This is a genomic window from Reichenbachiella sp. (genome assembly GCF_039944555.1).
GTDB lineage: Bacteria > Bacteroidota > Bacteroidia > Cytophagales > Cyclobacteriaceae > Reichenbachiella.
Genome location: NZ_JBDUYN010000007.1, coordinates 922,744 through 980,414, shown reverse-complemented (window position 1 = coordinate 980,414; position 57,671 = coordinate 922,744). Strand labels below are relative to the sequence as shown.

Here is a 57,671-nt window from a genome sequence, read left to right as displayed (position 1 = left end):
TTAATGCCACACAACCATAAGGTAAACGCCATTAATGGCGTTTATCTCACTAAATATATAGAGATAATAGCCATTTACGCCCGTTACTTCCTTTTTTGGATTTGCACTAACGTGACGTTTTCACCATAATTGGCCTTGTGACCAACAAGGGCGCGAAGCGGGAGCTCCGCAGAAGTTTTGGATGTGTTGCGAATCCGAACCGATACTCCGTAGAATTTTTTAACCGCAATTGTGTAGTCCTAAAATAGCTTGACGGCAGTTCTCCGGTGGGGTTTTACATTTCTGATGCCTATGATCTCCTCTTTCAATTATATTTGAAGCTAAAAGGGTCAAATAAATCCCTGATTAGAAAGATTGAGCCAGTGACGCCAGGCGTCTGCTTGGAATCATGCCCTTGATTTTGATCGATTGCTCGTTCATAATGTAGCTCAGCTTACCTTCGGATTCATACACCACGGCATTGGCGCCCTTCTGGATGTGGCTTTTGTCCTCACTGACAAGTAATACGCTTGTTTGGTATAGACTGGCAAACAGTGGTTTCATCAGTCCTCCTTGTGCTTTGGATAGATACACTAGTTGACATTGGTCCGCATCCTTTGTGCTGGTCAATTTGATGACTTCCAGATTTTCTTTGCGAGCAGCAAACCGAACCAGCTCATCATAAATGGGTGAATCGCCTAAGACGCCTACCGTGATTTTATCCGGTGTGTCTGGCCATACGATGTATTCCGTGAATTTATAGATGAGCAACGCCTTGTGTTTGTCCATTTCGCCTGACCAGGCGGAAAAACTGAGTGTCATGCAAAGGGCAATGACCGTAATTGATTTCATAGCTGCAAGTTTTATTTAGATCCTAAAGCAAAGTCAGGTTTATGGTTGCGCAAAGGTGTTGAGCTTTGTGACCATGATCAATAGGGTATTCACCGAATTCTCTAGGGTAAATGCGTAAATTTTTGGTTACGCATAAACCAAAGGGTAATGCCTTCGCTTTTGTAATCCCAGGTGTGGTACACCTCAAAGCCATAGCGTTCATACACTCTTTTGTTCTGAGCGATGGATGTCTCTAGATAGATCGGCAGGTTTTGCCTTTTGGCTTCAGAGAAAACGACCTCTTTCAGTTCATGAGCGGCGCCTCGCCCTTTTCCTTTGTTGCTGACGCCAAAAAACCAGAAGTAGAGAAAATCACCTGATTTGGGCCTTTTGTTTTTGACATAAATGTCCCGTTTCAAAACCTTGAATATTCGCTCGATGCCTATGGCGGTGAAGGCTAGAACCAATTGATTCCAATAGTCCATTAAGGATTCCTTATGACTGTTGAACCGATAGCACACGGCTACACCTGTGCGATCAGCGGATAAGAAAATACCATCCTTTTTTAACGCCGTTCTGAAAACATATCTGGCAAGCCAGCGCATGCGTTGCGGTTCCTTTTTGTCGTTTTTGATGATTGAAAGTACGCTGGGATTGGAAGGAAAGGATTCTGCAATGATATCGATAATCAGTTCTTCATCCGCTTTGGTGGCTTTTTCCATTCAGGTCATTCGGTTTTAGAAGTGGCTAAATTAATCGTATGTTTCGAAATACCCAGATGGGGTAAAGGAGACTTCCTCAAAAGTCCACTTTGTTAGATGGATTTTTCCATTATCACATAATTTATTCCTCCTTTGTCAAATCTCTTTTCCGTCTGAATCATACCAAACCGTTCATAAAAATCGGTTTTATCGGCTCTGGCGTTACACCAAACCTTTGTAATTTCAGATTTAGCCAACTCAAGAAAAATATGGTTTAAGAGTTTCGAGCCGTAGCCTTTACCTTGTTCAGCATCTAAAGTTGCAAATTTTCTAAACTGAGCATGACCATCAGTAATGAATATAGAAATGACGGAAACCATTTGATCATTGACAAAAAGACCAAAGTGGGAGCCTTCCTTGTCATTCGGCAGCATAACATATGCAATCGATTCGTTTGGCCACATAGCTGCTTGCCTGATGCTCCAGGTCATTTCGTAAGAAATGCTTCTTATTTCCATTATAGTTCAGCTATTATTCAATCTAACGTCAGGACAAAGCGAAAGCCACGTTGTTTCACGCCAAGGCCTCATCCACAGGTGCTAGTTCGGACAGCTTGAATCTGCTTACACTATTTTTCAACTCCTTAGCTACGTGGGTCAATTGCTCGGATTTCTGACTGTAATTTTCCATGCCCGAGGAGAGTTCCGTAGCCGAACTTGCTACTTCTTCAGTACCCGCAGCTGTTTGTTCGGCAATGACTACTACTGACTCCGTGATAGATACTACTCTGCCAATGTTGGTTTGCTGAAGTTTAGTCGCATTTACAATTTCTTCTGAAAAAGAAAGTGTACTGCTCGTTGATTCTGTGATTTCCTTGAATACCTCAGAAGCCTGGCTAGAGGCTTGTCCGCCGACTTTCACACTTTGATTCATCGTTTCCATCACCTGAGCGGCTTGCTCCGTGTCTGTTTGCACGTCGGCCACCAGCGTTTCGATTTCTCTCGCCGAACTTCTTGAATCTTCAGCCAATTTTCTTATTTCTTCGGCCACAACAGCAAATCCCCGGCCTGCATCACCAGCCTGAGCGGCTTCAATCGCTGCATTCAAAGCAAGTAGGTTGGTTTGAGAGGCAATCTCAGTAATTACACCAAGCACCCTGGTAATCTCTTCTGACCTTTGTGTCAGGACCTTGATCGAATCATTGGTTTTGGCAGAATAAGAAGATATTTCTTCCATACTGGTGGCCACATTGTCCACCATTTCCTTTCCCTTTTTACTACTCTCTACACCAGACTTAGCTGCTTCGTTGATGTTGGATGCCGTATTGCCCATCTCATTAGAAGAATTGCGAATGCCTTCCACCAGATTGGACGACTCATCTACTTTTACCACTTGGTTTTGAGCACCAGAACTCATCTGGCCAATGGCGGAGGCAATCTCGCCTGTATTGGCAGTCATTTCTTCGCTTGCATTGAGCATCTCAGTAGAGGCTTCTTCCACCACTTGCGCACTGTCACTAATTTTCAATAAAAGCTTGTTCAAATTTGCTGTGGCTTTATTCAGGTTGCTCACAAGTGTGTAGATATCACCTTTGGATTCAAGCAGGTACTTGTGGGTCAAATCTCCTTCAGCCAGTGCAGTCACGATTTTGTTTACTTCTAAAATAGGTGTAGCGATCGAATGCAAGAGGTGATTGATGGCTTCACTGAGTTCGAACCAGGCACCCTCTTTAGCTTCTGTCGATATTCTAGCATCAAGTTTGCCGTCTTCTCCCGCAGCTTTTACCACTTCGTTGGTTTCATTGATTACTATTTTGAGGTTGGACCGCATGGAGAGCAGGGCATGACCAAGTACGTCGTCTTCGCTCAAGGCTTCAAAATGTGCTTCCAGATTTCCTTTACCAATTTCACTGGCAAATTCAGACGAAGACTTGAATCCCTGGATGAGCGAATTGATTCCATGACTCATTTCGCCAATCTCGTCTTTGTTCATTTTGGTAATGACCTCTGGGATTACACCAAGACGTATTTGAGCGATTTTATCCTGTAAAACCTTGATGGGTTTTGTGATATTGGAACCCAGCCAGTTAGAAATAATAAACCCAAAAATAGCACCTGCAATTCCGAGAAATAAGATGGCAAGGCCAAGGCTAGAAAAGGAATCCTCCATAGTAGCCGTTATGCTATTGGTCTCTTCTGACTTCATCAACATAATGGCATCCAATTTTTCAATCAATCCGTCACAGGGCGGGATGATGTTGCTTTCCACGAGGTCTTCACTTATGAAGAGTGTCATCGCATCATCGTAAGCTAAATCTGAGCTCAGATTTTCCATAACCGCACGCTGATCCGCAAGAACAATCTCAAAGGAGGTAATGATGGCATTCATTTCCTCAGCTTCCTGCGGTTGAGCATTAGCTATGATCGTTTGTATTTTTTTCTTTAGTTCAGGATAGGCCTTTTGATGGATGTTTCTGAGCTTTTCTTTGTCCTTTTTATACCGATTTACATAAACCCAGTTGGTGGAATAAGCTTTACTATCCTTGATGAGATTGCGAAAATCGCTATAGGTATTGATCGTAGGGTAGACCTCTTCCGTAACTTTGTTGAGCAGCCCAAGACTTTCGCGAAGTGTATAAGAAGTGTAGAGGCCATTGAGCACAATCACACCAATCAGTATAAAAAAACTGATCCTGATTTTGCGACTAATGGTAAAATTGAATTTGATCAGGCTTTTTAATTCTATCATACTGTTGGTTCTGTTTTGTCTTGATCTAACAAAATCAAGGCAGATCTAGTTTCGACTTATTTTTCGCGGTACAAAATAGCTCAAAAAATAACTTACGCAAATGTAAGATGGAGGTATATAGAAAGACAATAAGCGGAAGTACCCAATTTTCAACTAGGAGATTATACGGATAGGAATTAAATAATGAGTGATAGGGTGGCGTAAAGTCAAAATAAAAGAGAAGTGGCATGTTGAAATCGACTGAATTCAACATGCCGCTTACTCCAGTTTAAATCAGCCTTGAGGAGCAGGGGTATAAAAAAATTGTTCGGTTACAATTTTTCCATCTTTCACCTCATATACGCTGACTTCGTCAATGGTGATCTTTCCCATGCCTACAAAGTCTGCCTCCATCGTTGTAGTAAATGTGATAAATCTGTCAGCAACTAAAGGCTCAGAAATACTGATGCTGTGAACCTTTTCGACCATCTTGTCAAACTCTTCACCTTTTTTTGTGATGGCATCAATGCCTTCGGTCCGCTCATTGGGAGCGCCTGCCGGTTCGAGACTTACGGCATTTTCTGAATACAATTCCTGATGAGCTGCTGACCAGCTACCATTTCTACAGTGTTCTACTAATTTGTTTGCAATTTCCTGGATGTTCATAATTGATAAGTTTTGAATTTTGTAAAACTGATCCTACGATTCTTTATATCCAGAGATACGAAAATGCTGAAAAAAATGAGTGAATGTTTATGGAGGACAATACAGTTACAGAACATCACTTTTGATGACCATCAACTTCTCTCTGCTCATGTCATGCATAGAATGGGGAATGCTTCCCAATCCTAGTCCGGAGGAGTCCCGACCACCAAAAGGCATCCAGTCTACTCTGAAAGCCGTGTGGTCATTGACCATCACAGCCGTCGAATTGAGCTTTTTGACGGTGTCTAGCGCTACGTCAATATTCTTCGTAAATACGGAAGACTGAAATGCGAACTCCAGTGAATTAGCTCTGTCGATCGCCTCTTGCCGGTCTGTGTAACTATAGAGACAGACTACTGGGCCAAAGATTTCCTGAGAGGATACCTTGCACTTATCCGAGGGGTTCAACAGGAGGGTTGGTTCGTAGAAATAATCAGAAATCTTCTTTCCACCGCAGACCACCTTAGCTCCGCTTTCTCTTGCTTCTTCTACCCATTCATGCACCCGGTCTACTTCTTTAGGAAGAATTAGCGGTCCCAAATCGGTTTTTTTATCAAGAGGATCACCAGAAATGAGTGCACGTATCTGGCTATCCATTTCTTCAGTCACTTCATCGATAATCGACTCATGAACATACACGCGCTGAACCGACACACAAACCTGACCGGAGTGATAGTATCCGCCTTTAACCAAAGCGGGAATCATTGACTTGATGTCAGCATCAGGTTCTATGATCACCGGTGCTGCGCCACCATGCTCCAAGGCGCATCTTGTGCCTGGAGATAGCTTTGATCTTAGATACCAGCCTACTTTGGCCGATCCGATAAATGAGAAGAAATTGACTTTTGGACTTGTAACTAACTGCTCCGCTACTTCATTATCGCAAGGCATAGCAGTGCACCATCCTTTCGGCAAACCGGCAGACTCAAAGATATCCACGAGTAGCAAACAAGTGAGTGGAGTAGTAGGAGCAGGTTTTATAATTACAGGGCTGCCTACGGCGATGGCTGGAATGGTTTGATGTATTATCAGATTGATGGGATGATTAAAGGCGCTAACAGAGGCGACCACTCCTATGGGTTCTCTCATCGTATACGCCATACGATTGGCAGACGAAGCGGTATGCCCCATGGCTACTTCCTCACCTTTTAAGTGGCCGATATTTTCAATGGCCAGTTTCACGCCATTGATGGCACGCTTCATTTCTATTTCGGTGTCAACCCAGGGTTTGCCGCCTTCCTGAGCCGAAGTTTGAATGATCTCATCTGACCTTTCTTCCATCAGAAAGACAACATTTTCTAATATTTCAACTCTCTTGTGTTTGGGTAGCCATTGAGATTGGTCGAGGAAAAGAGCATGAGCGCGATCGATAGCTGCCGTCATTTCCTGGCTTGTGGCCAATGGTATCTCTTTGATTAATTTTTGGTCGAAGGGGGCATTAACTTCTAAAGTTGACATAGTAAATATTAGGGTTTTGCGTTTATAGTGCGTCTGCTTGTTCTTTGATTTTTACATTGAGTATGGCATGATTCAAGGAATAGTCCACCGGACAATCAATGACGTGAACACCTTCCGTATCCAAACACTTATTCAAGGTCTCACTGAAGTCCGCATCACTTGATATACGATGGCCTTGCGCACCATAGCTTTCTGCGTATTTTACAAAATCGGGATTTTGATAGTCCAGACCAAAGTTGTCAAAGCCCATGCCTTCTTGCTTCCATTTAATCATGCCGTAGGCATTGTCATTGAGGATGATGACTATAACATGCAATTTTTCTCTTACCGCAGTTTCCAATTCCTGAGAGTTCATCATAAATCCCCCGTCTCCACATACTGCGATCACTTTTTTGTCCGGGTGAATCAGTTTGGCAGCCAGGGCGGAGGGAAGACCAGCACCCATGGTAGCCAGGGCATTGTCAAGTAGGAGGGTATTGGATTCGTAGCATTTGTAGTTTCTTGCAAACCAAATTTTGTAGACACCATTGTCCAGCGTAACGATACCATCGTCCGGTAAGATTTCTCTTATTTGGTTTACAATACGCTGTGGAAGCATGGGATACCTCTCGTCCTTAAAATATTTGGTGATATGGCTCTCTACCTCATCGTGAACCTTGGTGTAATAACTAAAATCCCAATGTTTTTGTAAGTCTATCAGCCGGGTAATCTGCTCTACGGATTCGGCAATGTCCCCGACAACATTTAGCTGTGGAAAGTATACCTGATCCACTTCTGCGGAGAAAAAGTTGATATGAATGACTTTTTTCCTATCATGCTCCATAAAAAACGGTGGCTTTTCCACTACATCATGGCCTACGTTGATGATCAGATCTGCTTTGTTGATGGCATGATGCAGATAGTCATCGGCTGACAAGGCGGCGGTGCCTAAGAAGAGTTCTTGTCTTTCATCTAATACGCCTTTGCCCATCTGTGTATTACAGAAAGGTATTTTGGTCTCTTCTACGAAAGCCTGCAAGGCGGTGCGGGTTCGTTGTCGGTTGGCTCCAGCTCCAATCAATAGTAACGGCATCTTTGACGCTTCTATCATTTTCACAGCTTCTTTTACTGCCTTAACATCGGGCGAAGGCCTGCGAATGGTGTTCACCTCAAATACCTTCTCATCGCTTTCTTCTGCGGCTACATCTTCCGGTAGTTCTATATGAGCAGCACCCGGTCGCTCTTCCGATGCCAGTCTAAAGGCTTCGCGAACAATAGACGGGATATTGTTGCCACTGACTACTTGTCGCGTGTATTTTGTGATGGGCCGCATCATATCTACAACGTCCAGAATTTGAAATCTTCCTTGTTTACTTTTTTTGATCGGCTTTTGTCCGGTGAGCATTAGCATGGGCATGGCGCCTAGCTGCGCATAGGCTGCCGGAGTGACCAGGTTGGTTGCCCCCGGACCCAAGGTGGACAGACATACACCAGGTTTGCCAGTCAGACGGCCATAGGTAGCGGCCATAAAACCAGCCCCTTGTTCATGTCGGGTCAGAATGAGTCTGATTTTGGAATCTTTAAGCGAATTAAGAAGGTCCAGATTTTCTTCTCCTGGAATACCGAAAATATACTCTACACCTTCGTTTTCGAGGGCTTGTACAAAGAGGTCTGAGGCTTTAGTCATAGATCATTGTTTTGATAGATTGAATTTAAACATTAAGCCTGACTTGACAAATGCAGGCTTGAATTTAAAGGTGTTCTAAGGGCATTAAGTTCATTTTTGATTAAATTTTAGGATTAAATAGCATTCAATATGGAAAAACTCATTGACTTTTTCACACATGTCCCGCTCTGGTTTAGAGCTACCATACTTGTCGGCGGATTGGTTTTCTTTTGGATTTTAGAAGGTCTTATCCCACTATTTCGATTTCAATATAAGAAAGTCAGGCATGCAGGCATCAACCTGCTATTTACTCTTATGACTGTTATTATCGGTTTCGGGTTGGCTGGTGTGCTATTATATGTGTCAAACTACGTATCAAATCGTGAATTTGGTTTGCTGTATCTGGTTGAATTGCCCTTGTGGTTGCAAGTCATTGTGGGCGTGCTATTGTTGGATTTGATAGGTGCCTATTTTGTTCATTATGTAGAGCACAAGGTCAAATGGATGTGGAAGTTTCATTTGATACATCATTCAGATACGACCATTGATGTTACCTCAGGACTTAGACATCATCCGGGTGAAACGGTATTTCGAATTACGTTTACCATCATGGCGGTCATAGTCGTTGGCGCACCTATTGGTATCATTATGTTGTATCAAAGTTTGTCTGTTTTGTTTGCGCATCTCGAGCATGTGAACAGTTCACCATTTGGAAAGTGGGACAAGGCCATTTCTTATGTGCTGGTCACCCCAAATATGCACAAGGTTCATCATCACTACACACAACCATGGACCGATACTAACTTTGGAAATATCTTTTCAATATGGGATCGTTTGTTCGGTACCTTTCAACATGTAGACGATATGAAGGACGTCAAATTTGGAATAGATACCCACATGAAGCCAGAGGAAAATGATGCTTTGGGTAATTTGCTTGCTATACCATTTCAGAAATATCGCGTGCCTCCCGAATCAAAATTTGGTTCGGAATGAATAGTACCCAACCACCTTGTCTGTCAAATCACTAAACGACTTGTGATAAACAATGATATCGTAGTTGTTTTCGGTTTGATAGAATGATCCTTCAAAGTAGTAAGGGTCATTGTTTTTCAAATCGGCCCAATATAAATAGTCGTAGAGTCCTTGTTTTAGCAATACATCACAAGTGTAGGCCTGTAAAGAGTCATCATATTTCATCAGGCTTTTTTCGTCTTTATTATAATCATTAAATGCACCCAGAATATATACAGACCCTACTTGTCGGTCAGATTTCACCTGAAATTTTGTTTTGATGTAATCACATTCCAGATAATCAGCCAAAGCTTCAGTAGAAGCAATAATGAAACCTCCGTTTTTGTCAAGCATCTGTGAATAGGCTTGGTGCTTTCGACTCTTCCCTGGATTAACCGTGGCCTCTCTCGGGTTTGCGTCAGGGTTTACATTTGATACATAGGCCCCTCTGAAACTATAACTCCTTAAGTCGGCCATTCGGAACTCGTTACCTCCTTTGAAATTGTTTTCCATGTTGAAATGACGATATTCTAACAATGACTTATCCCTTCTTACCGCCGTCGGTTGCAGTCCCGTGAGCATATTGTCCCATCTCTGATTTTGTCTGATTACAATTTTAAACTCTGTACGAGGATTGGATACTTTAATTCGGCTATGAATGATATCAAAATCGATTTGCTGATTAAAGTCTCTCTGAATGACGCCAGTTGATATTCTTGTAGTTGGTTGAATGCTCACATTATTGTCAAAGACTATAAATCTTCGCGTAAAAAGGAGATCTTTTTCATCTCCATTTTGGTAAACCTGCACAATGTAATTGCCTGTGGTTTTTACTCTAGGGATATTAAACCAGTAGTTGACAAATAAGGTCTTGGTGTTGATTGAGTATTCAAAGTCACGTAAATCAAAGCTGTTGTAATCATAGAGAAACTCAATATCATTGAGTACAGATTTCGTCCAATCCGCATTGCAGTGTATGATTTTGACTTGAACATCGATGTATTCTTCGAGTAACAGGTCAAATTGCAGAAGCAAGGATTCAACATTGCCTCTGGGAACAATAGGTGCCTCTAACTCCTGATTGGGGTTGTCGGTAACAGGGTAGAGTTGCACAGTTCCCACAAAAGGCTGGAAGCTTTTGTTTTCGTATATTTTTTCTTTCGGCTGAGCCTGCAAGTTCGGGACAATTTTTGCTAGTAAAAGAAATATTAGGGTTATAGGTAGAATTGATTTCATAAAATAAGTATCCATAATTGAGGTAACGAAAGTAAGGCGTAATGCTTTTGAATAAAAAATAATTTTACTTCCAACCCTTTTACCAAACGGTGTGTCTTAACATCGAACCAAAACAACTAAGACTCCTGACCAGAATGGAGATAAACGAAAAGGAACTAATCAAGGGCTGTATAAAAGGAGACAGGCATGCTCAAGAGGAGTTGTATCTGCAATTTTCAAGAAGCATGTATGCGATTTGTCTCAGGTACACCAAGGCCCAGCAGGAGGCTGAGGACGTTTTGCAAGAATCGTTTATCAAAGTTTTCAAGCAAATAGGAAATTATAAGGGCGATGCGCCTTTAGTGTTTTGGATTAAAAAAATCGTGATCAATACAGCACTTAATGCCCAGCGAAGCAAGCTGTATCTCTATCCAATGGTAGATGTACAAGATTTGAAAGAGTCATCGGGGCAAGAAAGGGAGGTGGCTGACTATACTATGGAAGAATTGATGACCATGGTAAGGGCCTTGCCGGCCAGTAGTCAGGTTATTTTTAATCTCTATGCCATCGAAGGCTACAAGCATCATGAAATCGCTGAAATGCTTGAAATTTCAGTGGGAACTTCAAAGTCCCAGTATTCAAGAGCAAAGTTCCTGCTGAAGGAGCGAATGAAAGATAAAAACAAAAAATATGGAAAGGGCTAAAATGACATTCGAAGAGCAGTGGCACCAGGCCTTGGACAAGGCGGAGGTCGAACCACCTTTACAAGTTTGGGTGGCGATCGATGGTCAGCTGGCCAATGAGCAGGCTGTCGGCTTTAGAAAAGAAGCCTACTTCTATAAAAGGCTTGCTGCCGCTTGCTTGTTGCTATTTATTATTGGGGCTGCTTTTTATTGGCTGGGTGGTAGTTCAAAGATCGAATCAACGATCGTCGATGAGGGAGCTACCGAGACCTCGGCTCCAATAATAGATCAATCTCGTCCGTCAGTGCCACTTGTTGCCCTTGATGATGAAGAGGATGAAAATGTTGTTGACAGCCCAACAATTAAGAATCAGATTGTTGAAGAACGGTCTTTGAGTACTTCAAACGCTATGGCATCGAACGATCTCTCTCAAAATCCTGAGAAAATAAGTCAGTCTTCACCATCGGTAAATTTTGAGCGTGTCCAATTGACTTCACTGGCAGCTAAACGTGCTCTTTTTCCTAGCCAATTGGAACCCTGGAAATCAGACCATTTATATGGCGTGGCCAGAACCTGGGAAGTAATTGATGACGATAAGCTTGTGAGTCCCATGTGGGCAGGTGTGAGTTTTTCCGCCGGAGCATTTGATCCGGGCTTTGGAGGAAATTCAGGTGATGATTTGGTTTTTGCCAGTCAGGATAACTTCCTTTCGGAAAGTGTAGCTCAACCGATCCAAAATCAAACCAGTCCGGTCTATGCTGCAGGCCAGTCAGTAGCTGGAGGGATCAATATAGGAAAGAAGGTGTCCAAGCGTGTGATGCTGAGCGGAGGATTGCACTATAGTGCATTCAATACCGCGTCAGCCACAAGCCAGTTGGTAACTGATGGTGCAGAAAACACATACGCATTGACGAGCGAAACCAGTGACAGCAACCTGGAAAATGCGTTGAATCAGGGAGCATTGAGATATGACGGACAGCAAGTTCAGTTGACAAACGAATATCAGTATTTGACTGTACCAATAAAAGCAGGATATGTTTTGCTGGATAAGAAATTCAACATCACTTTAAATACAGGACTTTCAAGCAACATCAGAATGAATTCCAAGTTGGTCTCAGCCGGCGAATCTGAAGAATTGAGTAATGATTTTAGTACAGCTGATAGCTATGAAAATGTCTATTTCAATTTCTTGACTAGTGTGGAATTTGGATACCTATTCAAAAACCATTATCAATTTTTGTTAGAGCCAAACTACAATCAGGCATTGACCGATTTTACCAGCTCTGACAATCCAAATAAGGCTAAGCCTAGAAACATAGGTGTGTCCATAGGTTTTAGATACAACTTCTAAATATGATAATATGAAGACGAATAACACCCAATTGAAAAATCAAAAAATAGTAATGGGCAAGCTCATTGCATCGAGTCTGTTGTTTTTGCTCATGCTGTCGATATTGGCACAGGGATGCAAAGAGGCCTGTGAAACGCAAATGATTACCTATTACGAGCCTATTTACGCACCTAAGTCTGAGGTACTCAAGGATGCCGAATTTGAATCGGCGAGACCGATTGAAAACCCTGGGAAAATCTACTATAAAGATGAGTATCTGTTTATCAATGAAATAGAAAAAGGCATACATGTGATTGATAATAGAGACAGATCAAATCCAAAGGAAGTTGGGTTTATCAATTTGCCAGGTAATAAGGATTTAGCAGCCAAAGGCAATTTTCTTTATGCGGACAACTATGGTGACCTGGTGGTATTGGATATAAGCGATAAGGCCCGGATTCAGCAAGTAAATAGAATCGAAAATGTATTCGACGCCTACTACGCCTACAATGAAACTCATGGGCTATTGATCGCTTATGAGGAGGTTCAAGAGGAGGTAGAAGTTGACTGTGGAAATGGGAGCATCATGCCACATTATTATAACGACATGTTGTATGCCTCTTCAGCTGAAATATCAAATAGTTCCTCTGGGGGAAGCACCGGTATAGGCGGTTCTTTGGCTCGATTTACCATCACAAATGATTACCTGTACACCGTCAATGATTATCGTCTGAAATTATTTGATATCACCATTACTGACAGCCCGGTGGAAGGCAATTCAGTTGATTTAGGTTGGGGTATAGAAACTATTTTTCCTTATGGTGATAAACTGTTTTTTGGAGCTCGAAGCGGTATGCATATTTATGACAATTCTAATCCATCCGAGCCCGTCTTTGTATCCACATACGCGCATGTAAATACTTGTGATCCGGTAGTCGTACAAGGAGACTTGGCTTATGTCACCTTGCGCAATGGAACAGAATGCGAAACCTTCACCAATCAATTGGATGTAATTGACATTTCGGACGTAACGAATCCAGAGTTATTGATTAGTCATGATATGCAAAACCCTCATGGCCTGGGTATTAACGGGGACTGCTTGTTCATTGCTGAAGGAGACCACGGGTTAAAAGTATTTAATACCGCAGATCCGCTTTTGATAGGAGATCGGCTTACAGCACATCATGAAAATGTACATGCACTTGATGTCATTCCATTGGATGATGTGTTGTTCATGATAGGTAACGACGGGTTGCATCAGTACAGCTACGATTGCCAAAATGTATTTAACTATTTGAGTACAATTAGTTTCTAATGTTACGGTTTATTTGATTAGTAGAGGCTGGCCGGTGGTCAGCCTTTTTTATTGACAAAAATTCAATTCTCGAAATAGTAAGTGCATTTTTTGTCTGTTATATTTAGCCTCTTAAATAGCCAAATGGAATCAGACATTCATATTAGTTTTTGGGGCGTACTTGTTGCTTTAGGCTCATTTCATGGGATATTCCTTGCTATTGGCCTTTTTTCCAAAGATGAGAATAGAGCTGCAAATGCTCTTTTCGCTTTTCTGCTGCTGGTAGTTTCCTACAACTTGTTTGAATACACAATAGCCATCAGTCGTCTGTATGATAAGTTTCCTCATCTCATAGCCACCTCTTATCCCTTTTTGTTTTTGATGGGGCCATTTTACTTTTTTTATGTTAAAAAGTTGACAGTCAAAGATTTCATCATTCAAAAAAAGCAGTTGTTACATCTTTTGCCTGCAGTCATCTGTTTGTTGCTACTAACGCCTTTTTATCTGACCACTCCTGAATCAAAGATGGATTTTTTGAAGACGGAGGTTGGCGGTTCCGAAGACCATATAGAAATACCCTGGGGACAGTATTTGTTCATGGCCAGTCATTTTATTCAGACTTTTATCTATTTGTTGTTTTCTAAGCGGTTACTTAATAAACAAGAGACGGCCTATAAGGCCAATCTATCAGATAATAGCCTCATTAATTTTTCAATACTGAGACAAATGACGTCGGTTTTCTTTTGGTTCTTGGTAGGGTGCCTACTTGTGCTGGCACTTTTACCAGTTATCAAGCAATATAGAGTAGAAATGGATTACGTATTGGTATTGACCTTATCTGTACTCATTCATACTACTGGATATATTGCCTTGAAACAACCTCTTTTCTTCGGTTATCTGCTTGAACCGGAAGACAAAGAAAAATATGCCAGCTATAAACTAACCGAAGCTCAAAGTGAAGAGCTCTACAAGAAGATTGTCGATAAAATTGAACATGAACAATTATACCTGATTAGTGATTATAAAATTGCTGATCTGGCCACTGCTTTGGAGGTACCTATTCACTATCTATCTCAGGTAATTAATGAAACCACTGACAAGAATTTTTTTGAATTCATCAATTCTTTTAGAGTGAATAAGGCGCGCAAACTCCTTGCGGAAAATGGGAACTCTTATCTGAAGATCATGACAGTTGCCTTCGACTCTGGGTTTAATAATAAATCAACATTCAATAGGATCTTCAAAAAACATACAGGCTTTACGCCCTCCCAATACAAAGAAAAATTTCTTTAGACCACAATCGGGTCGTACTTTATAAAGTAGCACCCCTTTTGTCTTTCCGGACGCTATTCTTGGTTCATGTTAAAAACAAATTGTGTTTAAATCATGAAAACAAATACCAAAAAGCTTCGCTGGAGCTGGATCATCTTATTTCCGATTTTACTGAGGATATTGATGATTGCCCTTACGTTCCCTTACATGTTTATCTATTCGGCTCTAATAGAAACTGGCCAGTCCCCCAGTTATTATGAGCAGTATGTATTTGAAAACCGCGCATGGATTAGCACCATCCTTGGTTTACCAGTTTTTTACTACGCATGCTATTTTATGGGTAAAAGAATACAGCAGGGTATAGTTAGGAATTGCCTATTTGTGGTAGGCGCATATATCATAACTGATATTCCAATTGAGTGGGCGGTAGGTGATATATCGGACTGGAGACTGATTGTCGCACATGCCAGTAAGCTCGTCATTGGGTATATGGGCGGACTTTTAGCAGTGAGAAAAATCGAAAGAACAAACTAAAATATCTATAATCATGACTACTTACGAAACAAATATTGTAATTGCGAAATCAGTTGATCAAGTGTATCAATTAATTAGCAATCCTGACCGAGCTTGTGAATGGATAACCGGCCTTAAGAAAGTTGAATTACAAAGTGGTAATGCCAGCGAAATCGGAAGTATGACCAAATATGTCTTTGAAGAGAGAGGCAAGGAAGTCACCTTCATGGAGGAGCTGTTGAGTATCACACCCAACGCTCACTTTTCCTTTCGTCTGGATAGCGACCAGGTGGTAATGGAAAGCGAGACCCACTTAAAAGCCATTGGAAATGATAATACGGAAGTGATGATGAGCAATGCTGTCGCGGGTAAAGGTTTTTTCATGAAACTACTGATGCCATTGATGAAAAAATCAATGATCAATCGCCAGCAAAAAGACCTTTTCAATCTCAAAGGTCTTTTGGAGAATGAATAAGAGGATCACGCTTTAGTATTAGTGTTTAGCATATAGCGTCTGGTTATTTTAAATCCTCAATTTGAATCTTTTTTATATCTATCGACTTTTCAGATAATCAATTTTATTGACTTAATTGGGGTTTAATTTTTTGAATATGTCAGACAAAAACCATCAATCCTATTGGAATAAGAACTTGAAGTATCTAGCCATTCTGTTGAGTATTTGGTTTTTGGTTTCTTATGGTTGTGGAATTCTCTTTGTGAATCAGCTCAATGAAATACGAATGGGAGGATTCAAACTAGGCTTTTGGTTTGCCCAACAGGGAGCTATTTATTTCTTTATTGCTATCATCTTCATCTATGTGTATTTGATGAACAAGCTGGACAAAGCCCACGGCGTAGACGAATAACAAGTATTGTAACATTATTCCCAAGATAAATTAGCTAAACACAATACTATTTTTATGAATGTACAAATCTGGACCTATATCATAGTAGGTTTCACCTTTGCTCTTTACATCGGCATTGCCATTTGGTCTCGAGCTGGGTCTACTAAAGATTTTTATGTTGCTGGGGGTGATGTTTCTCCACTTGCCAATGGCATGGCTACGGCAGCAGACTGGATGTCAGCAGCCTCATTTATTTCGATGGCAGGCCTGATCTCTTTTATGGGATATGACGGAGCCGTTTATCTGCTGGGTTGGACGGGTGGTTATGTTTTATTGGCCCTTCTACTGGCTCCCTATCTCCGCAAATTTGGTAAGTTCACAGTGCCTGATTTTGTAGGAGACAGGTACTATTCACAGACTGCCAGATCAGTGGCAGTCTTCTGTGCCATCTTTGTTTCATTTACTTATGTAGCAGGACAGATGCGCGGTGTGGGTGTGGTGTTTTCCAGGTTTCTGGAAGTTGATGTTACTTCAGGGGTAATTATTGGAATGATTATCGTCTTCTTTTATGCTGTGCTTGGGGGAATGAAGGGAATTACATACACGCAAGTTGCACAATACTGTGTATTGATATTTGCCTTCATGGTTCCGGCCATATTCATTTCCATCATGATGACAGGCCATCCGATACCCCAGCTTGGATTTGGAAGTACGCTAGGCGACGGCACTTATCTATTGGATAAACTCGATGGTTTGCACGAAGAATTGGGCTTTGCTGCTTACACAATATCAAAGAAAAGTACAATCGATATTTTCTTCATTACTGCCGCACTTATGGTAGGAACCGCAGGACTACCGCATGTGATAGTTCGTTTTTTTACTGTGCCAAAAGTACGAGACGCTCGGATTTCCGGAGGATATGCCCTCGTTCTTATTGCGATACTCTACACGACGGCACCAGCTATTGCGGCATTTGCCAGAACCAACCTGATTAATACAGTCAGCAATAAAGAATATAAGACCTTACCTGATTGGTTTGGTAAATGGGAGGAGACGGGCCTGATTCAATTTGATGATAAAAACAAAGATGGATTGGTGCAGTATGTCGGAGATGTTGAAAAAAATGAGCTAATCATTGATCGTGACATCATGGTGTTGGCAAATCCTGAGATTGCCAACTTGCCAGACTGGGTGATAGCGCTGGTTGCTGCAGGTGGGTTGGCTGCTGCACTTTCTACAGCTGCAGGTTTGCTTTTGGTGATATCCACTTCTATAGCCCATGATTTGGTAAAGAAACAAATCAATCCTGATATTTCCGAAAAGGGAGAATTGCTTGTGGCCAGGTGTGCCGCAGCTGTAGCAGTCATCGTAGCAGGAATTTTTGGGGTTTATCCACCGGGATTTGTAGCGCAGGTAGTGGCTTTTGCTTTTGGGCTGGCTGCGTCATCATTTTTTCCAGCCATCATTATGGGGATATTCAGTAAGAGGATCAATAGAGAGGGAGCAGTGGCAGGTATGGTCATTGGGATGCTATTTACTGCTTCCTACATCGTGTTTTTTAAGTTTATCAGCGCAGAACTCAATACCGCTGAAAACTGGTGGTTCGGAATTTCACCGGAAGGTATTGGCACACTGGGAATGATAATTAACTTTTTAGTGTCCGGTATCATTTCACATTTATCTCCGGCACCACCACAAGAAGTACAGGAAATGGTGGAGAATATTAGATACCCCAATTGAAATCCTTGAGCTAACTAATTAATTGTGCATTTTGAGGTTCATGATGCATGAAATTTGCACGTTTATCAATATGTTCATACATTTGAACATATAAAATTCCAACCAACAGAATTTAGATGAGACATTCTAAGTTAAACATTATTAAAAATAGATGAAACGTCCGTTTTTAAATAATTATTAAACACGGAGTAAATAATTATTTGGAAATGGAAAGTTCCATCTGAAGCTAAAAGCAAATTACAAACAGATGAAATTAGTAATAGATCATAGCAGTTCAATCCCATTGTATGCCCAGGTAGAGGCGTTGCTTCGCGAAATGATTGCAATGACTGAATATCAGGAGGGAAAACTATTGCCGAACGAAGTGGATATGTCCAAAGAACTGGGAATATCTAGAAATACTTTGCGCCAGGCAACCAACAAACTGGTGTACGAAGGCATGCTCTTTAGAAAAAAAGGAGTAGGAACGATGGTGGCCAGACCCGTAGATAGTAAAGCCAATAACTGGTCCAGTTTTAGCCAGGAAATGAAGTCCAAAGGTATTGAGGTGGTCAATTTTGATATCAATTTTAGTTGGGTAACCCCCGAGGATCAGGTGCTTAACTTTTTCGCGTTGGACCCTGGAACAAAGGTTTTAAAGATGGAAAGGTTGCGCGGAAAGGACACAGGACCATTTGTGTTCTTTATATCTTATTTTCATCCACGAACAGGACTGACAGGGAAAGAAGATTTTAATAGGCCCCTTTATGAAATACTTAAAAATGACTATTCAATAGTGGCAAAACTGTCCCAAGAGGAAATTACTGCTGAAGCTGCATCGAAGATGCTGGCTGAAAAACTGGATTTGGCAAAAGGAGATCCAATATTGAAGAGAAAGAGGTTTGTATTTGATCCGGGTCGTCGGCCTATCGAATTCAATGTGGGTTACTATCGGGCCGATAGCATAGTTTATACAGTAGAAAGCGAAAATTAGAACAAATCCCTTTAGTTATGAGACTAAATAAACTACCTATTGTTTATGGGTTGATCGCATGTGTTTTTTTGGCCTGTCGGCCCTTCGGCCATGATGAAACGAAATCAACCGGTGTCTACGCTGATGCTGTATTTGATAAGATGTTTCAAATGCAAGGACCTGGATTTACAGGGGGAGATGCTACCTATTCAGTAGTACTTCCGGATGGTCGTACAGTTTGGATTTTCGGTGATACGTTTATTGGATCGGTTAGTCAAGAGTTGACGCGCGAAAAAACAGATCCCATGTACATCAGAAATTGTTTTGTAGTTCAGGACGGAGAGCAAATGACCACCAGACATTTGGGAAAACCTGAAGAATTCAGATCTATGATAATACCTGATGAAGTCGTTTATGGAGCAAAGCCCAATGAGCGTGATATCTGGTACTGGCCAGGAGACGGATTTGTAAATATGGATACCTTAAATGTCTTTGTTTCAAAATTTCATCAGGCTGATACCGGTATGTGGGGGTTTGAGTTTTTGGAAACGGAATTGGTTTCATTTCTTCTTCCCCACATTGAAGAGGTAAAGAAATCTAAACTTTCTTTCGCTGACCAAACCGGTATACATTTTGGCCATGCCGTATTTGAAATGGGCAAGACACTTTATATATATGGTTTGGGTAATGGAAGACCCTATGTGGCGAAAGTAAGCGCTGAATCTGTTGCTGCGGATTGGGAGTTTTATACAGGAAATGGATGGAGCGATGATGTCGCTGAAGCTAAACCTATGATAAATATTGAAGGCTCAGAACAATTCACCATATTAAAGCTTGAAGGTAAATATGTTTTGATTACACAATTAGGCAGCCTAAGCAGAAAAGTATGTTCATACATCAGTACTAATCCGTATGGCCCCTGGAGTAAACAAGAAGTATTATTTGAAACCCCAATAGACGAAAGTAATTCCGATCTTTTTACTTACAATGCGCTGGTGCATCCTCAATTTACTTCAGACAGAGAACTTCTGATTTCATATAACACGAACAGTATGAATCTGGAAGATCACTTCCGAAAGGCCAGTATCTACCGACCTCGATTTATGCGAGTACCTATTGATCTTATCTTCAACTAATCACGACATCTAAGAAGTACATTTTTAAGAGAAAAATTAAAATCAACAATTATGTTCAAAATTAATATTGCAGTCCCGCTGCTGATGATATTGTTCGCTTGTGTGCCACAAGAAACTAAGGGGCCGGATAAAAAGATCATGTCCTCATTGGGAAGTAAATTCAAAAACGAATGGCTTAGAGAAGCTAAAATTTTTGAAGACAGAATTCAAAAGGATTCTTCAGACGTTGAAGCTTATTTGGGGTTCGCGGAAAGTCATGTAATCAATTATATATTTGGATATGTTTCAAGAGCCGATGCAATTCCAAAGGCTAAAGATGCTTTTGATAGGGTCCTTTCTTTGGATTCTACCCATGCCGGGGTGTTAAAGCTTTCTGGGATTCTGAAATTTTTGGACTGGGATTGGACAGGTGCAGAGCAATCATTCAAATCGTCCATAACTACTAGCCCTGAGGATTTGAGTGCCAGACACTGGTATTCGCTGTATTTGGCCGCTATGAGCCGTATGGATGAGGCTAAGGCGCAGCATGATACCATTCAGACTATGGATGTCAATGAAGATTATCTAATTGGTCGTGGATCCATGCTCTACTTTGCTCGCGAGTTCAAACAAATGAAAGAGTTGATGATCAAAGCTGTAAATAAGGATACCACCGTTGCATGGGGGTATGACTGGCTCGGAATGGCCTATATAGAACTGAAGCAATATGACGAATCTTTAGCAACCTATTATAAAGCATTCGAATTATCTGACGGTACGGTCGAAGTAGGGGCCGGTCTGGGTCATGCCTTGGGACAAGCCGGTCGGCGTGAAACAGCAAAACAAATGGCTGACTTTTACGCGATGGCAGCTGAAGATAAATATTTGCCATACTGTCAGCGGGCATTTATTCATATTAGTATTCAAGAGTACGAAGAATCCTTGAAATTACTTGAAAAGGCTTATGAAGAAAAGTCGTGGTTTTTAATTTTTATGAATATTGAACCCTGGTATGAGCCACTTCGGGGTAAACAACGATTTCAGACTCTGGTAGAAAAAATGAATTACCCAATTGAAAAACCCAAGTGATAATGGCAAGTTGAGTCAGAATCAAAACACATCGACCTGATCTTTTGTTCATTAATAAAATAAATTGCGAAATACTTTGTTCATACATATGGACAAAGTATATTTGAGAAAGATATAAAAAGCATTTAGTTACTAAACCCTATTATTATGTATAAGAATTTTTCAACTACTGCAATGACTGTCATCCTAATGATGTCAGTGATCATTACAACTTCTTGCGACGAGGATGATCCTGCAGTTCCAACGATTGCTCTTTCCGAGACCGCAATCGATGTCAAAGCAGAAGAGTCTATATCTGTAACAGTCACATTTCAATCGGAGGCAGGAGCGAAATCGATTACCGTGTCAAAGCTCTGGGATGGTGAAGTGCAAGGAACGCCGGAGGTCAGTACTGGTGCGGACCTTGAAGGAAACCTTGTTTTTGAATATGATGTAATCCAAGATGATGCAGATCATGTGCTTACTTTTAATTTTTTGATTGAAGATAATGAAGGCCAAACCGGGCAAGTAGAATTGGTAGTCAATGTGGAATTGACATCTCGCCAATTGCTGCTGAAATACAATTGGCTGCTTTCAGATGAAATCAGAAATAAAACAGGAGCGAGTGATATAACGGACGCCTATACTGATGATATCTATCGGTTCAATGCTGATGGAACCTTTGATAAGAGTATTGGGGCTAAAGCAGATGACTTTGGAGACGCTTGGTATAATTACTGCGAATGGGACTTGAATGAAACCACGAATAGACTTTTAATGCATAGAACCGGGGCTTTTTTGGCCAATGTCGTAGATACACTGGATATTACGATGATTACTTCTGAAGCAATAGAGGCTGATGTAACATATCTAGGCCTGGATGCCTTTAATACCGGCAACGAAGATGTGCCGTATGAAGCCGTTGAAGCTTACGTGAAAAAATTTACAGCTCAAGTAAAAGGAGATAGCTTTGATCCGTACAAAGCGGGTGCTGAAGATGATGCCGGGCCAGCAGGTACTTGCAATGATGTTGAACTTGTAAACGAATAGACTAGCTTTAAAAAGCTTTTTTGGAGAGAGAAGACTGGAATTAAATCTGGTTTTCTTTCTTATTATCTTGGTTTTTACAACTACAGCATCATCTATATGAAACCTCTTTTTCGCACAATATTCTTCTGCTTACTTCAGTTTCAGCTCATCGCTCAGTCGATTAACATTAGAGGCACTGTTACAAATGGAAGTTATGGCCTGCCTGGTGCAAGTATCATTATTAAGGGTACAACAAAAGGTACCATCACTGATGTAGATGGTAATTTTGAGCTCAGCGCACCAGAGTTTGCGATACTCAGCGTGTCATTTATTGGGTACAAGACCAAAGAGGTTTTGATGACCAATGACGTGGATTATCAGATTGAATTGGAAGTGGATGCTCAGCAGCTGGAGGAATTGATTGTTGTAGGTTACGGCAGTGTAAAGAGACGTGACGTGACGGGTTCGATCTCTTCTATAAAGCCCCAAGAAATGATGAATACAGTAGTGTCCTCCATTGATCAGGGTATTCAGGGAAAGGCTCCTGGGGTAGTGGTGACTTTTGGATCTGGTCAGCCGGGTTCGGGTTCCACCATTAGGATCAGAGGAACCAGTTCTATTTTGGGCACGCTGGAGCCCTTGTACGTCATTGATGGCGTGCCCATTTCCAATCCGCAAAATGTTGGTGCAGTGTCTGGCCCCGTTCTCAATCCTTTAGAAACTATTAATCCAAGCGATATCGAATCCATAGAAATTCTAAAAGATGCTTCCGCGACGGCTATATATGGTACACGTGGTGCTAATGGAGTCATTATGGTGACCACAAAGAGAGGAAAGGAAGGTTCAGCGATAATCAATTTGGGCTACGCTACAAGCCTCCAGGAACTACAACACAAAATACCCATACTCAATGCGGCCCAGCTGGCTGAACTAGGGAATGAGGCGGCCGACAATGCCGGAGTCGATCGTCGAAATATCTACGCCAGTCCTGTAAACCTTGGGGTTGGTACCGATTGGCAGGATGAAATATTCAGAGTAGCTCCCATGCACAATGTTCAGGCCGCCGTGAGAGGAGGAACAGAACATACTAATTATTCTATTTCTACTAACTTTTTTACACAGGACGGTATAATCATCGAATCCAGTTTTACAAAAGCCAATTTCCGACTCAACCTGGACCAGGAAATATCTGAGCGGATAAAAGTAGGGACAAGCCTAAACCTTAATCGTTCCGTACTTGAAGGAGTAGTGACAGATTCTGAATCTGCCATTCCGTCGAGTGTCACCTCCTGGGCACTTGAGTTCAATCCGGGCTTACCAGTGATCGATGAAGATGGAAACTTTACCTATAAAAACAACACCAACAGTCCTCCGGTAGGCAATCCCGTGGCAGACGCAAAAAGTACAGATCAGCAGAGTAAATCCACCCGGGTATTGGGAAATGTGTATTTGGAGTGGGATATCCTTAACCATCTAAAATTCAAAACATTTGTTTCAACTGATGCCTATTTTAATAAAGAACAATCGTTCGTGCCTAATGACGTACTCAGAGGGCAAGAAAAAGGTCAGGCGGGAGTGGCCACTTCCAATGGATTGAGCTGGATGCTTGAAAACACGCTTAACTATAAAGTGATTTTTGGTTCTCATGATCTGAATGTTTTGATAGGACATTCATTACAATCCAGGAATGACGAATTTTTGTTTGCCGCTACTTCTGATTTTGACGACAATAGATTAGGGTACGACGCCATTCAGGCCGGAAAAGAAAAAACATTTTTAGTCAACGGGGCCTCTAGCGAAAGTTTGCAATCCTTTTTAGGAAGATTGAACTATGGTTTCAAAAATAAATATCTGCTTACACTTTCTGCACGAATAGATGGGTCGTCCAAATTTGGATCCGGTAATCGATATGGTGTTTTCCCCTCCCTGGGTGCGGCTTGGAGAATCTATGAAGAAGATTTTTTGATTGGCTCCAAGTTGATTTCAGATATGAAAATCAGATTTGGCATTGGACGAGTAGGCAACGAGGGTATTCCTCCCTATCAATACTTAGGGTTGCTGGAGACCACAGAGGCCTATTTTGGTGAAAATGAAATCGCCAAAGGATCAGGCCCGTCAAGCCCTAGCAACAATACCCTTAAATGGGAAACCACAGACCAAATTGACATTGGTGTGGATATAGGTTTGTTCAATAATAGACTGACCGTTGTCAGTGACGTTTATCTCAAGAAGACCAAGGACTTGCTTTTTATTTCCCCATTGCCATACACGACCGGCTATAAATCGGCTACTGTTAACATTGGAAATCTGGAAAATCGTGGTGTAGAGTTCTCATTCAGCTCCGTTAACGTTGATAGACAATTTATATGGAAGACCAACTTTAATATAGCCTTCAATGAGAACGAAATCACCAAAACTTCCGATGGCGGCGAAGTGACAGCAGATCCCTTGCTGGGGGTCAACGGTTGGAGCAATGTAGAGGAGGGCCAACCGATTAATAACTTTTATGGATATCAGTCCGATGGTATTATCCAGTCAGGAGATGATTTGTCAAAAGTCCCTACATTTTTTGACTACGTTCCTGGCCATGGAGATCGTAAATATGTAGATCAGGATAGCAATGGTATTTTGGATGAAAATGACATTGTCCGACTAGGTAACGCTAATCCGGATTTTTCATATGGGTTAGGGAATACATTTTCCTATAAAGGCTGGTCCCTGAATATCTTTCTCCAGGGAATATTTGGCAACGAAGTCATCAACTTCAATCGATTTTCTCTTGAGAGTTTTGACGGAACAAAAAACAACTCGGCTGCTGCTTTGGAACGATGGACTCCATCTAACCCTACCAACGATTATCCTCGAGCCAACGCCGACCCCAGGAGGAGTAATACCCTTTCCGACGTTCAGGTCGAAGATGGCTCATATTTGAAAGTACGCGACATCACATTGTCCTATAACTTCACAACCGCCCTTTTAAACAAATTGAAAATCAGTTCTTTCAAAGTGTATGTCAGCGGAAAAAACCTTTGGGTCTTTAGCGACTATTCTGGATACGATCCAGAAGTCAATCGATTCGGGCAACAACCACTACGGTCGGGAGTGGACTATGGGTCTTACCCAACAGTTAAAATCTTCACCCTTGGAGCTAACCTAACTTTTTAAATCATGAGGAAAATTAGTCACATATTGAGCGCTACAAGTGTATTTGTCATGAGCATGATACTGAGCTGTGATTTTTTAGAGGATGAGCCAGAATCATTGATCAACTCAGCCACTTTTTATAAGACAGAAAGCGATGCAGTAGCAGCTACTAATGCGATTTATGAATACCTGACCGTGGGCACCGAAGGGATTTTTGAAGAAGGCTTTGGTGGGATTTTTTTCAATGACTATTGGGTGTTTAAAGACATATTGTCTGACAACTGTGATGAAACCATTGCATCTGCAGAATATCAGTCATTATCAGAGTTTAAGTTCAACGCCGACAATATCAGAATTCAATTGTACTGGCAGGACCTCTATAAAACGATTCAGGCTGCCAACATCGCTGTGGATCGGATAGCACTCATTGATATGGCCGAGCTAAAAAGAGATCACCTGATTTCTGAAGCCAGATTTATCCGTGCCATGATGTATTTTGAAGGAGTTAGATTGTTTGGGGAAGTACCTCTCATACTGCAGGAATTACAAAACCTGGAAGAGGCTGTAGTAGAACGGAGCAGCACAACATCTGTGTATGAGGCTATTGTGGAGGATCTGAAATTTGCCGAATCACATTTGTCTGATAGCTATAGAGTTGGATTAGGTAGACCCACGCCGCTGGCATGTACGGCGCTATTAGCCAAAGTCTATTTAGAAATGGGCGAATACCAGCTTTCATCTGATCAAGCCAAAGAAGTAATAGATTCGAATTCCTTTTTCCTTTGGGATGACTTTGCGGACATTTTCAAATTAGCAAATGCCAATAGTGGTGAAATTATTTTTGCTGTCAACTACAGTGGCACATTGAGCCAAGGCTTCAAGCCCAATCAATACCATGTAAGACTTTTGCCGCCAGGTTTGGATAAAGATGGTGAGGGCCCAGAAAACGCCTGGGGCTGGGAGGTACCTACTACAGATCTGTATGAAAGCTTCAATCCGTTGGATCAAAGGAGACAGACTACTTTTATTACTTCATTCACTTATTCTGATGGTACGGTCGAAAATTTTGACCCGCACATAAGCAAGTTTTGGGACAGACAGCTAGAGCCCAGAGGAAACAACACCGACGCAGACGTAATCTACCTCAGGTATGCGGATATTTTGCTCATCTATGCCGAGGCATTAAATGAATTGAATACAGGGCCTAATGCCTTGGCCTATGATGCAGTGAATCAGGTAAGAAAACGTGCTCGGTTCAATGGAACCATAGAACAGCCCATTCTCCCGGATTTAGCAGGTTTGGATTATCAACAATTCAAGGACGCTATTTTGAATGAGAGGCGCTGGGAGTTTGTCATGGAAGGACAGCGATATCACGATTTGGTCCGACATAAAAAATTAGTTGATAAAGTGATTGGCTCTGGCAAAGAAAAAGCTACTCCAACAGTTGATCACGAATTGTTACCAATTCCACAAAGGGAAAGAAACCTTAACAAAAATCTTACACAAAACGACGGATATTGACTAGACAATGGTCAATGGATTATAACAGTTGAAATCTAATGAAATTTAATAAATACCCAACAATCAAGGCTGGAGCAGGAGAAGACTGTATAGTAGGTTGGTCGAAGATCCGACTCGCTTTAAAAAGTGCTGTAGATACCATTGATAAGGCTGATAAAATTGTTGCAATAGAGTGCTATCAAGGCGTTTTCCTGGATGAAATCAGCAACGAAATTGAGCAGGCATTTCCGGAAGCAAATATGGTCTACTCCGCGTCAGCAATGAAAGACGAACGCACAATTAGAGACATGACACAGCCTGATGTTACAGATGATCGGGTATTCGGAGTGATGACTTCTCTTTGTATGCACCACTTTTTTGATGCAGCAAAATTGGAAAGGGATCAAGGCCAAATTAGAAGTGCCAACGGGCTGACTGTTGTTGTGGGCATTGGAGCTAGTTTATTTGCTGCAAAATGGGATCTACTAATTTATGCTGACATGGCTCGTTGGGAAATTCAGCAGCGCATGCGGAAAAATACCGTAGATAATATTGGAATAAACGACAGAGCAGAATCTATTGAGAACCAATACAAAAGAGCCTATTTTGTGGATTGGCGAGTGTGTGACCAGTTGAAGAGGGAACTCATGTCCAATTGGGATTTCGTACTCGATACAAACGATACAAATGAAGTTAAGTTGGCCAAAGGAAAAGTTATACTAGATGCCCTGGGGCAAGCCGTAAAGCAGCCATTTAGTGTAGTGCCATTTTTTGATCCCGGACCATGGGGTGGTCAGTGGATGAAAAAGAAGTTTGAACTTGACGAGCATCAAGAAAATTTTGCATGGTGTTTCAACTGTGTGCCTGAAGAAAATAGCCTACTTATTGAATTTCCGAATACAACGTTTGAAATACCATCTCTCAACGTTGTTTTTTATCACCCCAAGGAGTTGCTAGGAGAGGAGGTCTATCAACAGTTTGGGGCTGAATTCCCTATCCGTTTTGATTTTCTAGATACAATGGATGGTGGTAATCTGAGTCTGCAAGTGCATCCTTTATCGGCCTACATTAAGGAACAGTTCGATATGGACTATACACAAGATGAGAGTTATTATATGCTAGATGCAGGCAAGGATGCATTTGTTTATTTGGGAGTAAACGACGGAGTGGATAAAGAAGAAATGATTGCCGAACTAAAAAAATCACAATCTAATGGCCACCATTTTGACGCAGATAAATATGCAACTAAATGGCCGGCTAAAAAACATGATCATTTCCTGATCCCGGCAGGGACAGTACATTGTTCCGGAAAGGATTGTATGGTACTGGAAATTAGCGCAACGCCATACATTTTCACTTTCAAGCTGTGGGATTGGGGAAGGTTGGGTATGGATGGTAAACCAAGGCCCATATCAATTGATCATGGAAAGAATGTGATTCAATGGGATCGCACGCCAAGCTGGACAAAAGAAAATCTTATCAATAGATTCGAAACATATGGTCAGGGAAACGGATGGCAGGAAGAAAAGACAGGCCTGCATGAACTAGAGTTTATTGAAACTCGGAGACATTGGTTTGATCAGAAAATTTCACACCATTCAGGAAATACATTGAATGTTTTGATGCTTGTGGAGGGAGATGAAGCACTCGTCGAGTGTCCCAGACATACATTTGAGGCTTTTCATGTAAATTATGCGGAAGCTTTTATTATCCCGGCTTCAGTCAAGGAATATACCATTACTCCAACTGGAGCTAGCAAAGGCAAAAAAATAGCTACTATCAAAGCATTTGTAAAAAAACAAGATCGTACATGAGTAGAATAGAAGATCAGGCCTCCGTTCAGTATGTTTACCTCATATCAATTGTAGCAGCTATAGGAGGGCTGCTGTTTGGATATGATACAGCGGTCATTGCCGGAGCCATAGGATATTTGCAAACCAAATTTGAACTCTCTCCGGCACTTACTGGATGGGCCGCTTCCAGCGCCATCTGGGGATGTGTGCTTGGTGCCTTGATAGCAGGAAAGGCCAGCGATGTGCTGGGTAGAAAAAAAGTACTCATATTCACCGCAGTCTTGTTTGCTATTTCTGCTGTTGGCTCTGCGCTTCCTAATAATTTGACTCATTTTGTTGTCGCACGCTTTATTGGAGGGGTTGGTGTTGGTGCCGCTTCTATGTTATCTCCCATGTATATTTCGGAGATTGCTCCTGCCAGAATTCGGGGAAGACTGGTTACGCTTTATCAGTTGGCCATCGTTTTGGGGATCAACTTAATTTATTTCGTAAACCTAAAAATTGCCGCTTCGGGAACCGAGATATGGAATGTAGATACCGGATGGCGCATGATGTTGGGATCCGAATTGATTCCTGCAGGATTGTTTTTTGTGGCCTTGTTTTTTGTCCCCGAAAGCCCCAGATGGCTGGCCAGCAAGGGAATGGTAAATGAGGCTATGCGAGTCCTTAAAAAAATCAATGGCGAGGAAAGAGGAAAAGAAGTATTTTCTGATATTCAGGAATCACTAAAAGAGGAAAAAGGAACGATCAGCGAATTATTCGAACCGGGCATGCGAATGGCTGTTATTGTTGGAATGTTTTTGGCCCTCTTTTCTCAAATCACAGGAATCAATGCCATTATTTACTATGCACCCGAAATTTTCAAAAGTGTGGGTTTTGGAAGAGATTCAGCTATGCTTCAAACTGTAATGATCGGTGTGGTAAATACCATTTTCACTTTTGTGGCTATCAAATTTATTGACAAACTGGGGCGGCGAACCCTACTGTTATGGGGGATTTCTGGGATGATTGTATGTCTGGGCGGAGTTGGTACCATGTTCTATTTTGAAATGAGTTCCGGCCCGTGGCTGCTGCTATTTATTCTTGGTTTTATAGCTTGTTTTGCCTCATCATTGGGTCCGATTCCCTGGGTATTTATCTCCGAAATATTTCCAACCAAAGTACGAGGGGTGGCCATGTCAATGGCTGTCTTTACAATCTGGATTGGAGTGGTGCTGATTACTCAATTGACACCTATGATGCTGGATGAAATTGGAGGAGCTTACACATTTTGGGTGTTTATGATAAATGCAATAATACTCTTGGTTTTCACTTTCAAAATGATACCTGAAACTAAAGGTAAAACGTTGGAGGAAATCGAACGGAGCTGGAAGCACAATTGAGAAAATCTAGTTATGCGAGGGGAAGTGATATCCCCTCATTCTTAACCATTTGAAGAATGAATGTAAAACCTGTTGCAGTGATTTTGACCGTGGATGCCGGAGGAACCAACTTTGTCTTTTCGGCGATCAATAATGGTGAAATTTTGGGAAATACAGTCTCCCTAACAGCGAAAATTGATAGTGAATCAGAGTGCTCTAATTGCCTTATTGACGGATTTGAAAAACTACAGAGCCAAATAAACGAAGTGGCAGTTGCCATAAGCTTTGCCTTTCCAGGCCCGGCAGATTATGAGAATGGAATTATCGGAAACCTGCCCAATTTTCCGGGCATCAATGGTAACTATCCATTAAAATCCATTCTGGAATCTCATTTTAACTTACCCGTTTTTATCAATAACGATGGAAACCTTTTTGCTTACGGGGAAGCATTGGCCGGTGTACTGCCCGATATTAATGCCAGACTTAAGCAGGCAGGGGGTAATAAACAATTCAATAATTTAATAGGTATTACTTTAGGTACAGGTATTGGAGCAGGTCTGATCTCGAATGGCATAATGTTAAGAGGAGACAACTCATCAGCGGCAGAGATACACAACCTTAATAATCCTAATCGCCAGGACTGGAATGTTGAAGAAAATATAAGTACCAGAGCCATCCAGCGAATTTATGGGAATCAATACAAGCATGCCTCTGAAGTTGTGCTCACCCCTAAGGATATTTATGAAATTGCTAAAGGTCTTCGTAATGGAGACAAAGAGGCTGCCCTTGCCTCTTTTCAGATCTATGGCCGAACGCTCGGCTGCGCAATTGCGACCATGGTCACGTTGTTCGATGGCCTGGTGGTTTTAGGAGGAGGGATCACTGCTGCGTGGGACTTGCTAGCCCCGTCAATATTCGAAGTCATAAATAGGCCTTTTGATAATCCAGGACTAATTCAAGTACCGAAAACGACAGTTCGGATTTTTGACTATCAAAAAAAGGAAGAGGCAGAGAAATTTATTAAAGGGGATTTGGTAAAACTTAAGAATGACTCAAATGGAGGTCAGCTTATACACGACCAAATGGTCAGGACGGCAGTGGTTTTGTCAGAAAATGGTGCAAGTCATTCAACCTCGCTTGGTGCTTACTACTTTGCCCTGGACCAACTAAATATAAGCAAATGAGAAAAGGAATAAAGCTCTTGATTCTTTTGATAGGTATGTCATGCGAGCAAAAAGAAGAAGTCCGGGATTATTTAATCCACGTTCCGGAGCTAATAACACTATCTGGAAAGTGGGTGTCCACAGATACAGTAGATATGGAGCCATCCATACGTAATTTTCAAGGCCAAGCCACCCTCAATAGAGATTTGACATCCATTAGCTGGCTGGCAGCTGCACCATATACTGGGGGATACCACACGGGTACAATGAGAGTCAATGGAAAAACTCCGATTTGTAAATTGTTCAAGTGGGAGGCGCATCAGGCACTTCGGAAAACTGAGATAGACAGTATTTCTATCCAAAGTGCTACACGAATGGTTCCTGACAAGCATTTGATACTCTGGGAAGTAATCTTTAAAAACGAAAGTAAGCGTGTTCAGGAACTGGTAGTAGAGCAGGATCAAATTGGGTTTGTAAGCAAATTTGGAGGAGAGTGGCAATGGTGGTACCCATACCCCAAATTGGATGGAAGCACTACCACCAGGGACGACGAAACTGAAAATATTCGCGATCATTTGGGGCAAGGGATTACCTCGAAAGAAGCTCTTGTAACAGAGTTGATTAACGGCAAGCCCACCCAGACTAAAAAAGTGGCTACCTGGCCATCTGATATGGAGATCATGGAAGCTGAAAAATTTATCACAGAAGAACGTAAAGACGGGTTCCTCACAAGAGATACTTCCAGCGCAGCCATGACGGCTTTCCAAAATTTTGTCCCTACCAACGAGCGGAGAAAGTTCCAGGCAGGCGGAACCTCCTTCTGGAATTTCTCTTTGAAACCGGGAGCTTCAAAAATTGTGCGTTTTGCTATGGCTTTTGGTGACGATCGTGAAGCTATCGATCACCTTTTGGATTTTGGTCAACGAGGATTTGTTGAGGAATGGGATCAGGTGGAGACCGTATGGAATGACAGGTGGTACGAATTGTTCAAAAGAGATAATAACATCCTATCCGGTACTTTTCCTATTCTGGAAACAGATGATGAGCGATTAAAAAAAGTGTATTACAAAGGTCCACTGACCATGCTCTATCTCATGCACACCAATCTACCCCAGCATGAAAAGGTGTTTCTGACCGGAGGTCCGAGATGGGGAGCGTCTATTACCTTCTTCTGGGATATTACAGAATGGGCGACGCTATGGGCAGTGGTTGATCCTGAAATGATGAAAGAACACCTGACCTCATGGATTGGAATAGATCCAAGTTCACATTATGGACAAGACAATTTTGGTGGCTCTGGGGTTGGAAATGGCTATTCGGCTAACTATTGGGCTTTATTTCAGATGATTAGGTCCTATGTGACGGTCTCGGGTGACATGGATTATTTGGATCAGATAGTAAAGGATAAAACCGTGTTGCAGCATTTGGAAGCGTATGCTACAAACTGGAAGCGAATTTCTATTTACGGGCAAAATGGAGCCCAGGACGAGGTGTATAAGTTGGCAGATTTCGGAGATGACGAATGGAATCTACTGGAGTGTGTCCCAACCTACAAGCATATAGTTCCTTCATTCAATGCAGGCTATATCTGGATGATGAGAGAAACGGCCGAGCTACTTGAACTGAGAGGTAAAGCCCTCAAAGCTGCAGAAATGAAGACAGAAGCAGAAGAAATGGTTGGCAGACTACTTCAACTGTATGCGGGTAATGGTGTGTGGAATAGCTTATATCCCAATGGAGAAAAAATAGAAGTAAGACATTGTTTGGACTTTATGTTTTTGGGTAGATATATACCGGATGACATCCCTGAAGATATCAAAAAAGACATGATGGATTTTGTCTATCGAGAGTTGATTACAGATCATTGGATGCGGGCCCAGTCCCTACAAGATGTAGCGGCCGAAGATTCCGATCGAGCCGATCATGGACCATTGGGTGCATTCGATGGATGGCCGGCAGGCACTATGGACGCCCTTGTTCAATTGGGGTTCCCTCAGAAGTCAATGGATTTTTATCATAGTATAACCCCAGTCACAGAGGAAGGTATTTGGGCGCAAGCCCATGAGTTGTGGGGAGATAGCAAATTGAAAAAAAATGCGGCAGTCAGAATTGCCAAACGTGGATGGCACAATAGGGAATCCTCTGCTGGTATTGCCATGTCACAAGTGGTGCTCAAGAATTTTTTTGGTTTTTATCCATCAGTTGACGGAGCAGTCATTCAGAAAAATGAAGGTTGGCACATGGAAGGCAAACTATACCACGTGAAGTATAAAGGAGAATATTATACCTTATCATCTTCGGATAAAGGCATTCAAATGATAAAAGAATAAACCGTTAGTATTATGCGCTATCTAATCATTACCTTTCTAATTGCCTGCATTGGTGAACTTCAGGCTCAAAAGCAACCTGTCGCTTATGTAGATCCGATGATTGGTTCACATGACTCCAGGTGGATCATGTTTCCTGGACCCACACGACCTTTTGGGATGGTGAAATTGAGCCCGGACAATCAGGAGCTAGCCTGGAAAGCCGGCTATGAATATGAAATCAACAACATAGCGGGTTTTAGTCATATTCATTCCTGGACGATGGCTGGATTGCTCACTATGCCCACCAATGGCGAGCTAAAGATAAAGCCGGGATCAGAAAAGAATCCTGACCTTGGATATCGCTCCAGATTCAATCATCAAGCTGAAATAGCTGAAGCAGGCTACTACAGTGTATTCCTGGATGATTACAAGATCAAGGCTGAAATGACCACAACAAAAAGAGCGAGTTTTCAACGTTATACCTTTCCCCGGAATGATTCATCGAGAGTGTTGATAGATCTCCAAATTCCCTCTGAGTATGGATCCGAATTATTCTATACTGAAATTAAAAAGGTGAGCAACACCGAAATAGAAGGAATGTCTTATCAACAGAGCCTAAGAAAGGCTAATTACAATGAGTATATAGTTCATTTTGTAATGCGGTTTGATAAGCCTTTCACATCATTTAATGGATGGGTGAAAGAAGAAATTGTTCGAAACGTGGACCGGGTCTCTTCCGGATTTGGGCATAAAGACGTAGGTGCCTTCGTGACTTTTCCAACGCAAGAAGGAGAGAAAATTATGGTTCAGGCCGGTATTTCACTGGTGAGCATAGAACAGGCACGATTGAATCTGGAAACAGAAATGAATCCCTTCAATTGGAACTTTGATGCCGTAGTCGAGGATGCAAAAAAAGAATGGAATGATCTTTTGTCTACTATAGAAGTGGAAGACTCACGAGAAGAGTTGAAAATCAAGTTCTATACGAATCTCTATCGTGCCTATGCTGGACGTACCACATGGAGCGATGTGAATGGAAAATACATTGACATGTATGAAAAGGAGCAACAACTTGCTGATCCGTCAATCCCGCTCTATGGAAGTGATGGATTCTGGATTAGCATTTGGAACCTTAATCAATTGTGGTCTCTGGCTACTCCACAGATAGCGAACAATTGGGTAAGTACTATGCTGGAAATTTACGACAAGGGTGGGTGGTTGCCCAAGGGCCCCACAGGCATAGAGTACTCTGGAATTATGGTGGCCTCACATCAAAATTCACTAATCGCCAATGCCTACCACAAAGGAATCCGAAACTACGATGTAGGAAAGGCCTATGAAGCCATGGTTAAAATACAGTCCGAGCAGGGTAAGTTTCATGATGGAGGAGGTTACGTAGGTAACCGTCATTTGCAAGCTTATATGGATTATGGATATGTCCCTGACGAAGTAGGGCCAGTTTCTAACACTTTGGCTTATGCATACGACGATTGGACTGTGGGTCAAATGGCGAAAGCGCTGGGTAAAGAGAAGGACTTCAAGCATTTTACAAAAAGAGCTTTCAATTACAAAAATGTATTTGATAAAAATGTAGGCTATATGCGCCGAAAGTATGAAAATGGTAATTGGGTGGATAATTTTCAAATCTATGGGGATGTGGCTTGGCTCGGTCCAGGATATGTAGAAGGCAATGCCTGGCAGTATACTTTTTTTGTTCCACACGATGTCAGTGGCTTGATTGATTTGATTGGAAAGGATGAGTTTAACGACCGTTTGCAAAAAGGTTTTGAAACTTCTGCTCCACACAACTTTAATTCCGAGCATTTAGGGGATAACTCATTGACAGGAATGGGTGTTTTGCCGATCAATCATGGAAACCAGCCCAATATGCAGGCTGCTTATCTTTTCAATCATTCAGGAAAACCATGGCTTACTCAATATTGGGTTAATGAGATCATGGATAAATACTACGGAACAGATCCGATAGGTGGATGGAAAGGGGATGAGGATCAGGGGCAAATGGGAGCCTGGTATGTCATGAGTGCCATGGGTTTGTTTGAAATGGACGGAGGAGCAGCGATAGACCCTATTTATGAGATAGGGAGTCCACAAATGAAAAAAGTGACTGTAAATCTGGACCCAGAGTATTACTCCGGTGGAAAATTTGTCATCGAAGCGAAAAACGCATCTGATGAAAATATTTATATCCAATCAGCTCGACTTAATAATAAGCCTCTGAACAAAACATGGTTTTATCATAAGGAATTAGTTAATGGAGGCAGTTTAGTTTTAAAAATGGGTCCAAAGCCAAATAAAAAATGGGGAGTGGGAGTGAAAGCCGCACCACCTTCTATGAGTACAATTCTGACGTCAGAAGAAAAAGAAGTCATTCTGAAATATGACCGCCAAAAAGAAGAATTGGATGCCTGGAATCGTGCAATTAAAGCGTATTATTATCACCGAAAAGAACACTTTGAGTCCCTACCGGATACAGCAGATGAAATCATTTTTCTTGGTAATAGCATCACTGATGGCGCAGAATGGAGTGAGCTTTTCGGAAATTCCAATGTCAAGAATAGAGGAATAGGTGGTGACGATACAGATGGTATCTTAGAAAGGTTGAAAGAGGTGACCTCTTCCGAACCTGAGAAAATCTTTCTCATGATCGGTACCAATGATCTGGCCTATGGCAAATCTGTTGAGTACATTACCTCCAACTATGATAGAATAATAGAACAGATCAAGAAAGAGTCGACCAATACCCAGATTTATTTACAAAGTGTTCTTCCTGTAGACGATGAAATTCATCCGACTCGGCCCAATTCCAGTATAAGAAAATTGAATGATTATTTGCAGCAATTGGCTTCGAAGGAGGGTCTTTCGTTTATTGATTTATCGCCACACTTCGAGTCCGAAAACACAAAACTGAACAAAGCATACAGCATTGATGGCCTTCATCTAAATGGGGCTGGTTATATCTTATGGAAGGATATTATTCAACCATATATTAAGTAAAGAAAATAAATGTATCCGTTAGAAAAAAAACAGCTGAAATTGTCGCTTGAGGTCATCCTGATAGGACTGATATTTATTTCTTTTGAATCCTGTCATAGACCTGAAGAAAAAGAAGTCAATCTTGTGCTGGCCGATACACTGGTAAACTTTCAGGTCCGGCCAGCAACTAAGTGGACAAATTTCTTTTATAGAAAAAACGGTTGGTTTGGTGCTGACGGCATTTTTACCATGAACCTCAATGGTCGGGAACATATTGGAGCCTCTGAGCAGGATTCCGTTTTTATGTATTTTTCAGATACTATGACCGGCGAAGTAAAAGGGGATACGGTTGAAAGTTTTAAAATGATCAACAACTCCTATGCGGCAATCTCCGGCTTTCAACCCTCAAATAAAACGATTCAAATTAAGGTGAACTCAGACGAAGTAGGTAGACCCATAAACTACTTTAATCCCACCACGCCCAATACCCAACCTGAAGAGTATTATTGGTTAGGAGACGGCTTTGTGAATCACGAGGACAACAACTCCATTAATATATTTGGATATCGGGTAGTTGACAATGGTGAAAAATCATGGGACTTTGAAATCAAGGGGGTTACACTTTTGACTATTCCGTCAGGTTCAAAAGCACCATTCGTCGACCATTCGCAAATAGACTTACCTCTTTTTGTAGACATTGATAGTTTGGGAAAAGGCACTTTTGGAGCTGGCATATACGTGCATACCGAAGCTGCTGGTTCTCCTGACCCGGATGGTTATCTCTATGTATATGGATTGATTGATCCGGGGAAAAAACTAGTTGTATCAAGGGTACCGCCTAAACATGTAAAAGAAATCAGTAAATGGAGATTTTGGGATGGGGTAGATTGGAACATCAATATAGATAAGGTGCAGCCAGTTACGGATCGAGTATCCAATGAAGTCAGTCTTACAAGACTGAAGGACAACAGATTCTTACTTGTTTTTCAGGAAGATGGTATTGGCCAGTATACGGCCATTCGAATCGGGGAGCATCCGGTTGGTCCATTTGGACCCATTCAGCGAATTTGGAAAGCACCTGAGGTCGATGACTTACCCGGAATTATTCCATACAATGCGAAAGCCCATCCTGCTCTTTCGAACGATCGCGAGTTGCTGATCAGCTACAACACCATTACAATGGATTATTTCAACGACATTTTAAATTATCCACACAGCTATCGTCCGCGCTTCATTTGGCTAAGAATTGATGATTGATTTTATCTCTTTTTTACTTCGACCAGACACCTAAACCCGACATCGGTTTGGTAGGATTGCAAGGGATCTTCTTCAAAGAGTGCTTCATCTGTGTTTGGCGTAAGGAAGCTGCCACCAATAGCAAATCCCTCTGCAACCAACTCCTTGACATTGCCATACAGATTGTAAAAACCACTGTTATTGGGTTCAAAGGCATAAACATATTGAGGAATTTCTATTGGAATTCCTCCATTTTCATACTTGAGGTTTACATTGTATCCAAGAAAAGATGGTTTGTCAACAGATGCTGCCGTTGCAAAGCGACTTTTGACAATGTTTTCATCCAGAAAAAGTCGACCCTTTTTGCTGACTTCATGGGTGGCAAATTGTATCTCGTCAATTGTAGATCCCGCAGCTTGCAACCATTCTTCTTTGGTGGGTAGTCGGCCAACAAATTTATACTTATTTGGTTCACCTACGAGCATTTCCTTTAGACCAACATTAAGTTTATCAGCTCTCCATTTGCAGTAGCTTTGAGCAGTTTCGAACGACACAGCTAGCACGGGGAAGAAGGAAAATTCTGAATTTTTATAATAGTTGAGGACATATTTATTCTCTTGCCGTGGTAGATAGGTGCGATCCTTATATCTGCCTGAGTCTTTCACAATAAAGAACAAAAACTCCTCGAAGTGAATGTTGGCCAACTCTGTTTGATCCAAAAATTTTCCCTTGGCAATAGGAAGGGTTCCTGGTGGAACTATGTATCGCTGATTGTAGAGAGCGGTTCTACTCGCTTCGGTATCTCTCCATGGATCGAATTTCCCATAGTAAAACATAAATTTCTCAGAAAATTTATCAGCTACATATACCTGCATCAGCTCTTTGGCTTCTTCTGTATTGTAGGTGTAAATTGGAATACCCGTTCGTTCGCTGCAGCAGCCTGGAGCGAAGCTTACAGGATGCAAATCCTGTGCCATTGATAGCATGGGGCAAAAGATAAGAAACCAGATTTTTTTCATGTAAGTAGTATCTAATGGTTAGCGAACAATCTTGGTAACGCACCGAAAGCCAATGTCGGTTTGATAATCAAATTCTTTAACATGTTCAAAGAGATCGGCATGAGAGTTGCTGGTTTTATAACTGCCACCTATGGCATAACCTTCCTGCACAATTTCTTTAACATTGCCGTACATGTTGTATGAGCCGGTAACGCGTGGTTCAAACCCGTAAATATAATAGGGAATATCCTTTTTTATTGCGAATGCAGTCCCATGATCAAGATTGACGTTGTATCCGTACACGGTTGACGATTCAAGAATTTTTTCATCTGCAAACTGATTCTTAACAATATCCTGTTCAAGAAATTCCAACCCTTTTTTACTTAGTTCGTAAGTTCGATCTTTGATTTCTTTAGAACTATGACCGGCCGCACGTCTCCATTCGTGTTCGGTGGGTAGGCGTCCGACATATTTATATTTTTTGTACTTACTTTCATTTGCCAAAAAAACCTGAAGTCCCTCATTCAGGTTTTGGGCTCTCCAATCGCAGTATCTTTTGGCACTTTCGGGGTTAATGCCAACCACAGGAAAAAAGTAAAATTCGGGGTTGTTATAATAATCCTCCATGTATTTTTCATCTAGTATAGGCATATAGCTGTCATGGATAGCCTGACCCGAATCTCTTTCAATAAAATGCAGGAACTCCTGATAGTGGATGTTGGCCACTTCGGTGGCATCAATATAGACTTTTTTGAAAAGCGGAATAGTATGCGGCGGAACAATGTACAACTGAAAATATAGCGGATTGCTTTTGTTTTCTTTCTGTTTCCAGGCGTCAAAATAGCCATTGTAAAAAACGGATTGTTCCGAGTAGTCATTGACCTCCTGAAGTAAGAGGCGATCTATTTCATAGACCTTGTTGTAAGTATATATTTCTCGATCTGTGATTTCCGAAACAGGACTTGGGTCACCGGCAGTAGGGTGTTTTTTTCCTTGTGCACAGACACTTAGACTCGCAGAATAAAGTGCAATACAAGTGAGTAAGTATGAAAATTTCATTAATGTCAATATATGATAATCAATTGTTGCAGATCCATTCCACTGCTTCATCCATGTGCCCGTAATCAAACTTTTTAAGCTCTGCAGAGGCAAAGTGATTTGCCAGACTTGGAAAAGTCGAAATGAGGTTGTCCTCGGTCATGAATCCGACTTTGCTAATTAATTTGTGATGATCTTTGATGAATTTCAAGTGATGAAAGAAACTATCAAGATTGTCCCAGCCAGGGAATTTTTTAACCTTGATAATTAGACCATTCAACTTGCCAAATTCTTCGATGTAATGATCGACCTCTTCTGTCAAATTTTCCATATCGAAAACTGAGATTGGACCGGTTATGGATAGTATTACATAACCCTGATCTCTGTTTAGACTCAGATTAATCATAGATGAGATTTAATGATTGCTGCGTTTAAAAATACATTAATTAATTGAAAATTCAAGCAACTCAAAGCGGTGTATTCGATGAATGAATGATGCGGTTCTAAAGACAGGGAATTATTCTTCGGATTGTAATATGATATGTTCATAAAGTCCATTTGTTAAAAGTGTACATTTTTAATATTTCGTTTTTTTTTAGAAGGCTCATACTATCTTAGCGGTTTATTTCAATAAGCAGGTATGGATTATTTGGCTCACATCGAAGAAGCAACCCAGTATATAAAAAGTAAGACCACTTTTGAGCCCGATTACGGCATCATCCTTGGAACCGGGTTAGGAGCACTGGTAAATGATCTTAATCAACCAGAGCAACTTAATTATGAGGACATTCCACATTTTCCTTTGTCGACAGTTGAATCTCACTCAGGTGCTCTGATATTCGGATATCTTGGAGAAAAAAAGGTTGTTGTGATGAAGGGTCGATTTCATTACTACGAGGGTTATTCGATGAAAGAAGTCACTTTTCCAGTACGTGTGATGAAAATGCTGGGTATAAAAAAATTAATAATATCGAATGCAGCCGGAGCCCTGAATCCGGATTACCAAAAGAGTGATCTTATGGTCATTAATGATCATATTAACCTGCAAACCGAGAATCCGTTGGTTGGAAGGAATCTAGATACTATGGGCGTAAGATTTCCTGACATGAGTGAACCTTATCAACAGGAATTGATAGACATGGCAATCAAAATCGGAAAAGAAGAAAATATACCCTTACATCAGGGCGTTTACGTAGGAGTGAACGGTCCTAACCTTGAAACCAGAGCTGAATACAATATGCTTCGGCTTATAGGTGCTGATGCCGTAGGAATGTCAACTGTTCCCGAAAATATTGTGGCTAGACAAATGGATATTCCGGTTTTTGCAGTATCGGTACTCACAGATTTGTGTTATCCCGGTCATATTAAGAAAATATCCGTAGAAGAAGTAATTGAAGCAGCGATGAAAGCCGAACCGTATCTGACAGATCTCATAAGGAAGGTCATCGCAGCTGACAGCGTATAAAAATGAAACATTGAAAGTAGTATATAATAATATGAGTTTGGAAGGAAGAGTGGCGATCGTCACCGGAGCCAGTAAAGGCATCGGTTTAGAGATTGTAAAGTTACTTTTGGAAAAAGGTGTTAAGGTAGCAGGATGGAGTCGTACAGATAATGATTTCACTGATCCCAATTATCTGTTTATTTCAGTCGATGTGAGCAACCCCGAGAGTGTGGCACACGCCTATAACCAGACCGCAGAGATGTTAGGAGAAGATATTGATATCTTGATTAACAATGCAGGGATCGGACATCATGGAATGATGGATGAAATGCCATTCGAGCAGTGGAAAGAAATGTTCGACATCAATGTCCATGGAATCTATTTTACGTCCAACGCAGTCATTCCGAAAATGAAAGAATTGGATCAAGGACATATCATTAATATAGGCTCAATTGCCGGTAAAAATCCTGTGAAAGGAATGGTTGGATATGCAGGTACCAAACATGCGGTGACTGGGATATCACATTCTATGTTTATGGAATTGCGCGAATTTGGTATTAAGGTAACTTGTATTTACCCGGGAAGTGTGAAAACCAATTTCTTTGATGATATGGACGCTGTCACGGCCAACGACAACATGATGAGGCCTGAGGATGTTGCCAAAAGTGTTGTGCATTGTCTGGAGACACACCCGAATTACCTCCCCGTTGATTTTGAGGTGCGCCCGTTGCGGCCCAATCCGACTAAATAATTTCATCGTTCAAACCGCTCTTCCTTGTCAATAGAAATCCAAAATCTTACTAAAATATATGGCCAGCAAAAAGCTGTCCATGAGATTTCTTTTACTGCCAAAAAAGGCGAAATCCTGGGCTTTCTGGGACCCAATGGTGCTGGGAAGTCTACCACTATGAAGATTGCTACTGGTTACCTGGGAGCTACGGCAGGCAAGGTTATGGTGGAGGGAATTGATGTTGAGAAAAATCCAATTGAAGCCAAGAAAATCATTGGCTATTTACCGGAGCATAACCCGCTCTACCTGGATATGTTCGTCCATGAGTTTCTTGCTTTCTCAGGAAAGGTAAATCAAATGAAGGTATCGGACATTAAAAGAGAGGTGAAACGTGTTATAGCCATGTGCGGACTTATGCTGGAGCAAAACAAGAAAATTGGCCAATTGTCCAAAGGCTATCGCCAACGTGTGGGTTTGGCACAGGCACTCCTCCATGATCCCAAAGTGCTGATTCTGGATGAGCCAACTACCGGTCTTGATCCAAATCAAATCCTTGAAATTCGAAAATTGATCAAAGAAGTCAGTAAGAATAAGACCGTTCTTTTTTCCTCCCATATCATGCAGGAAGTCGAGGCCTTGTGTGACCGGGTGGTAGTCATCAATAAAGGGGAATTAGTAGCGAACAAACCAATAGAAGAGTTTTCCAAAGGAATAACTGAAGAAACGCAACTTCGTGTAGAGTTTAAATCATCAATAGACACTGATTTATTAAAAGGGATAAGTGAAGTTAAGGGTGTTGAGGAAATTCAGGAAGGTGTTTACAGACTCCGGGTTACCAACAGTGAAGAGGCACGAAGTGCAGTTTTTAAGTTGGCTGGTGAGTCCAATCTACCCTTGGTGGGCTTACAGGAAGAGGAAAGCTCTTTTGATGAAATTTTTCACCTACTGACTAAAGAACAATAAATGCTGGCAGTATTTGTAAAAGAGATTAATAGTTTTTTGAATAGCCTGATCGCTTACATAGTCATCGGTGTTTTCCTGACCTCAATAGGTTTGCTCATGTGGGTTTTTCCGGAGAGCAGTATTTTGGAATATGGCTATGCAGATATGAGTACCCTCTTCAACTTGGGGCCTTTTGTGTTTATGTTTTTGATTCCAGCCATAACTATGAGATTCTTTTCTGAAGAAAAAAGGACCGGTACTGATGAATTGTTGATGACGAAACCGCTAACCAATATTCAAATTATTCTCGGCAAATACTTTGCTGGCCTGATGTTGGTATTCTTATCCGTGCTGCCTACGCTGATCTATTTTTATTCTGTTTATACATTAGGCAATCCTGTGGGTAATCTGGATATTTCCGGAACAGTAGGGTCTTACATCGGCCTAATGCTCTTAGGAGGAGTATTTGTAGCGATTGGTGTTTTTTCTTCGGCACTTACTGATAATCAGGTGGTTGCTTTTGTACTTGCTGTCTTTATGTCCTTTGTTCTTTATTCAGGTTTGTCTTCCTTAGCCACAATTGATGTTTGGGGGACGGCTTCCATTTGGTTGCAAAATATTAGTTTAGATTTTCACTACGAATCTTTGAGCAGAGGTCTGATTGATGTAGCAGATATCATATATTTCGTAAGTATAATTTCATTGATGGTTCTTTTCACACAACTTAAACTGGACGCTAAGAAATGGTAAGCCAAAAGCGAATAGAAAGTTTGCTGAAGCTGGCAATTGGTATTGTCATGATTGTGATACTGAACCAATTGGCTGGATTATTTCCTTTGCGTTTGGATCTGACTGAAGAAAAGAGATATTCAGTAACACCAGCTACTAGAGCGTTACTCAATGATCTGCAAGAGACAGTATATGTTGAGGTATTTTTGGAAGGAGAGATGCCGGCTGGTTTCAAAAGATTGCGACAGGCAATAGAGGAGACTTTGAATCAATTTGATTATTACTCGGCAGGTTTGGTTCAAGTGGATTTTATAGACCCATCAGCTGCCTTGAATGAAAAGGCTAGAAACGAATACTTTCGTTCACTTTTTGAACGTGGCTTGCAGCCAACCAACCTGTCTTATAAGAGAGATGGAAATAAGACAGAGAAATTGATCTTTCCAGGGGCGATAGTCAGCTATTTCGGACAGGAAGTACCTGTGATGTTGCTTAATGGCAGCCAATCTGCTAGTTCAGAGGAAAGGCTGAATCAGTCTATCGAAGGATTGGAGTACGAGTTGGCCAATGCCATCAGAATACTCGCTAATGACAGAAGGAAGACCGTGGCGCTAATCAAAGGACATGGCGAACCAGATAGCTTGAATTTGGCTGGATTGACCAATGCATTACTTGAAAAGTATGATGTATTCAATGTTCGACTGGGTGACCGTGCACGGAACCTGAGTCGATATGACGCGGTGATTTTCCCAAAACCAACAACCTCCTTTTCTGCCCCAGAAAAATTTCAAATTGATCAATACATAATGAACGGGGGCAAAGCACTATTCTTCGTCGATGCACTTCGCGTAAATATGGACAGCGCCAGTGGTGAGGGCACTTTTGCTTTTCCGTATGAATTGGAACTTGATGATATGTTCTTTAAGTATGGAGTTCGGGTCAATCGCGACTACGTGCAGGATATTGTTTGTGGAGAATATCCAATCGTAGCCGGAAACATGGGAGATCAGGCGCAAATAAGAATGTTGCCCTGGCCATTTTTTCCCCTGGTCAATAATTTTGGTAATCATGCTATTGTGAAAAATCTAGATGTCGTTTCAATGAAATTTGTTTCTACCATTGATACGGTGAAGGCCGATGGTATAGAAAAGATTCCGTTGCTCAAAACTTCGCAATACTCTATGGTTAATCAAGCACCGGTCAAGGTGGCTTTCAACGAACTGAGAAAGAATCTTGATCCTGAACGATTCAATCAAGGATCGAAGAATGTCTCTTATCTACTCAAAGGAAAGTTTACTTCGGTATTCAAAAATAGAATCTTACCCAAGGGCATAGATAAGAGCAACTTTAAAGAGTACGGGGCTGAGACTTCCATTCTAATTTGTTCGGATGGGGACATGATCAGAAATGAGTTTAGCCTAAAAGATGGTACCCCGTTGGAATTGGGTCTTAGTTCTTATAGTCAGTTGAAATTTGCCAACAAAGATTTCGTGATGAACGCCTTGGATTACATGCTCAATGATCAGGGTTTGATCGTTTCCAAAAACAAGTCTTTTGCTATTCGTCCGCTTGACAAGGTAAAAGTGGCGAATGAAAAACTCAAGTGGCAAGTGATTAACCTGCTTTTACCTATTGCTTTGCTCATCATTTATGGTTTGGCAAGGGCCTATTGGCGAAAGAAAAAATATGCGGATTTTAAGTGATTGACACATGACCAGGATAAAAAAGCTAAGTTTTGTATTGATTGGCCTGCTTATAGTTTCATTCATGCTGAGTTGGGTAAGTAATAAAGATAGGGTGTCGTCCTTTGATAAAAGCCTATTTGCTATAGCAGATACTACTCAGATCAGAGGTATTATCATTGAATCAAACGGGCAAACCATCTCGATAAAGAGAGGTGAAGAACAGTGGAGCTTAAATGATACCTACAGAGTTGATCCCCAATTGGTTTATTTATCCCAGCGCATACTCAATGCAGTGCAGACGCAGCGTCCGGTGAGTCCTTCTAATTTTGTGGCTATCAAAAGTGATTTGCAAGAATCTGGTAGATTGATAAACGTTGAGCTAAGTGATGGTCAATCGAAAAAATTTTATGCCGGAGGTAATGCAGCTAAAACTACCGCCTACTTTGGCAATGAAGACCTTACCGAGATATTTTCAGTGGCTATTCCCGGATACAAAAGTTACTTATCAGGTATATTTGAACTCTCACTCAATCAATGGAGAGATCGTGTTTTGTTTGCTTCAGACTGGCGGACCATACAAGATTTGAATATTAATTATACTGATCCCACTCAGCCGGATCTGACTATATTCTTTGATAATAAATTTCTTGCTGTGAAAGAAGTTGATTTATTGGACACCGCGACACTTATGAATTACCTCCAGCCTATGGGATTTTTTCAAGTAAATGATTACTTGGACAAAGGAAACTTTACAAGGTATGACAGCTTGCTTGCTGTAGAACCTATTGCTGAGCTTACGTTAAAGGATATTGATTCTTCAAAAAATAGTACACTAATTATTTATCCGAAAATCCCGGGAGAGCGATTCTACCTTTTGACAGACGAATCGGACGAGATGATTGTGGTAGACCAACAGAGAATGGAGAAATTGCTGGTCACATCGTCTTTTTTTGAGGTGAATTAGATTGAACTTCCGTTTCAAAACTAATGCTAGAATGAGCCTTACTATCAACATCAAAAATATGGTTTGCCAACGGTGCAATTTGGTAGTAAGCCAAATCTTTAGTGATTTAGGGATTGAATTATTGTCAGTCGACTTGGGACAGGCCGTTGTGGTCGAGGACCAATTATCCGGAGCCAAGTTGGAAGCCCTTGATAATGCACTCCAAGCCAATGGGTTTGAGAGGATAGATGACAAAAAGGGGGGACTTCTAGAAAGGATGAAAACCTTAATTATAAAATCCATTCATCATCAGGACCATTTTAACCTATCGATTAATTGGTCCGATTTTCTAGCAGACGAATTGAACTATGATTACTCGTATTTGAGCACATTATTTTCTTCTGTTTCTGGGATTACGTTGGAGCAATACATTATTAGACAAAAGATAGAGAAAGCCAAAGAATATCTAATCTACGGCCAGTTATCGGTCAAGGAAATCGCATTCAAGTTGGGTTATAGCAGTGTGGCTCACCTTTCAACTCAATTTAAAAAAGTCACAGGCATGACCCCATCACGGTTTAAATCCTCCAGGCCAATGGCCTCCAGAAAACCGCTGGACAACATCATGTAATTATGTAATCCTTTGTAGAGATTGTGTAATACACATTAAAACATTTATTGGAACTTTGTGATGATTAAATTTACTTCTAATCCTTGAACAGTGAAAGTAAATAGTATGAAACACACCTTCCATATCAGTGGTATGTCTTGTAAGGGTTGCAAATCACACGTTGAACATGCACTTAGTACCTTACCTCATATACAACAGGTCAATATTGACCTAAAAGAGGGGACCGCTGAGCTGACAATGGATGAGCATGTGAGTTTGGAAGTCTTACAGCATGCATTAAAAGGATCTTTATACCAGATTCATCCCGAATCGCACCCCCGGGTACCAAAGAAGTTGGTGCCGTTGCCTTCGATTAGCAAAGGTGTGTATTACTGCCCCATGCATTGCGAGGGAGAGAAGACCTACACTAAGCCCAGGGACTGTCCGGTTTGCGGCATGGATCTGGTCCCACTTCAGTCTAACGATGTAGATGAAGACAATACTTACCAAAAACTGTTACAAAAGTTTAAGGTGGCCGCGTTCTTTACAATTCCTATATTCCTGATTGCCATGTCAGAGATGTTGCCAAAAAATATCCTGTTTGATCTAATGCCGGTTAATTATTGGAATTGGGTTCAACTGGTACTTTCAGTACCGGTTGTATTTTATGCCACCTGGATGTTTTTCCAACGGGCTTACGCATCTATTATCTCTGGGCATTACAATATGTTTACATTAATTGGTATTGGAGCGGGTGTAGCCTGGCTATTTAGCCTTTTTGGATTGCTTTTCCCAGGTGTTTTTCCTGACCAATTTCGGACTGAGTCCGGATCTATTCATCTCTATTTCGAATCAGCTACCGTCATTCTTACGCTTGTGATGCTAGGTCAGCTACTGGAAGCTCGGGCCCATAGAAAAACCAACACCGCGATCAAAGAACTTTTGAAACTGGCGCCCAACCGAGCTCTTAAACTGATGGATGATCAGGAAATAGAAATCGGGATAGACGAAATCATAGTTGGGGATTTGCTGAGAGTTAAGCCCGGAGACAAGATACCCGTAGATGGTGAAATCATAGAAGGGCATAGCCTCATAGATGAATCCATGATTACAGGCGAACCCATTCCTTTAGAAAAACAAATGGGAGATAGGGTTAGCGCCGGCACCATCAATGGAAAACATTCATTTGTTATGATTGCTCGAAAGGTAGGTTCAGAAACCTTACTCGCGCAGATTATTGAACTGGTGAATAATGCCAGCAGGAGCAAGGCTCCAATTCAAAAACTGGCAGACAAACTATCGGGCTACTTTGTGCCCGCGGTAGTACTGATTTCCCTAATCACCGCCATCATATGGTTGGTTTTTGGCCCTGAGCCTCAACCGGTATATGCTTTGGTCAATGCTATTGCTGTGTTGATCATTGCTTGTCCCTGTGCCCTTGGATTAGCTACTCCCATGTCAGTCATGGTAGGAGTAGGGAAAGGTGCAGAACTGGGTGTTTTGGTCAAAGACGCGGAATCTTTAGAAAAAATGAATCAAGTCGACACCCTTATCATTGATAAAACGGGTACCATCACAGAAGGTAAACCCTCAGTCGAACGGGTCATTGCGCTTGACCTTAAAGAAGACAAGTTGATACAGCGGGTGGCTTCTGTCAATCAGCAAAGCGAACACCCATTGGCGGAAGCTACAGTGAATATGGCTAAAGCCCGGGGAATTGAACTTCTATCGGTAGAGGACTTTGAATCTGAAACCGGAAAAGGAGTAAGGGCGAAAATTGGTGGCGTTACGGCTTTGATCGGGAATGAAAAACTCATGTCAGACAATCAGATTGGCATTGATGAAATGAATCCATCAGCTAATCATGAACAGTCTCATGGTAAAACGGTTTCGTATGTGGCTATAGATGGTAAATTGGCTGGAATGGTTGTGATTGCAGACCAAATCAAGGAGACCAGTAGGCAGGCTATCCAAGAACTGAAAGAAAAAGGTGTGGAGGTTATTATGATGACGGGAGACCATGAATTGACAGCGCATGCTGTGGCCAAAGAGTTGAGTTTGGATGAAGTCGTGGCAGATTGTTTGCCGGCAGACAAGATGAACAAAGTAGATCAACTCAAAAAACAAGGCAAAATAGTGGCTATGGCAGGTGATGGTATCAACGATGCGCCGGCTTTGGCACTCGCAGATGTTGGTATAGCTATGGGCACTGGAACAGATGTGGCCATCGAAAGTGCATCAATCGCTCTGGTTAAAGGTGATTTGCGCGGTATCGTAAAAGCCAGGAATTTAAGCGAAGCGGTTATGAAAAACGTCAAGCAAAATTTGTTTTTCGCACTGGTCTACAATGGATTAGGAGTACCGATAGCTGCCGGATTGATGTTTCCATTTTTTGGCATTTTGCTTTCACCAATGATCGCCGCACTGGCCATGAGCTTTAGCTCGGTTTCTGTGATCAGCAATGCGCTCAGGCTAAGGTCAAAAAGTATAGGATAATCTGTCTTTATAAGAAAATAATATGGACTTTGATAAGAGTCAGAAAGATTTGAGAAATCAAGATTTTGTTTGATTCAGGGCAAACAAAAGTAGGAAGTTTTTTATTTGCATTTTATCATTAACTTTGGCTCCAAATTGGGGTAGCTCTTACCTCACCAAGTTTTTTGAATCTACAATCTTAAATATAGACTAGCGAATGAAATTTATAGTTTCTTCCACATACCTTCTCAAACAGTTGTCCGCCATCAATGGTGTAATCACAACCAACCCGGTGGTTCCAATTTTGGAAAATTTCCTGTTTGAAATCAATGATGGTAAACTGACCATAACCGCATCAGACTTGCAGACTTCCATGATCACTGAGCTGGAAGTTGAAGCTAAGGAAAACGGCAATATTGCCGTCCCTTCAAAAATATTATTGGAGACACTAAGAAATTTACCAGAGCAACCGGTGACTTTTAGTATCGACGAAGAAACCTACAGCATCGAGATCAATTCCGACAACGGACGATACAAACTGGCTGGCGAAAATGCCACAGACTTCCCTAAAGTACCAAGTGTATCCGACGGCAATGATGTAAATATCTCATCTGACGTTTTAGGCAATGCCATTAACAATACCATTCTGGCTACAAGTAGCGATGAACTACGCCCGGCGATGACAGGTGTATATCTGAATTTGTCCGAGACAAACACCACCTTTGTGGCAACGGACGGACATCGATTAATCAGATACAGAAGAGTAGACATTGCTTCAGACAATGGGGCAGCCATGATCATTCCAAGAAAGGCTTTGACTCTTTTGAAATCGACACTACCTGGTAGTAATACCAATGTAAATGTGCAATACAATGTAGCCAATGCATTTTTCAAGTTTGACGGCATTCATATGGTATGTCGATTGATTGACGAAAGGTTTCCTGACTATGAAAATGTAATTCCTGCCGGAAATGAGAATGAAATGATCATTGACAGGACTGAATTACTTGGATCGTTGAAGAGAATTGCAATTTATGCCAACAAGACGACCCATCAAGTGAGATTAAAAATAACTGGCAGTGAGTTGGTGATTTCTTCTGAAGACTTGGATTTCTCCAATGAGGCCAACGAGCGATTGTCTTGCGACCACAATGGTGCTGATATAGAGATTGGTTTTAACGGTAAGTTCTTAATCGAAATGTTAGCCAATATTGATTCTACTCAGGTATCAATGAAGTTCTCAGAGCCTAACAAAGCAGGTTTGATTTTCCCTGTCGACAAGGATGACAATGAAGACTTACTGATGCTGGTTATGCCAGTCATGCTGAGCAACTATTCGGCCTAAGGATTCTTCTAAAATATAAAACAAAAAGCCATGGTGGATATCATGGCTTTTTTTATAATCCGAAAATAAGGCTAGTTAATAGCCCAATGCCTGTTTTTCTTTAGTACTGAGTTTAATGTAGTTGAACTCCTCCCAAAAGCTTTCTGAGAATGAGGAAGCCTGATTGAAGAAAACATCATTTTTTGTTAGTGCCTCTGATAATTGAGGCTTAGTATCAATAGATTCAAAATCAGTGACAACCAATAGTGCCTCAAAGGTCACCGCCTCTCCGTGCTGATCCCATTCACCTAAATAGGAAACACGATGGATATACCAACTGCTGTTTACTTCTTTATATTCTTCTGTCCATTTTACCTTTTTCCAAAAATTTTGCCCATCCAGCAATGGCTCGTACTCCACTTTAATAATGGCCTTTGACTTCGAATCAATGAATATTGTGCCTCGACAGTCGGCTTTTTTGTTGCCAGGTTCAAAGTGGATTTGGAAGACCTCTTTCCCATCATACCAGGTAAGCCCTTCTTTGGTAAAGGTGTAATTGTCGAGCATATCGGCTTTAACAAAGCTGTCGTCACGACGAGTCACCCCATTGATCATATCTGTAGCATGACCATGAATGAGAGGCATAGACATAGTGTCGAGTGATGCAAAAGTCTTTTTACGGGTCTTACGAGCATGTATTGTTGCCTTTTCTTTGCTGTAAACAGTTGGGTAGTAGATGTCGAAAATACCCTCTGCCAGATAGATGCAATCCTTATTGGTACTTAGGGTTTCTTTGTAGTAGGAGGATAGCAGTTGGTCTGAAAACTCGTAGTTGATTTGATGATAAGTGTTTACATCAAGCAAGACCTGATCTGCTGTCATTACAACTACTTCTTCCAGCATTTCGGTTTTAGGAGTCATAACCACCGCTAAGTTTGTATTGTCATCTGCCAATGGTATGATGGCAGTCTCATAGCCAATGAATTTCACTTGTATTAGATTTTCAGTCTTATCATAGTTGACTTGAAATACAAATTCACCTTCAAGGTTAGTGGTAGTTCCTGTATTGTTATAAATGATATTGGCGAATGGGAGCGGTTGATTCGTTTTTTGATCAATAACTTTCCCTGATACTTTCAGTGAAGTACCTTCTTTTAGATCGGAAAGGTGGGCTTGACTGACGTAGCCAATCATAGATGCTACGCATAAAAGAACCAATTGCTTCATGGTATTCTCACTCTAATTAATGAATAATTATATTCTTTCTGAGCTGATTATTAGAATAATACCAATCCATTGCTGGTCAACGGAATGCGTAAGTTAGATAAAATAATACTATTAATAATATCTATTGATCATTCAGATCGTACTTATTCGTCGAAAAAGCGAAAAATGCTTCTTTCAATAGTCCAAATAGGTCTAAAAATTGTTAAAATCCTAAGATTGTGCCTCCAGGCCCTCGAATAGTACCCTAATTTCAGGGTCGGAAGGACGTGGAGCATTCGGGTCAATTATTTTACCTTCAGGATCTATCACTATGAATCGGGGAATCCCATCTATGGCATAAGCTTTCACAAAATCAGATTGCCAACTATTATCTGCGAAAAGTTGTACGCCTTTGAGTTCTTTTTCAGCAACCATCTCCTGCCATTTCTGAAAGTCTTTTATGGCATCTATAGAAATGCTTACAAATTCGACCGGAGCTTCATGATAGTCTGTTTCCAATTGCTTGAGAGCTGGAATTTCTCTGAGGCAAGGCCCGCACCAGGTAGCCCAAACATCAACGTAGATATACTTGCCTTTCAGATCGGCAAGAGATACCGTTTCTCCATCGATATTCTGATAGGCGAAAGGAGCAGAGGACATACCTGTTTGAAGCTTTCTGATTTTTTCTATTTTCTCAGTTAAGCTGGCTACTGTAGCTGAGTCTGAGGTAATCGAAATGATACCTTGATATATAGCTTCTGCATGTTCATTGCCAGGCTGAACCTTATAGATATAATCAGGAACCAATCCCATTTTGATGACGGAAGATTCAATGCCCTTGATAGCTGCAAATGCTTCCTTGACTTCTCCACGTTCAATCATGGCTCCAAAATAGCTTTGAAGTAGACTTTTATAACTTCCTAGGGAGTTGAAGTCTTCTTCGTTGTTTAAATCGATGTCAGCAAGATATTGTTTGAACTCTTCCGGAGCTTTGTAAGATGAGTTCTTAGTTGCGTATTGGTGATAATATTCGTAGTTGGCGAATTGAGTTAAATATTCATATGTGACACTTCTCGATTCCACTTTCGCAAATTGAGTGTCATTGATCTCAGCTGATTTTAGTAATTCACTCATTTTACTTTTCCAGTCTGACAAAGTTTCAATAAATGGAGTTTCTTCTTTCGAAAATAGTGTCTGGAAGTCAACTGTTAGCTTTTCATCGAGACGGGCCTTATTTGCTAAGTAGTTATTTATTTTGGTTCCTTTTCCGTCACTGGTGAATGTAAGTGTCTCATCGAATTGCGATTGATCGATTTCCAAATTCAAATCATATCCCTGGTCCAGAAATAGACCGGTTCTCTCTCTGCCGGAGAAAAAACGATAGTAGCCTCGTTGGATGCGCAAGGTATCCGAGAAAGTGCCATCAGAATTTAAGTCTATATCGTATGAAAAATCATCGCCTTTCACAGTGACATAACTTATTCCTTTTGCATTGGTTACCTTACCGGAAATGAGCGCATAATCAATCTGCGCAGTAGGTTGACAAGAAATAGTGAAAAGAACAATCGTTATGATTGAGAGTATTTTGAGTTTGACTGACATGGTAATGTTGTTTTTATAGCAAGATAATTATTCTTTCGGAAGCTCAACGATAAATTCGGAACCTTGGTTAGGGGCACTCTTCACCGTGATTTTACCGTTCAATGCGTTTACGTGATTTTTGACCAGGTACAGTCCCAATCCACGACCTTCCATTTTCCCATCCAGTTTTTCATAAATGAGAAAAAGTCGTTTCTCATCTGCCTCTAAATCAATACCAATTCCGTTATCATGAACAGAAAGTTGATAACAAGAATCGCATTCGTTGAAGCTTATTTTTACCTTAGGTTGCATATCATCTCTTCTGAATTTAATTGCATTGTCGACCAAGTACAGAAGTATGTTTTTAATAAACTCAGGGACAGATTTTATATGTGCTTCGGGCGCAATATTCAATTCAACACAAATATTATTGTCCTTTAGTACACGTTGAAAGTTGGCTACTATCTCCTGAGTCATCTGATCCACGTTGATAACCTCCCTCAGCTTTTTTTCACCATCTCTTACTGTCAGCGTTTGATTAAGGTCCTTGATAATTAAATCAAGGTTTACCGTACTTTGCTCTATTAGGTTTAAGATCTCAAGGTTGTCCGACGTCACGGAGGACTTATCAAAAATTTTCGTTAGGCCCATCACATTAGCCAATGGACTACGTAGATTATGCGAGATGATAAATGCAAATTCCTCTAAGTCCTTGTTCTGTCCCTTGAGTTTTTCGATCAGGTTGGACTTCTCTTTCTCGTTTTCGACCCTTTCAGTAATATCTTGAACAATCCCGTGCAACTCGTTGCCTTCAATGAGTGAATTTTGTTCACCAGTAAAAGTGCTTCCATCTCTGCGCTGAAAAGATGTTTGGTAATCTGTGAGCTTGCCACTTTCGTTCAATTCATCAAGTAACTTTTCCCGATCAACAGGATTGTTGTACAGCGCAAAACAATTTTGTTGAAGTAGTTCTTCTTCAGACTCAAAACCAAACATTTCGACCATGGCCTGATTTACGAACAACAGCTCTCCCTTCACATTTGACCTAAAAATGGCAACAGGCAAACTGTCGGCCAGTAGGTGATATTTTTTCTTTTCTTGAAATAGTGACTTTGAAATCTCTTTTTGAGTGGTAATATCCTGAGCTGTTCCGAATAGACTATTAGGTTTTTTGTCTTTGTCAAAAATGGCTCGGCCAGTCGCTGCGATGTATTTGATGTTTCCAGAAGTAGTTCGTATTCTATACTCCATCCTGCGAACTGCTTTGCCGCTCAGGTGGTCTCTCATCGATTGGTCAAACATGCCACGATCTTCATCAAAAATCAACTGGCGGAGGCTGTCTATGTCCGGGCCATTTTCCTGAGGGAGTTCGAAAATAGCATACATCTCATCGGACCAAAATATTTCATTGGTTTGAGTGTTCCATTCCCAACTGCCGATTTTCACTTCTTGCTGCGCCTGCCTAAGCATAAACCGCAGGTTTTTGTTCTCCTGAAGTAATTTTTTGTTAGGTGGTATTCGCTGTTTGAATCGGCGGTTCCATGCGCCTTGATAAATCGAGTACACTCCACTGCCGAGTATTATCATACCCAGAAGCGCACTCACAGTACTTTGTATCTCCATAAATGCTACTCTGCGAAATCGGTACAGGTGGATGTACATTTCGCATTTATTTAATAACCTTTTCTTTCTCAAGCCTAATCTATATCAAATGGTACTGACAGCCAAACATTCGAAAAAAACTTTAAATGAAACTTGAATGTTTTATTGCTAACTGTTTGATAATCAGACTTTAAAGATGAAATATTTTTTTCATCGCTTTAACAACCACCTTAAAGAATAAAAATTCTAGCTTCGCACATGATTATATCCTTTATAAAGAATGGGAAAAAATAGAGTGCTGGGTGTGATACTTGCCCTGTTAGGTGTTATACTCTTTTCTGCCAAAGCAGTAATGGTCAAACTGGCCTATGGCTATCCAATTGATGCTGTTTCGCTCCTTCTCTTAAGGATGTTGTTTGCGTTGCCTTTGTATTTGATTATTGCTGTGATCAAAAGACCAAAGGATAAAACTGCAATGACACCTAAAGTTTATTGGTGGATTTTGGGTTTGGGAGTTGTGGGTTACTATCTGGCAAGCCTATTTGACTTCATGGGGCTTCTTTATATCAAAGCTAGTCTTGAGCGCATCATACTTTTTATATACCCAACGATTGTATTATTGATCTCAAGAATATTCCTCAAAAAGCAAATAAGCCGGAGGCAGCTGATTGCAATGGGATTGACCTATTTTGGAATTGTACTGACTTTCTCTCTAGAACTTACCCTGGATGGTGAGGGGTTGTTGATTGGTGGAGGAATGATCTTACTAAGTGCCATTACCTATGCATCCTACATTGCAGGTAGTGGTTGGTTAATTCCTAAGATTGGAGCTACCGTGTTTACCTCATATGCCATGATCGTGTCGTGCATTTGTGTTTTGATTCATTATGCTTCTGTAGGAGATTTCGATCTAACTAACTACCCTGCAGAAGTCTACATTTTAGGATTGGCGATGGCAATTTTGTCAACCGTTATCCCGTCATATCTGGTTTCATTGTCTATTAAAATGATCGGTGCACCGAGCTTCGCAATTGTGGCAAGTTTTGGACCGATCTCTACTATACTATTAGCCAATTACTTTCTTGGTGAGCAAATTCATTGGTTGCAGTGGATAGGAACCATTCTTGTATTGGTGGGTGTATTTTTTGTGTCTAAAAAGGACTAATTGAAATCTCTTGTATTAAACACGGGATATGATATTTCTCATATTTTTAGTACATGGTCTTTAGTTGAATGGTATTATCTTTATTCAAAATAAGATCAGCGCAGATTTCTTATGCTAAAAAAAATAACCCCACCTGACGAATGGCTATTGCCTGTAACGGTTCTAGTCGGGATGATCGTTGGTCTGGGTTTTTACATACTCCATTTATCGCAGGCTACCTCCTATTTGTCTGATGATCCAAAGACCTGTATCAACTGCCATGTGATGACTACCGAATACATTACCTGGAATCACAGTTCCCATAGAAATGTAGCTACTTGCAATGATTGCCATGTACCCCATGACAATGTACTTAACAAGTACTATTTCAAAGCTAAAGATGGATTGTACCACGCTTCGGTCTATACCTTGAGATTGGAGCCACAAGCTATTACCATGAGAGAACCCAGCAAGAAGGTAGTTCAGAATAACTGTATAAGATGTCATCAGGGTCAGGTTACCGACGCCAAAATGATTAGTTGGGTGGCAAGTCATAAAGAAAGTCGGCTGGATAGAACCTGTTGGGAATGCCATAGAGAGACACCTCATGGTCGGGTAAGGAGCTTGTCATCTGTGGGATACCAACTAGATCCTATGCCAATCAATCAGCAACAAAAAGAATTTGTTCCGCAATGGATAAAAGATCAATTGAAAAAATAACTGACTATGTCTAAACCGAAAAAACGTCTCTGGATCCTGTTTCTTGCTACTGCAGCGGTAGCCTTTTTACTGAGCATGCTAGCCAACAGCATCATGAACCGAAAGGCAGAATCTAAATTTGCCTATGCTCCCCAAGTTGTGGTTGGAGAGAATGAACCCCGAAACAACATCTGGGGAGAAAATTTCCCAAGACAGTACCAGTCCTTTCTGCAAACGGTTGATACGTCCTTCGTAAGCTACCAAAATGGGAACAATCAGACGGATATGCTGGACAAAGATCCAAACCTTGTGGTCTTATGGGCAGGGTATGGGTTTTCGAAAGATTATAATTCACCAAGAGGTCATCAGTACGCAGTGGAAGATCTTCAGAACTCGTTGAGAACCGGAGGCCCCACAGAATCTGGTCAGGGGCCTATGCCAGCTACCTGCTGGACTTGCAAAAGCCCTGATATTCCGCGATTGATGAACGAGATGGGTATTGACGAATTTTACAAGGGTAAGTGGTTTGATAAAGGGACACAGGTAAACAATGCCATAGGGTGTGCAGATTGCCATAATCCTAAAACCATGAGTTTGAGAATTACACGTCCTGCGCTGGTTGAGGCTTTTGAATCTATGGGTAAAGATGTCAATCAGGCCTCTCATCAGGAAATGCGTTCTCTGGTTTGTGCTCAATGTCATGTAGAATACTACTTCAACAAGAAGATTCCGGGAAAAGAGGGTATTCCATATCTGGTATTTCCGTGGAAAAACGGGCTCTCTGTAGAAGACGCGGAGAAGTACTACGACGAAATGGACTTTGCCGATTGGACACATAAGATCAGTAAGGCTCCTATGCTCAAGGCGCAGCATCCGGGTTATGAGTTATATCAAACGGGAATACATGC

At 41.3% G+C, this 57,671-nt stretch carries 47 protein-coding genes (1 of these 47 running past the window's edge); 33 read left to right on the top strand and 14 right to left on the bottom strand.

Annotated elements, in window-relative coordinates; genetic code table 11:
* Nucleotides 1-345: 345 nt before the first annotated feature.
* From ABJD64_RS12710 to ABJD64_RS12680, 7 genes are all read right to left on the bottom strand, one after another.
* Nucleotides 346-831, bottom strand: a complete 486-nt coding sequence (locus ABJD64_RS12710) for a YfiR family protein (RefSeq protein ID WP_348179261.1) — start codon at nucleotides 829-831, stop codon at nucleotides 346-348.
* Nucleotides 832-932: 101 nt separating this feature from the next.
* Complete coding sequence (locus tag ABJD64_RS12705; protein WP_348179260.1) at nucleotides 933-1,532, bottom strand: hypothetical protein; 600 nt, start codon at nucleotides 1,530-1,532, stop codon at nucleotides 933-935.
* A 92-nt stretch (nucleotides 1,533-1,624) separates the two neighbouring features.
* Nucleotides 1,625-2,029 (bottom strand): GNAT family N-acetyltransferase, encoded by a 405-nt coding sequence (locus ABJD64_RS12700; protein WP_348179259.1) that lies wholly within the window; start codon nucleotides 2,027-2,029, stop codon nucleotides 1,625-1,627.
* 55 nt (nucleotides 2,030-2,084) lie between these two features.
* On the bottom strand, nucleotides 2,085-4,259 hold the full coding sequence (locus ABJD64_RS12695) for a methyl-accepting chemotaxis protein (protein WP_348179258.1): 2,175 nt from the start codon (nucleotides 4,257-4,259) through the stop codon (nucleotides 2,085-2,087).
* Nucleotides 4,260-4,532: 273 nt separating this feature from the next.
* On the bottom strand, nucleotides 4,533-4,904 hold the full coding sequence (locus ABJD64_RS12690; protein WP_348179257.1) for a nuclear transport factor 2 family protein: 372 nt from the start codon (nucleotides 4,902-4,904) through the stop codon (nucleotides 4,533-4,535).
* A gap of 105 nt (nucleotides 4,905-5,009) precedes the next feature.
* Nucleotides 5,010-6,401, bottom strand: a complete 1,392-nt coding sequence (locus ABJD64_RS12685; protein WP_348179256.1) for an aldehyde dehydrogenase family protein — start codon at nucleotides 6,399-6,401, stop codon at nucleotides 5,010-5,012.
* Between the two features lie 22 nt (nucleotides 6,402-6,423).
* Nucleotides 6,424-8,067: an acetolactate synthase large subunit gene (locus tag ABJD64_RS12680; protein ID WP_348179255.1), complete on the bottom strand. Its 1,644-nt coding sequence runs from the start codon at nucleotides 8,065-8,067 to the stop codon at nucleotides 6,424-6,426.
* Between the two features lie 129 nt (nucleotides 8,068-8,196).
* Here ABJD64_RS12680 and ABJD64_RS12675 point away from each other — a divergent pair, with 129 nt between their 5' ends.
* Nucleotides 8,197-9,039 carry a sterol desaturase family protein gene (locus tag ABJD64_RS12675; protein WP_348179254.1) on the top strand — a complete coding sequence of 281 codons (843 nt, stop codon included), beginning with the start codon at nucleotides 8,197-8,199 and terminating at the stop codon, nucleotides 9,037-9,039.
* On the opposite strand, the gene ABJD64_RS12670 is transcribed toward ABJD64_RS12675, so the two are convergent.
* Nucleotides 9,019-10,293 (bottom strand): type IX secretion system plug protein domain-containing protein, encoded by a 1,275-nt coding sequence (locus ABJD64_RS12670; RefSeq protein ID WP_348179253.1) that lies wholly within the window; start codon nucleotides 10,291-10,293, stop codon nucleotides 9,019-9,021. The genes ABJD64_RS12675 and ABJD64_RS12670 overlap by 21 nt on opposite strands.
* Nucleotides 10,294-10,427: 134 nt before the next feature.
* Between ABJD64_RS12670 and ABJD64_RS12665 the strand changes: the two genes are divergently transcribed.
* From ABJD64_RS12665 to ABJD64_RS12570, 20 genes are all read left to right on the top strand, one after another.
* Nucleotides 10,428-10,976: an RNA polymerase sigma factor gene (locus ABJD64_RS12665; RefSeq protein ID WP_348179252.1), complete on the top strand. Its 549-nt coding sequence runs from the start codon at nucleotides 10,428-10,430 to the stop codon at nucleotides 10,974-10,976.
* Nucleotides 10,963-12,306 carry a hypothetical protein gene (locus ABJD64_RS12660; protein ID WP_348179251.1) on the top strand — a complete coding sequence of 448 codons (1,344 nt, stop codon included), beginning with the start codon at nucleotides 10,963-10,965 and terminating at the stop codon, nucleotides 12,304-12,306. The genes ABJD64_RS12665 and ABJD64_RS12660 overlap by 14 nt, the downstream gene beginning before the upstream one ends.
* A 10-nt stretch (nucleotides 12,307-12,316) precedes the next feature.
* Nucleotides 12,317-13,600 carry a hypothetical protein gene (locus ABJD64_RS12655; protein ID WP_348179250.1) on the top strand — a complete coding sequence of 428 codons (1,284 nt, stop codon included), beginning with the start codon at nucleotides 12,317-12,319 and terminating at the stop codon, nucleotides 13,598-13,600.
* A gap of 123 nt (nucleotides 13,601-13,723) precedes the next feature.
* Nucleotides 13,724-14,872 carry a helix-turn-helix domain-containing protein gene (locus tag ABJD64_RS12650; RefSeq protein WP_348179249.1) on the top strand — a complete coding sequence of 383 codons (1,149 nt, stop codon included), beginning with the start codon at nucleotides 13,724-13,726 and terminating at the stop codon, nucleotides 14,870-14,872.
* A gap of 93 nt (nucleotides 14,873-14,965) precedes the next feature.
* Complete coding sequence (locus ABJD64_RS12645; protein ID WP_348179248.1) at nucleotides 14,966-15,385, top strand: hypothetical protein; 420 nt, start codon at nucleotides 14,966-14,968, stop codon at nucleotides 15,383-15,385.
* Nucleotides 15,386-15,398: 13 nt separating this feature from the next.
* Nucleotides 15,399-15,839, top strand: a complete 441-nt coding sequence (locus ABJD64_RS12640) for an SRPBCC family protein (protein WP_348179247.1) — start codon at nucleotides 15,399-15,401, stop codon at nucleotides 15,837-15,839.
* Between the two features lie 136 nt (nucleotides 15,840-15,975).
* A complete protein-coding gene (locus ABJD64_RS12635) occupies nucleotides 15,976-16,230 on the top strand; it encodes a DUF4212 domain-containing protein (RefSeq protein ID WP_348179246.1) in 255 nt (84 codons plus the stop codon).
* A gap of 54 nt (nucleotides 16,231-16,284) precedes the next feature.
* Nucleotides 16,285-17,949 carry a sodium:solute symporter family protein gene (locus ABJD64_RS12630; RefSeq protein ID WP_348179245.1) on the top strand — a complete coding sequence of 555 codons (1,665 nt, stop codon included), beginning with the start codon at nucleotides 16,285-16,287 and terminating at the stop codon, nucleotides 17,947-17,949.
* A gap of 247 nt (nucleotides 17,950-18,196) precedes the next feature.
* Nucleotides 18,197-18,922 carry a GntR family transcriptional regulator gene (locus tag ABJD64_RS12625; RefSeq protein ID WP_348179244.1) on the top strand — a complete coding sequence of 242 codons (726 nt, stop codon included), beginning with the start codon at nucleotides 18,197-18,199 and terminating at the stop codon, nucleotides 18,920-18,922.
* A 17-nt stretch (nucleotides 18,923-18,939) separates the two neighbouring features.
* The gene (locus ABJD64_RS12620; protein ID WP_348179243.1) at nucleotides 18,940-20,037 is read left to right on the top strand and encodes a DUF5005 domain-containing protein; all 1,098 of its coding nucleotides are present in this window, start codon (nucleotides 18,940-18,942) and stop codon (nucleotides 20,035-20,037) included.
* A gap of 51 nt (nucleotides 20,038-20,088) precedes the next feature.
* Nucleotides 20,089-21,105, top strand: a complete 1,017-nt coding sequence (locus ABJD64_RS12615) for a hypothetical protein (RefSeq protein WP_348179242.1) — start codon at nucleotides 20,089-20,091, stop codon at nucleotides 21,103-21,105.
* Nucleotides 21,106-21,252: 147 nt separating this feature from the next.
* A complete protein-coding gene (locus ABJD64_RS12610; protein ID WP_348179241.1) occupies nucleotides 21,253-22,134 on the top strand; it encodes a hypothetical protein in 882 nt (293 codons plus the stop codon).
* 96 nt (nucleotides 22,135-22,230) lie between these two features.
* Nucleotides 22,231-25,278, top strand: coding sequence for a TonB-dependent receptor (locus tag ABJD64_RS12605; protein ID WP_348179240.1), 3,048 nt, complete (start codon nucleotides 22,231-22,233; stop codon nucleotides 25,276-25,278).
* A gap of 3 nt (nucleotides 25,279-25,281) precedes the next feature.
* A complete protein-coding gene (locus ABJD64_RS12600; RefSeq protein WP_348179239.1) occupies nucleotides 25,282-26,781 on the top strand; it encodes a RagB/SusD family nutrient uptake outer membrane protein in 1,500 nt (499 codons plus the stop codon).
* Nucleotides 26,782-26,819: 38 nt separating this feature from the next.
* The gene (locus ABJD64_RS12595; protein WP_348179238.1) at nucleotides 26,820-28,574 is read left to right on the top strand and encodes a class I mannose-6-phosphate isomerase; all 1,755 of its coding nucleotides are present in this window, start codon (nucleotides 26,820-26,822) and stop codon (nucleotides 28,572-28,574) included.
* Nucleotides 28,571-29,935 carry a sugar porter family MFS transporter gene (locus ABJD64_RS12590; protein ID WP_348179237.1) on the top strand — a complete coding sequence of 455 codons (1,365 nt, stop codon included), beginning with the start codon at nucleotides 28,571-28,573 and terminating at the stop codon, nucleotides 29,933-29,935. The genes ABJD64_RS12595 and ABJD64_RS12590 overlap by 4 nt, the downstream gene beginning before the upstream one ends.
* Nucleotides 29,936-29,991: 56 nt before the next feature.
* Complete coding sequence (locus ABJD64_RS12585) at nucleotides 29,992-31,098, top strand: ROK family protein (protein ID WP_348179236.1); 1,107 nt, start codon at nucleotides 29,992-29,994, stop codon at nucleotides 31,096-31,098.
* Complete coding sequence (locus tag ABJD64_RS12580) at nucleotides 31,095-33,407, top strand: hypothetical protein (protein WP_348179235.1); 2,313 nt, start codon at nucleotides 31,095-31,097, stop codon at nucleotides 33,405-33,407. The genes ABJD64_RS12585 and ABJD64_RS12580 overlap by 4 nt, the downstream gene beginning before the upstream one ends.
* Before the next feature lie 12 nt (nucleotides 33,408-33,419).
* Complete coding sequence (locus tag ABJD64_RS12575; RefSeq protein WP_348179234.1) at nucleotides 33,420-36,401, top strand: GH92 family glycosyl hydrolase; 2,982 nt, start codon at nucleotides 33,420-33,422, stop codon at nucleotides 36,399-36,401.
* Nucleotides 36,402-36,410: 9 nt separating this feature from the next.
* A complete protein-coding gene (locus ABJD64_RS12570) occupies nucleotides 36,411-37,637 on the top strand; it encodes a hypothetical protein (protein ID WP_348179233.1) in 1,227 nt (408 codons plus the stop codon).
* A gap of 2 nt (nucleotides 37,638-37,639) precedes the next feature.
* Here ABJD64_RS12570 and ABJD64_RS12565 read toward each other — a convergent pair whose 3' ends face one another.
* From ABJD64_RS12565 to ABJD64_RS12555, 3 genes are read right to left on the bottom strand one after another with little or no spacing between them, the layout of a single operon-like run.
* Nucleotides 37,640-38,635: an SUMF1/EgtB/PvdO family nonheme iron enzyme gene (locus ABJD64_RS12565; protein ID WP_348179232.1), complete on the bottom strand. Its 996-nt coding sequence runs from the start codon at nucleotides 38,633-38,635 to the stop codon at nucleotides 37,640-37,642.
* An 18-nt stretch (nucleotides 38,636-38,653) separates the two neighbouring features.
* A complete protein-coding gene (locus ABJD64_RS12560; RefSeq protein WP_348179231.1) occupies nucleotides 38,654-39,673 on the bottom strand; it encodes an SUMF1/EgtB/PvdO family nonheme iron enzyme in 1,020 nt (339 codons plus the stop codon).
* 19 nt (nucleotides 39,674-39,692) lie between these two features.
* A complete protein-coding gene (locus tag ABJD64_RS12555; protein WP_348179230.1) occupies nucleotides 39,693-40,058 on the bottom strand; it encodes an STAS/SEC14 domain-containing protein in 366 nt (121 codons plus the stop codon).
* 234 nt (nucleotides 40,059-40,292) lie between these two features.
* Here ABJD64_RS12555 and ABJD64_RS12550 point away from each other — a divergent pair, with 234 nt between their 5' ends.
* The 9 genes from ABJD64_RS12550 (at nucleotide 40,293) to dnaN (ending at nucleotide 50,552) form a co-directional block, all read left to right on the top strand.
* On the top strand, nucleotides 40,293-41,117 hold the full coding sequence (locus tag ABJD64_RS12550; RefSeq protein WP_348179229.1) for a purine-nucleoside phosphorylase: 825 nt from the start codon (nucleotides 40,293-40,295) through the stop codon (nucleotides 41,115-41,117).
* 10 nt (nucleotides 41,118-41,127) lie between these two features.
* On the top strand, nucleotides 41,128-41,847 hold the full coding sequence (locus ABJD64_RS12545) for an SDR family NAD(P)-dependent oxidoreductase (protein ID WP_348179228.1): 720 nt from the start codon (nucleotides 41,128-41,130) through the stop codon (nucleotides 41,845-41,847).
* Nucleotides 41,848-41,871: 24 nt separating this feature from the next.
* Entirely contained in the window at nucleotides 41,872-42,789 is a 918-nt protein-coding gene (gene gldA, locus ABJD64_RS12540) for a gliding motility-associated ABC transporter ATP-binding subunit GldA (RefSeq protein ID WP_348179227.1), read from the top strand.
* Nucleotides 42,790-43,518, top strand: coding sequence for a gliding motility-associated ABC transporter permease subunit GldF (gldF, locus tag ABJD64_RS12535; RefSeq protein WP_348179226.1), 729 nt, complete (start codon nucleotides 42,790-42,792; stop codon nucleotides 43,516-43,518). It abuts the gene before it with no gap.
* Nucleotides 43,512-45,197 carry a gliding motility-associated ABC transporter substrate-binding protein GldG gene (gldG, locus tag ABJD64_RS12530; protein WP_348179225.1) on the top strand — a complete coding sequence of 562 codons (1,686 nt, stop codon included), beginning with the start codon at nucleotides 43,512-43,514 and terminating at the stop codon, nucleotides 45,195-45,197. The genes gldF and gldG overlap by 7 nt, the downstream gene beginning before the upstream one ends.
* Nucleotides 45,198-45,204: 7 nt before the next feature.
* A complete protein-coding gene (locus ABJD64_RS12525; RefSeq protein WP_348179224.1) occupies nucleotides 45,205-46,143 on the top strand; it encodes a hypothetical protein in 939 nt (312 codons plus the stop codon).
* Nucleotides 46,144-46,174: 31 nt separating this feature from the next.
* On the top strand, nucleotides 46,175-46,753 hold the full coding sequence (locus tag ABJD64_RS12520; RefSeq protein WP_348179223.1) for an AraC family transcriptional regulator: 579 nt from the start codon (nucleotides 46,175-46,177) through the stop codon (nucleotides 46,751-46,753).
* Nucleotides 46,754-46,858: 105 nt separating this feature from the next.
* On the top strand, nucleotides 46,859-49,228 hold the full coding sequence (locus ABJD64_RS12515; protein WP_348208199.1) for a heavy metal translocating P-type ATPase: 2,370 nt from the start codon (nucleotides 46,859-46,861) through the stop codon (nucleotides 49,226-49,228).
* A 196-nt stretch (nucleotides 49,229-49,424) separates the two neighbouring features.
* Nucleotides 49,425-50,552: a DNA polymerase III subunit beta gene (gene dnaN / locus ABJD64_RS12510; protein WP_348179221.1), complete on the top strand. Its 1,128-nt coding sequence runs from the start codon at nucleotides 49,425-49,427 to the stop codon at nucleotides 50,550-50,552.
* Between the two features lie 75 nt (nucleotides 50,553-50,627).
* Here dnaN and ABJD64_RS12505 read toward each other — a convergent pair whose 3' ends face one another.
* The 3 genes from ABJD64_RS12505 to ABJD64_RS12495 form a co-directional block, all read right to left on the bottom strand.
* On the bottom strand, nucleotides 50,628-51,758 hold the full coding sequence (locus tag ABJD64_RS12505; RefSeq protein ID WP_348179220.1) for a carboxypeptidase-like regulatory domain-containing protein: 1,131 nt from the start codon (nucleotides 51,756-51,758) through the stop codon (nucleotides 50,628-50,630).
* Between the two features lie 210 nt (nucleotides 51,759-51,968).
* Nucleotides 51,969-53,339, bottom strand: coding sequence for a redoxin family protein (locus ABJD64_RS12500; protein WP_348179219.1), 1,371 nt, complete (start codon nucleotides 53,337-53,339; stop codon nucleotides 51,969-51,971).
* A gap of 27 nt (nucleotides 53,340-53,366) precedes the next feature.
* Nucleotides 53,367-54,980 (bottom strand): PAS domain S-box protein, encoded by a 1,614-nt coding sequence (locus ABJD64_RS12495; RefSeq protein WP_348179218.1) that lies wholly within the window; start codon nucleotides 54,978-54,980, stop codon nucleotides 53,367-53,369.
* 220 nt (nucleotides 54,981-55,200) lie between these two features.
* On the opposite strand from ABJD64_RS12495, the gene ABJD64_RS12490 reads away from it, so the two are divergent.
* From ABJD64_RS12490 to nrfA, 3 genes are all read left to right on the top strand, one after another.
* Nucleotides 55,201-56,085: a DMT family transporter gene (locus ABJD64_RS12490; protein ID WP_348179217.1), complete on the top strand. Its 885-nt coding sequence runs from the start codon at nucleotides 55,201-55,203 to the stop codon at nucleotides 56,083-56,085.
* A 111-nt stretch (nucleotides 56,086-56,196) separates the two neighbouring features.
* On the top strand, nucleotides 56,197-56,784 hold the full coding sequence (nrfH, locus tag ABJD64_RS12485; RefSeq protein WP_348179216.1) for a cytochrome c nitrite reductase small subunit: 588 nt from the start codon (nucleotides 56,197-56,199) through the stop codon (nucleotides 56,782-56,784).
* 6 nt (nucleotides 56,785-56,790) lie between these two features.
* Nucleotides 56,791-57,671, top strand: the 5' portion of a protein-coding gene (gene nrfA, locus ABJD64_RS12480; protein ID WP_348179215.1) for an ammonia-forming cytochrome c nitrite reductase. 631 nt of this gene lie beyond the right edge of the window; 881 of the gene's 1,512 nt are visible here — the first part of the coding sequence; the start codon lies at nucleotides 56,791-56,793; the stop codon falls past the right edge of the window.

What these genes read in the sequence shown, in the direction of transcription:
- ABJD64_RS12520 (WP_348179223.1), top strand. Translation starts at nt 46,175, where the DNA reads ATGAGCCTTACTATCAACATCAAAAATATGGTTTGCCAACGGTGCAAT.
- ABJD64_RS12580 (WP_348179235.1), top strand. Translation starts at nt 31,095, where the DNA reads ATGAGAAAAGGAATAAAGCTCTTGATTCTTTTGATAGGTATGTCATGC.
- ABJD64_RS12585 (WP_348179236.1), top strand. Translation starts at nt 29,992, where the DNA reads ATGAATGTAAAACCTGTTGCAGTGATTTTGACCGTGGATGCCGGAGGA.
- ABJD64_RS12605 (WP_348179240.1), top strand. Translation starts at nt 22,231, where the DNA reads ATGAAACCTCTTTTTCGCACAATATTCTTCTGCTTACTTCAGTTTCAG.
- gldG (WP_348179225.1), top strand. Translation starts at nt 43,512, where the DNA reads ATGGTAAGCCAAAAGCGAATAGAAAGTTTGCTGAAGCTGGCAATTGGT.
- ABJD64_RS12685 (WP_348179256.1), bottom strand. Translation starts at nt 6,401, where the DNA reads ATGTCAACTTTAGAAGTTAATGCCCCCTTCGACCAAAAATTAATCAAA.
- ABJD64_RS12495 (WP_348179218.1), bottom strand. Translation starts at nt 54,980, where the DNA reads ATGTACATCCACCTGTACCGATTTCGCAGAGTAGCATTTATGGAGATA.
- ABJD64_RS12505 (WP_348179220.1), bottom strand. Translation starts at nt 51,758, where the DNA reads ATGAAGCAATTGGTTCTTTTATGCGTAGCATCTATGATTGGCTACGTC.
- ABJD64_RS12610 (WP_348179241.1), top strand. Translation starts at nt 21,253, where the DNA reads ATGTATAAGAATTTTTCAACTACTGCAATGACTGTCATCCTAATGATG.
- ABJD64_RS12620 (WP_348179243.1), top strand. Translation starts at nt 18,940, where the DNA reads ATGAGACTAAATAAACTACCTATTGTTTATGGGTTGATCGCATGTGTT.
- ABJD64_RS12615 (WP_348179242.1), top strand. Translation starts at nt 20,089, where the DNA reads ATGTTCAAAATTAATATTGCAGTCCCGCTGCTGATGATATTGTTCGCT.
- ABJD64_RS12665 (WP_348179252.1), top strand. Translation starts at nt 10,428, where the DNA reads ATGGAGATAAACGAAAAGGAACTAATCAAGGGCTGTATAAAAGGAGAC.
- ABJD64_RS12700 (WP_348179259.1), bottom strand. Translation starts at nt 2,029, where the DNA reads ATGGAAATAAGAAGCATTTCTTACGAAATGACCTGGAGCATCAGGCAA.
- ABJD64_RS12655 (WP_348179250.1), top strand. Translation starts at nt 12,317, where the DNA reads ATGAAGACGAATAACACCCAATTGAAAAATCAAAAAATAGTAATGGGC.
- ABJD64_RS12500 (WP_348179219.1), bottom strand. Translation starts at nt 53,339, where the DNA reads ATGTCAGTCAAACTCAAAATACTCTCAATCATAACGATTGTTCTTTTC.
- ABJD64_RS12555 (WP_348179230.1), bottom strand. Translation starts at nt 40,058, where the DNA reads ATGATTAATCTGAGTCTAAACAGAGATCAGGGTTATGTAATACTATCC.
- ABJD64_RS12560 (WP_348179231.1), bottom strand. Translation starts at nt 39,673, where the DNA reads ATGAAATTTTCATACTTACTCACTTGTATTGCACTTTATTCTGCGAGT.
- ABJD64_RS12640 (WP_348179247.1), top strand. Translation starts at nt 15,399, where the DNA reads ATGACTACTTACGAAACAAATATTGTAATTGCGAAATCAGTTGATCAA.
- ABJD64_RS12650 (WP_348179249.1), top strand. Translation starts at nt 13,724, where the DNA reads ATGGAATCAGACATTCATATTAGTTTTTGGGGCGTACTTGTTGCTTTA.
- ABJD64_RS12600 (WP_348179239.1), top strand. Translation starts at nt 25,282, where the DNA reads ATGAGGAAAATTAGTCACATATTGAGCGCTACAAGTGTATTTGTCATG.
- gldF (WP_348179226.1), top strand. Translation starts at nt 42,790, where the DNA reads ATGCTGGCAGTATTTGTAAAAGAGATTAATAGTTTTTTGAATAGCCTG.
- ABJD64_RS12625 (WP_348179244.1), top strand. Translation starts at nt 18,197, where the DNA reads ATGAAATTAGTAATAGATCATAGCAGTTCAATCCCATTGTATGCCCAG.
- ABJD64_RS12630 (WP_348179245.1), top strand. Translation starts at nt 16,285, where the DNA reads ATGAATGTACAAATCTGGACCTATATCATAGTAGGTTTCACCTTTGCT.
- ABJD64_RS12525 (WP_348179224.1), top strand. Translation starts at nt 45,205, where the DNA reads ATGACCAGGATAAAAAAGCTAAGTTTTGTATTGATTGGCCTGCTTATA.
- ABJD64_RS12675 (WP_348179254.1), top strand. Translation starts at nt 8,197, where the DNA reads ATGGAAAAACTCATTGACTTTTTCACACATGTCCCGCTCTGGTTTAGA.
- ABJD64_RS12590 (WP_348179237.1), top strand. Translation starts at nt 28,571, where the DNA reads ATGAGTAGAATAGAAGATCAGGCCTCCGTTCAGTATGTTTACCTCATA.
- ABJD64_RS12695 (WP_348179258.1), bottom strand. Translation starts at nt 4,259, where the DNA reads ATGATAGAATTAAAAAGCCTGATCAAATTCAATTTTACCATTAGTCGC.
- ABJD64_RS12710 (WP_348179261.1), bottom strand. Translation starts at nt 831, where the DNA reads ATGAAATCAATTACGGTCATTGCCCTTTGCATGACACTCAGTTTTTCC.
- nrfH (WP_348179216.1), top strand. Translation starts at nt 56,197, where the DNA reads ATGCTAAAAAAAATAACCCCACCTGACGAATGGCTATTGCCTGTAACG.
- ABJD64_RS12595 (WP_348179238.1), top strand. Translation starts at nt 26,820, where the DNA reads ATGAAATTTAATAAATACCCAACAATCAAGGCTGGAGCAGGAGAAGAC.
- ABJD64_RS12690 (WP_348179257.1), bottom strand. Translation starts at nt 4,904, where the DNA reads ATGAACATCCAGGAAATTGCAAACAAATTAGTAGAACACTGTAGAAAT.
- ABJD64_RS12515 (WP_348208199.1), top strand. Translation starts at nt 46,859, where the DNA reads ATGAAACACACCTTCCATATCAGTGGTATGTCTTGTAAGGGTTGCAAA.
- ABJD64_RS12490 (WP_348179217.1), top strand. Translation starts at nt 55,201, where the DNA reads ATGGGAAAAAATAGAGTGCTGGGTGTGATACTTGCCCTGTTAGGTGTT.
- ABJD64_RS12680 (WP_348179255.1), bottom strand. Translation starts at nt 8,067, where the DNA reads ATGACTAAAGCCTCAGACCTCTTTGTACAAGCCCTCGAAAACGAAGGT.
- dnaN (WP_348179221.1), top strand. Translation starts at nt 49,425, where the DNA reads ATGAAATTTATAGTTTCTTCCACATACCTTCTCAAACAGTTGTCCGCC.
- ABJD64_RS12635 (WP_348179246.1), top strand. Translation starts at nt 15,976, where the DNA reads ATGTCAGACAAAAACCATCAATCCTATTGGAATAAGAACTTGAAGTAT.
- ABJD64_RS12565 (WP_348179232.1), bottom strand. Translation starts at nt 38,635, where the DNA reads ATGAAAAAAATCTGGTTTCTTATCTTTTGCCCCATGCTATCAATGGCA.
- ABJD64_RS12570 (WP_348179233.1), top strand. Translation starts at nt 36,411, where the DNA reads ATGTATCCGTTAGAAAAAAAACAGCTGAAATTGTCGCTTGAGGTCATC.
- ABJD64_RS12670 (WP_348179253.1), bottom strand. Translation starts at nt 10,293, where the DNA reads ATGAAATCAATTCTACCTATAACCCTAATATTTCTTTTACTAGCAAAA.
- ABJD64_RS12660 (WP_348179251.1), top strand. Translation starts at nt 10,963, where the DNA reads ATGGAAAGGGCTAAAATGACATTCGAAGAGCAGTGGCACCAGGCCTTG.
- ABJD64_RS12705 (WP_348179260.1), bottom strand. Translation starts at nt 1,532, where the DNA reads ATGGAAAAAGCCACCAAAGCGGATGAAGAACTGATTATCGATATCATT.
- ABJD64_RS12550 (WP_348179229.1), top strand. Translation starts at nt 40,293, where the DNA reads ATGGATTATTTGGCTCACATCGAAGAAGCAACCCAGTATATAAAAAGT.
- ABJD64_RS12575 (WP_348179234.1), top strand. Translation starts at nt 33,420, where the DNA reads ATGCGCTATCTAATCATTACCTTTCTAATTGCCTGCATTGGTGAACTT.
- ABJD64_RS12645 (WP_348179248.1), top strand. Translation starts at nt 14,966, where the DNA reads ATGAAAACAAATACCAAAAAGCTTCGCTGGAGCTGGATCATCTTATTT.